Source organism: Phaeobacter sp. CC-HEC084 (assembly GCF_059429255.1).
Window position 1 is genome coordinate 450,033 of sequence record NZ_JCAIJQ010000002.1, and the last position, 54,565, is coordinate 504,597.

Below are 54,565 nucleotides of genomic sequence, written 5' to 3' on the forward strand. Positions count from 1 at the left end.
GGAGGTCAAAGAATGGTCAGTTCCAATCGGTGTTGTCGTGACACAGGTTTTCACGATTGGCTCGCAGCCCGTGTCCATAGGGGGCGGTGTCAGGTACTGGGCCGCATCACCCGGGAACGGCCCAGAAGGCTGGGGTGCCAGGTTCAACTTCACCTTCCTTTTTCCAAAGTAAAAAGCCCTTAATAGCTTTCCTATGCCTAGCAGGAATAACCGCGCAGGTGCTTGGCGCGGTGGGTAAATTATTAGCTGGTGCTGGGAGGCATCTGGCAAATTGCACCGAACATGAACAGAATGAGACATCTTGATTGAAAGGAGTATGGCAGGTTTTATGGAAGGGCATTCTGCGCACGGATCTTCTGAAGCTTTGGTCTTCGCGCGAACCGCATCACCCTCTCCTGCCAGGGTGTAGCGCAAGGTCGCGGCAACGGTTCCGAGGCTGCGCTGCCTTCGCTGTTCGCGGTGCTTGGTCATGTCTTGTCTTTTCGTCGGGCTTGTCACTCAGACGGCGGTCGTGCAGAGGGCGCATCGAACGGTTCCCGAGCGACAGGGGGAGTGGCCCGGCCGATGTGACCGGACCCAAGGTAAAGGGGCCGATGCAGGATTATTCTTGTTCTGACATGCCCTGCATCATCTGATGCCCGCCCATGCCTGTCCCGTGCATGCCGCCGTCGTTCACCCCGTTCCCATGCATGCCTTTCCCGTGCATCCGTTTCATCCGATTGGCGATGGCGCTCATTTCACCAGAGGTGATGGCGCCATCCCCGTCCGCATCCAGATGCTGGAAACGGTCTACCATCGTCTCGCGCAGCATCGCGGCGTGCCAGACCGAAAATTCGTCAAGGGACAGGGTACCATCACCGTCGGCGTCATAGTCTTTCAGGCCCACCTGCATCTTTTTGCCAGGCATGCCATCCATCATGTCCGCCCCCATCATGGTCCGCATCATGTCGCGGTCCATCCGGGACATGCCGTGCCGTCCGGCGCCGCCGCCGTGCATCTGCATCATTTTATGCATCATGTGTTTCATCATCATCTCGTGGCGGTTGCCCTCCATTTGAGGCTTTTCATCCCCCATATGTGCCCCGCCGGTATTGCCTCCGTGATGGCGGCTGTCGGCCAGAGCGCCGCCGGCGGTGAGCAGGGAAACGGCGAGAATGCTTGCGGTTATTACAAATGTCGGCATGAAATTCTCCTTTGGTTCGGGTCGATACCCATCACCTTGGGATGATTGCGCAGAATGGAAGGCCGTCGCATCATCAGAATTGTAACGGTCTGTCGCAAGCCGATCGTCTGATACAATCCGCTACAATTGCGATGGTGAAACTCTAACGGCCTTTCCGGTAGGACAAAAGCATGGGACCCCAGCCGCATATCCTTGTCGTCGACGATCACGCGCAGATCCGTGAAAGCGTGACGCGCTACCTTGAAAAGAACGGGATGCGGGCGACAGCGGCCAAGGACGCCGCCGATATGGACGTGCAGCTTGCGGCAGGGCATTTCGATCTGGTTGTGCTGGACGTGATGATGCCCGGCGAAGACGGCCTGTCGGCCTGCCGGAGGCTGGCCGATGAGGGCACGGTACCAGTCATCATGTTGACCGCGCTTGGCGAAGAGAGCGACCGTATCTCCGGTCTTGAGATCGGTGCAGATGATTACCTTGCAAAGCCATTCAATCCGCGCGAGCTGCTGGCCCGGATCAAGTCGGTCCTTCGGCGGAGCAGGCGGCAGGACCCTCTGGCCGGGCGGCTGGCGGGGCACAGGGTGCGGTTCGAACATCTGGTGCTCGACACCGACCGGCAGATCCTCATTGATGACAACGCAGATGAAATCCCGCTGACCAGTTCGGAATTCCGGTTGCTGGTTGTCCTGCTGGAACGGGCGCGCATGGTGCTGAGCCGCGATCAGCTGCTCGATCTTACCGCCGGGCGAACTGCCGGCCCTCTGGACCGCACCATCGACAACCAGATCAGCCGCCTGCGGCGCAAGATCGAGCCCGATGTCCTGCGCCCCCGGATCATCAAGACGGTGCGCAACGGCGGGTACTGCCTGGCCACGGATGTGGAGGAGGAGGCGTGATATTACGCCGCCGGATGTCGCTGCGGGTGCAGCTGACCCTGCTGGTCGTTGCGGCACTGGTCGCAGCGCTACTGCTCAGCCTGTTCCTGTTCGCGGATGAACGCAGCCTCGCGATCCGCGCCGCGCTTGGCTTTGAAGCCGCCGGGCGCGCGGCAAATGTGGCGCGGCTGATCGAGGAAGCGCCTCGCGATCTGCATGCTTCGATCCTGCGGGCCGCGAACTCGCCGCTGGTGCGTTTCGAATTGGCGGATATAGCGTCGGTCCAGCACATGGACCACTCTGACGGCGGCCTGGTCGAAGCCCGTATCCGCACGCTGTTGGACGACAGTTTCAGCCGGGATATCCGTGTCGAGCTGCACCAGATCGAAGGGCAGCTGATGCCGCTGCCCAACCTGTCGCCGGAAATGACCGACATGCATATGGCGATGATGCGGGGTGAGCTGACGGCGGTCGAGATGAACCTCTCTATCGCGATCCGTGGCGGTCAATGGCTGAACGTGGGCACCCGTTTTGAACGGCCTCCGATCCAGTGGCCGCTCTATTCGATGCTGACCTTCGCCCTGTCGGCGGCGGTATTGCTGGTCGTGGTGATCTGGTTCGTGATGGCGCGCCTGACTGGCCCCCTCAGGCGGCTGGCCCGAGCGGCCGACAGTCTTGGACGCGGCGAAGATGTGGCCGAACTGCCCGTCGCAGGCCCGAGTGAGGTGCGCGATCTTACCCGTGCTTTCAACCGTATGCAGGACCGCCTGACTCGCTTTGTGGGGGACCGCACGCGGATGCTTGCCGCTTTGGGGCACGACCTGCGCTCACCGCTGACCGCCCTGCGGGTCCGCGCGGAGATGGTCGATGATGAGGAAACCCGCGACAGCCTTGTGGTCTCGGTACAGGAAATGCAGGGCATGGTCGATGCAACGCTGACCTTTGCACGCGGGCTGACCGGATCCGAACGCCCTGAAACCATAGAACTGCATGATTTTCTTTCGGCCTTGCGCGCCGACATACCAGGCGGTTTCGCTCTTGGCGCCGGGCCTGACACAAAGGCGCGCTTGCGGCCCAATGCCATCCGGCGGGCGCTGCGTAATCTGATCGAAAACGCCAACCGCTATGGCGGCGGCGCCTCGGTGGGCTGGCAGCGCGTGGGCGATACTGTTGTCCTGACGGTTGACGACAACGGCCCCGGCATTCCGGAGGACGAGGCCGAGAAAGTCTTTGATCCATTCTACCGGCTTGAGGCGTCGCGATCGCTGGAAACCGGGGGGCATGGGCTGGGCCTGTCGATTGCGCGGACGATCATCCAGGCGCATGGCGGCGACATCACCCTCAGGAACCGTGAAACAGGCGGGCTACGCGCCATCGTGACGATCCCGCTTGCCGGAGAAACACCCGATGAAAGGAGAGAAAGATGACCCTGAAACTCTGGAGTATGACTGCTGCTGCGGGCCTTTTCGCCTCAACAGCAATGGCAGATCCCGAAGGCCACTGGGACGGGCATATGATGTGGGGCGGCGGCTATGGCGTATTCGGCGGGCTGATGATGCTGGTCTTCTGGGGCGTTGTCATCGCCCTGATCGTGCTGGCCGTGCATTGGCTGAGGGACAGCCGCCCGGGTGGCGCCCGGTCCTCCGATGCGCTCGATATCCTGCGGGAACGGCTCGCCAAGGGCGAAATCGACGAGGATGAATTCCGCCGTCGCAAGGCCACGCTTGAGGAATGACCGGACCCAACAGGTCAAACGTTCGAACAGCACAGGCTGGGCGCAGATCTGGGAGGCAGGACCACTGAGGCTGATCCTCACGCGTATCATAGAACCCGGTTGCGGCCGGGGTCGCTAGATTGGTTTTTCGCCAGCATGGATGTGATCATCTTGCCGAAAAGCTGTGCTCGTCAGGCCGTCCCGCCGCCGGATCTGGTCAAGGATACAAACCGATACATTTCTCGCGGCCGTCCCAGCTTGCCGCACAGGGCGTCTTCGATATTCACTTCCTGAAAGCAGGCGGAGGACAGGCACGTCTCATTCACTCGGTAGCGCGCACGCCGGACCTCAGGCTAGGACTAATCTGCACAACGCAAAGCGAAAGAAAGACACGAAATGAACAAGTTGACTGTTGTGGTAGCCGTCATTCTGGCTGGGGGCATCGGAGTCGGTGGCTGGCAGTACCTGCAACCCGAGGCCGCACCGGTCGGTCATTCGATGGCGTCGCCTGACACGGGCGCGCTTGCCCCTGGCGCTCCGATTGCAACGGTCGCGCTGCCGACAGAACTCTCTGGCAATGCCCAGCTTGGAAAATCCATCTTCGAAGCCAAATGTGCCGACTGTCACGGGGAAAACGCAGCAGGGCAGAACGGGGTTGCGCCGCCGCTGGTGCATAAGGTCTATGAACCCAGCCACCATTCCGACATGGCCTTTATCCTGGCTGCGCAGAACGGGGTGCGCGCCCATCATTGGCCCTTTGGCAATATGCCTCCGGTCGAGGGGGTCACGCCAGGTGATGTTAAGATGGTCATTGCCTACGTGCGTGAACTGCAACGTGCGAACGGGATCGAGTGATGCTCCTGGGTTCTTGATCTCCAAGGGCAGCAAAATTCAGCATCAACGGAGTATTGATACGATGAAGACAACACCCATTCTGGCAGCAATCGTCATCACCGGCACAGCAGTCGCAGCCTTTGCGCACGGCAATGCCAAGGGCATCGTCAGGGATCGGATGGAATCGATGGAGGCAATGGGGGATGCCGTGAAGGCGGTCACCCCGATGATGCGTGGCGAGAGGACCTATGATGCCGCCGCCATGCGCAACACAGCCCGGATTTTCCAGAAACACGCAGGCGAGGCCCTGACCGATCTTTTCCCTAAAGGGTCTGGCGGTGCCCCTTCCGAGGCCAAGGATGCGGTCTGGGCAGACTGGGATCGGTTCGCGGCGCTGGCACGGCAGTTGGAAATCTACGCCGAGGGCCTGGAGGGCGCTGCCGGGAATGGCCTCGCTGGTGGCGGAGGAATGGGCGCAGGGTCGATGATGGGGAATAGCTCCGGAATGGGATCGGGTTCGATGATGGGCAACGGATCCATGATGGGGTCAGGCACCAGTATGATGGGCGGCGGCGCCGGGATGATGCGCGCAGAGGATATCGCCGCGATGCCTGTAGATGCGGCCTTTGCGATGACGACACAGGTCTGCTCGGCCTGTCATTCCCGGTTCCGGGCGGAAGACCACTGAGCATGCGCCGGGTCGCATTTTTGTCTGGCGGGGCGGCGGCATGTGTTGCCGTTGTCCTGACCGCGGTGATCGCGTGGCCGGTCGGCAGCGCTCCGAAGCCGATCACGACGGAGGGCGACGTTAACCGGGGTGCTTACCTGGCACGTGCCAGCGGCTGTATCGCCTGTCATTCGAATTTCGAAGCGGGCGGCGCCCCGCTGGCGGGAGGGGCGCCGCTGAAGACGGATTTCGGCACCTTCTATCCGCCGAATCTGACCACCGATCCCGAACATGGCATCGGCGGCTGGACTGCCGAGAGTTTTGCAAAAGCCATCCGCCAGGGGATCGGACCAGATGGGGAACCCTATTTCCCGGCCTTTCCTTACCCCTTCTACGCCGAGTTTTCCGATCAGGATATCGCCGATCTGTGGGCCGCGTTTCAGACCGTGGCACCGGTGCCTGAGGCCGCGCCGGATCATGCGGTCGGTTTTCCCTTCAATCAGCGCTGGGGACTGAAGCTTTGGCGGGCCGCGTTTTTCCACGATCCGGGGACGGAACCGCTGCCGGGGCGCAGTGCGGCCTGGAACCGGGGCAGGGAACTGGTTCGCGGTGCGGCCCATTGCGGGGCCTGCCACACGCCGCGCAATCTGGCGGGGGGCCGCGATCCTGACGCAGCCTTTGCCGGCAATGACGCGCTTCCGGGCGGCAGCAAGGCACCCTCGATCCGGGCCGGTGATCTAGCCAAGAACGGCTGGACAGTCTCGTCGCTGTCCTACGCGTTGCAGACGGGCCTGACGCCATCAGGCGATGCCTTTGGCGGCAGCATGGCCGAGGTGGTCCGCGAAGGCACCCGGTTTCTGACTCCAAAGGACCGTGAAGCCATCGCCACCTATCTGCTCGACGCTGATGGGGGAGCAGCCGAATGAACGATGTGGACGCAACGCGCACCATTACCTTTGCCGCCGACAATCCCGGTGACAGGTTGTTGCACTGCCACATGCTCACCCATGCGGCCTCGGACATGAAGACATGGGCGCGGGTCACATGAGGGGGCAAGTCATCATCGCCGTGCTGGCAGCGGCAGTGGCTGGCGGCGTTTGGATGCTGCAAGGACAGGATCCGGCGGTGGCCTCCGGCGCCGAGGGGCTGGACATTGCCGAGGGCGAGGCCCTTTACGCTGAAGCCTGCGCTGCCTGTCACGGGGCTCAGCTGGAAGGCCAGCCGGACTGGCGCGCACGCGGCCCCGACGGGCGTCTGCCCGCCCCCCCGCATGATGAAACGGGGCACACCTGGCATCATTCGGACAGCCTGCTGTTCAACTATACCAAGCTGGGCGGCAAGGCCCTTATGGCCCAGCAGGGCATGGAGTTCGACAGCGGCATGCCGGGGTTTGGCGACAGCCTGACGGATCAGCAGATCCGCAACGTGCTGGGCTATATTCGGTCCACCTGGCCGGAGCATGTAAAGGAAGCTCAGAAAGCGCGAACCAATGCGGAAAATGGAGAGAACTGACATGACCCTTAAGGCACCGATCCTTGCACTGGCGATGGCCACGTTGCTGCCGATACCCGCACTCTCGCAGGAACTCGATGAGGCCCGCGTCCGAGAGCTGGTCCTGGAGACGATACGGGAGAACCCCGAGATCGTGATGGAGGCCGTTGCTCTGCTGGAAAAACAACAGGCGGATGCACAGGCAGAAACCCAGGCAGAGGTGCTGCGCAGTCAGCGCGACCTGATTGAACGCGATCCGAATGCGCCGGTCCTCGGCAATCCGGAGGGGGATGTAACCGTGGTGGAGTTCTTCGACTACAACTGCCCCTATTGCCGCCGGGTAAAACCCGAGGTCAGGGCGCTGATCGAGGAAGATCCCAATATCCGGCTTGTCTACCGAGAATGGCCCATCCTTGGCGACGGCTCGGTCTTTGCCGCCAAGGCCGCGCTCGCGGCGCGGGCGCAGGGAAAATATGAAGAATTCCACTGGGCGATGATGGCGATCAAGGGCCGTGCCCAGGAGGCCACGGTCCTGCGCGTCGCCGAAGAGGTCGGGCTGGATCTTGAGCAGCTGAAAAAAGACATGGAGGCGCCGGAAGTGGCTGAACACATCGCCACATCGATGCGTCTGACCCAGGCGCTTGGCTTCAACGGAACGCCGTCCTTCGTTGTCGGGGATGCGCTGGTGCCGGGGTTTGTTGAAAAGGACCAGCTTTCTGAACTGGTGAGCACAGCCCGGGACCGCGCCGAATAATGGGGATCCCGCGCCGGAGGGGGCCGACGCGGGACTGGATCAGGCGGCAGCGGGCTGCGAGTCGTAGCCCGCGTCCTTGATCACGGCGGTAAGCTGATCAGCCGACAGTGCGCTGTCGATCTTCACCAGGCGTTCGCCGAGGTCGCAGGCAATCGTGGCGGCCGGATCGGCGGCCTTGACGGATTTTTCGATGGCGGCAGTGCAGTGGCCGCAGCTCATGTCCGGAACCTTGAATTCCATTTCGAACCCTCTCTGGTTTGGTTGCAGGGCGAGAGATGGGGCTTCCAGTTAGGGGAAGGTCAAGACGTGATCTGACCTGTGATAAAATTTTGACGCGCCCTTGACCTTCCAGTGACTAGAACCACCATGTAAGGCACAGCCACACAGAATCGAGGAGGCTGTCATGCCCGAACAAACCCCTGTTACATTGTCCGTCGAAGGCATGTCCTGTGCCTCTTGCGTTGGGCGCGTGGACCGCGGCCTGACGGCGGTTGAGGGCATCCATGACGTCTCGGTCAACCTTGCATCTGAAACCGCACGACTGGTTGCCGACAACCCGGAGCGCATCGCAGACGCCATCGCGGCGCTCGACAAGCTTGGTTACCCGGCGCGGGTGGCATCGGTAACGCTGAACGTGGAATCGATGTCCTGTGCCTCTTGCGTGGGGCGCGTCGACAAGGCGCTGGAGGCTGTGCCGGGCGTGCTTGACGTCAATGTAAACCTCGCATCTGAAACCGCGACCGTGCGCTATGCCGAAGGCGCGGTCACCCCCGCCGAACTGATGGCGGCCAGCAAGGACGTCGGCTATCCCGCGACCTTGGCAGAGGCGGCGGGCGGTGAGGATCGCACAGCCCGCAAGGCCGAAGAGGCCCGCAGCCTTGCCCGGCGCATGGCCTATGCCGCTGCCCTTGCGCTGCCGGTCTTTGTGGTTGAGATGGGCGGCCATGTGTTTCCGGCCTTTCACCACTGGATCAACGCCACTATCGGTCAGCAGACCAGCTGGCTGTTGCAATTCGCCTTGACGACGCTGGTGCTGATCGGGCCGGGTCGGATTTTCTATCTCAAAGGCTTCCCCGCGCTGCTGAAGGGTGCGCCGGACATGAACAGCCTTGTCGCGGTGGGTACCGGGGCGGCCTATCTTTACTCCGTTGTCGCAACCTTCCTGCCTGCGCTTTTGCCGGACGCGGTGCGTGCGGTCTATTTCGAGGCGGCAGCAGTCATCGTCGTGCTGATCCTGCTGGGGCGCTTCCTTGAGGCGCGCGCCAAGGGGCGCACGGGCGCCGCGATCCAGAAACTGCTGGGGCTGCAGGTGCGCACCGCCCGCGTGATGCGGGGCGGCGAGAGCACCGAGGTCTCTGTCGATGAGCTGGTGCAGGGCGACATCATCGTCGTCCGCCCGGGCGAGCGCATTGCCGTGGATGGCGAGGTGATCGAGGGCAGCAGCCACGTCGACGAAAGCATGCTGACAGGCGAGCCGGTTCCAGCGGAAAAGACCGCTGGTGATGCCGTCACCGGCGGTACCGTGAACGGCGCAGGAAGCCTGCAGTTCCGCGCCACGCGGGTTGGCGGTGACACCACCCTCAGCCAAATCATCCGCATGGTCGAAGAGGCGCAGGGCGCCAAGCTGCCGATCCAGGGGTTGGTTGACCGGATCACCCTGTGGTTCGTGCCCGCAGTGATGGCCGCCGCGACCCTAACCATCCTCGTCTGGCTGATCTTCGGCCCGTCGCCCGCGCTGACGCTGGCGTTGGTCGCAGGCGTATCGGTGCTGATCATTGCCTGCCCCTGTGCCATGGGTCTGGCCACGCCAACTTCCATCATGGTGGGCACCGGCCGCGCCGCTGAGATGGGCGTGTTGTTCCGTAAGGGCGACGCGCTGCAACAGCTGGACACGGTCGAGGTCGTGGCGCTGGACAAGACCGGCACCGTGACCGAGGGCCGCCCGGAACTGACCGATCTTGTTCTCGCGACAGGTTTTGAACGGGCGGAGGTGCTGTCCAAAATCGCCGCAGTGGAGGAGCGCTCGGAGCATCCGATCGCCGAAGCCATCGTCCGCGCCGCCCGCGCCGAGGGCGCACCACGCGCCGAGGCGGGCGATTTCACCTCGATCACCGGCCACGGCGTGCGCGCCATGGTTGAAGGGGCGCAGGTGCTGGTGGGGGCCGACCGGTTCATGACACGCGAAGGCATCGACACGACGGCGCTGGCGTCGCAGGAGACCGAGCTTGCCAAACGCGGGCGTACCGCGCTCTACGCGGCAGTTGACGGGCGGCTTGCGGCGGTGATCGGCGTGGCCGACCCGGTGAAACCGGCCAGCCGCGCGGCCATCGCTGCGCTGCACGAAAAAGGGCTGAAGGTCGCCATGATCACTGGCGACAAGCGCGAGACAGCCGAGGCCATCGCCCGCGAAACCGGCATCGACCACGTGATCGCAGGCGTTCTGCCCGACGGCAAGGTCGCGGCGCTGGACGAATTGCGGCAAGGGCGCCAGATCGCCTTTGTCGGGGATGGTATCAATGACGCCCCTGCGCTGGCCCATGCCGATGTCGGCATCGCCATCGGTACCGGCACGGATGTGGCCATCGAAAGCGCTGATGTGGTGCTGATGTCGGGCGATCTGCGCGGTGTGGTCAACGCCTTCGAGGTCTCTCGCCGCACTATGCGCAACATTCGTCAGAACCTGTTCTGGGCCTTCGGGTACAATACCGCGCTGGTGCCGGTTGCGGCGGGCGTGCTGTATCCCGCCTTCGGGGTGCTGCTGTCGCCGATGCTGGCGGCAGGGGCGATGGCGCTGTCGTCGGTCTTTGTCCTGACCAACGCGCTGCGCCTGCGCCGCGTAGCACCGGCCATGGATGAAAAAGCCGGGGCCAGCGGCGCCCGCGCAGGCAACGCGCATGTTCCGGCGGAATGACAGGGGGCTGGAATGAATATCGGTGACGTATCACGGCGATCAGGACTGCCCGCAAAAACGATCCGCTACTACGAGGATATTGGCCTGATCCACCCGCAGCGTAGCGAGAACGGGTATCGCAGCTTTCGTGAACAGGATCTGCACAAGCTGGCCTTCCTCGGCCGCGCCCGCGCGCTTGGTTTTTCCATCGGCACTTGCCGGGCGCTGATGGCGCTATACGAGGACGAGGGCCGGGAAAGCGCGCAGGTCAAGCGCATTGCCGAAGAGCATCTGGCCCAGATCGACGAGAAGATCACTCAGCTCCAGTCTATGCGTGATACGCTGGATCAATTGGTGCACGCCTGCGCGGGAGATCACCGCCCGGATTGCCCCATCCTGAAGGATCTGGCACGAAACACGACTGAGGAAAACATTGGGGAGTCTGTGGTGCGTTGATGAGGCAAGCGTGAATTCTCGGGTGCTGTATGGGGTGGGCTTTTCGGACGCGGAGAAAGTGCTGTTTTCGCGAGACCCCTAAGGCATTTTCAAAGCGCGACCAAAGGATGCGGCAGGGTAAAGGCTAGTGCGGCGGGTACATGCGGTATCTGAGTGATCTGCCGCGTCGAGATTGATAACCTGCTAGATCAAACCTTCGGCGTCTTGGGCTCACACTTGGGAACGCTGATCTACAATACTTCAATATTTCGGCGACCGAGCTTGGTGCGCGACGAAGACTGGCCCGCCATCGCGATCACGGAGAATCTCACTGTCGATCTGATAGGCCCGGTCCAGGCAGGGCGACCGCAGAACCTGTGAGGTTGGTCCAGCCACGGCCAGCCTGCCGGTTTCAAGAAATACCGTCTGATCCGCATAACGGGCTGCCAAGGTCAGGTCGTGCAAGGCCGCGAGCACGAGCCTGCTCTGCGCAAGCCTTTGCAACTGTTCGAGCACCTCGAGTTGGTGGTGCAGGTCCAGCGCACTGGTGGGTTCGTCGAGGATCAGCAGGCGGGGATTGCGGATCAGGCGTTGCGCCAGAAGAACGCGCTGTTGCTGGCCCCCTGACAGACTATCCATCCGATGATCGGCGAGGTGTGACAGGTTTAACATCTCCAGCATCTGGGCAACTTCGGCGCGCTCCCGCGCTGTGATGCGCCAACCGAGCCTTTCGCGTCGCCCAAGCAGCACACATTCCGCGACGCTCATGGCTGCCTTCACGGTAAAATCCTGTGGCATGAATCCGATGCGTTCAGGCGCAGGCCAGTTCTGGTCCAGCGCCTTGGTGCCGCCGTGGCGCTGAACCCCGGCAAGAGCCTTCAGCAGGGTGGATTTGCCTGCACCGTTTGGGCCAATTACCGCAACGAGCCCGCTCGAGGGCAGCTCTAGCCTTTCAATCCGCAGCAAGCGGCGGCGCCCGGCATCAACGGTGAAATTCTCCAGAACCAAACTCATGTACGCCTCTTCAGCAGGATGATTGCAAGCAGCATCGGAATACCCGCGATGGCGGTGATGATGCCCACCGGAATCACCGCACCGGGCGAGATGACCTTGCCCAGTACGGAGGCGGCGACCAGCACCACAGCGCCCATGATCGCTGCCATCGGCAGGCCGAAACGGTGATCTTCGCCCACCAGAGCGCGCCCGACATGCGGGGCGATCAGGCCGACAAAACCGATGGTGCCGGTAAAGCTGACGGCACCGGCAGTCAGAAGCGCGATTATCACCAGCACCCGCAGGCGCAACCTTTCGACGTTCAGGCCAAGGCTTGCAGCATTGCCTTCGCCAAGGCGCAGTGAGGTCAGGTTCCACACCTCACGGGCAATCAATGGCAGGGTCACGGCAAGGATCGTGGACAAGACCTGCACCGATGTCCAGGTCGCCTTGAGCAGGCTGCCGAACAGCCAGAAGACGATCTGTTGCAGCACTTCGGGGGCCGCCATGAATTGCAGCAGCGATTGCAGTGACTGGAACAGGAAGAGCACCGCTATGCCCGCCAGTACCAGCATCTCGGGCGAGGCGCCGCGCAGGTGCGCGACGAGGTAGACAAGTCCAGCTGCGACCAGCGTGGCGGCAAAGGCCGCGAGCGGTACGCCGATCCACATCGCCACCGGCAGTGCCGTACCGAACAGGATCACCAGTGCTGCGCCGAAACCGGCAGCGGCGGAAAAGCCCAGCGTATAGGGGCTGGCCAGAGGGTTATTGAGGATGGTCTGCATCATCAGCCCGGCGATCCCCAGGGCAGCCCCCACCAGTGCAGCCGTCAGGGTCTGCGGCATGCGAAGATGCCACAGGATCGTCGCGAGGCGGCGGTTCTCTGCATCCGGGCCATCGCGCAGGCCCTTCAGGACATCGGACAAAGGCAGACCGGCGGGACCGGTCACAAGGTCCACCACCATCAGGGCCGCCAGGATGGTGAGGGCGGCACAGACCGCCCCCATCCGGGTGATGCGGGTGCGGTCGAAACCGCTCCCTTCACTTACCGCGATACTCATTCCGCCTGCATCATGAAGGTGCCCTCGGGCGTGATCGGCAGCCAGTCGGCGTAGAACTTCGCCAGTTCGGCCTGCGGGTCGACATCGGCAAAGGTCGCCGGGTGCATCGCCTTTCCAAGGAAACGGAAATAGGCAAAATCAGACAGCGTGCGCGAGCCGCCGTGATAGATGCCGTAGACCTTGCCGTTTTCGACTGCGGGCAGGTCTGACCAGCCGGGGCGACCGAGATAGGCACCGATGCGTTCGTTCGCCAGCGCCTTGTCCGCGCCAAAACCCATCGGGACCGAGGCAGGACGGTTCAGCCATTCAGAGCCGGAGAGAAGGATCACCTCGGGGGCCTCGGACAGCACGTATTCCGGCGACAGCGGCCCCCAGTTCTCGATCTGGCCATTGGCGATGTTCTGCCCCTTGAGCCGGTCGATAACTCCGCCCCACATGCCGCCTGCATAGGAGTTTCCGACCTCGTCCGGGCCTTTCTGTGCCAGTTCGACATAGACCTTTGGTGCCTCGGTTGACTGTTCTACCCGCGCAGCGGTGTCTGCAGTCATCTCGGCATAGAGCGTTGCAAGCGTCTCGGCGCGCTCTTCAGTGCCCATCGCCATCCCCAGCGCGCGGGTCGAGGCCAGGTGCGCCTCAAGCGTCTGCGCGTTGTAATCGAGCACGAGTACGGGAATATCCGCTGTATCGAACTGCGCCGCGCTTTCACCAAGCGCGTCGTACTCCCAGCCTGCAAGGATCACCAGATCCGGGTCTGCGGCGATGGCGGCCTCGATGGACATGGTGCTGTTTTCTGTGTCGCCCACATCGGGCAGCTCAGCCAGCTGTGGAAAGACTTGCGTGTAGGCGTCCCATTGTTTCGGGCGCCAGTCGGCCCAGGGACCGCGCGACAGGCCGACCAGCTTGTCCACCGCGCCGTCGCCGACGACCGCGAGGTAATCCTCGTAGTAAAAGCCCAGCAGCACGCGTTCCGCCGGAGCTTCGAGCGTGACGGTGCGGTCGCGCAGGTCGGTGATGGTGATCTCGGCCCATGCGGCGGTTGTCAGCAGCGTGGCGAGGCAGGTTGTCAGTGCAAGTTTCATGGTTTCTCCCTGTGTTATGAAAAGGTCAGGCGGCGACGCGTGCAGGCGCATCGCCGGTCAGCTCGTGAAGGGCTACGGCGTCCAGAACGCGGACACGGGTGGGTAGCGGCATGGCAATCAACCCCGCCTTTTCCAGCGCCCGCATCTGCCGCGAGACGGTTTCCAGCGTCAGGCCGGTCAACTGTCCCAGATCAGCGCGGCTCATCGGCAGGTGCATCTCGTCCGGTCGCCCGTGGCGCTGGTGGAAGGAGACCAGCATCGAGGCCACGCGTTCGCTGGCGGTCTTGCGCCCCAGCAGCAGCTGCCAGTCCTGCGCCTGCGCCAGCTGGTCCTGTATCAGATGCAAGAGGTTCAGCTGCAGCCGGGGAATGGCGCTGGCCAGTTCCTCGAATGTGCGTTGGTCGCAGGTCATGACCTCGGTCTCACCAACGGCGGTCAGCGTGCATTTGGCACGGACGCAGCCCAGCGGCGCCAGCGCTTCGTTGGCAAAGGTCAGGGCGAGCAGATGCGTGCGCCCCTGCGGCGTCGGCCTGTCCTCGCGCAGCATGCCGGATCGGACGATCCCCATGAATGGCGCATCCACGCCCTTGCAGGCCAGTGTTTCGCCATCACGGTATTTTTCGGTTGTGAATTTGCGCTGGATTGAGCGCATCTCGGCAGACCTCATTCCCCGGAACAGGGCGAGTCTTGAGGCAATTCTGAAGACCCTGTGGTCCGGCCACGGGTGTATCATCGCAGTCATGTTGGGTTCCTTGTCTTTGACTGACGGACAAGGGGCGCTGGGCCCCGGCTGAAGGATCAGACGGGAAGAGGCGGCGCGCGGCTGCGGTGTTGATTTGGAAGATCTTGCGAAACTGGACGTTGCGCCGAACCTGTTGGCAGCGCCAAAGGCCGAAGCGGCATTTGGATCAAAAGACCGACGTTCGAAGAGGGCACGGTTCCGGCGACGCTGACTTGGACGCAATGCGGCCCGTCGTGATCATCACGGGCGGGCTGCTCATCCTCGGCAGGGATGATCTCGCCCGCATCGGTCAGCCAGACCTCCTGCGTGCCGTCGGGCGTGCAAAGCACCAACCGCATGCCTTCGGGGCCTTGAGCGCGCATAAGCCCGTCCGGCACTGTGGACGAGCCGAGCAGCGCCAAGAGCAGCAGCGCGCGTGTTATGAGACTGAGAAAGAACAAGGATCAGTCGCCGAAATGGTCCATCCAGGAACGACCCAGCCTGTCGGCGGGATCGCCCATGAACGCCGGTTCTACCTTATTCCCGTAGAGCGCGCAGTGACGTCACAGGTGGCGGCAAGAGCCGCAATAAGAGCGATATTCATGGATGTCTCCAGAGTCTGCTCCGGCGCACGGGCCGGATTTTTCACCAATAGGTCGGGAAAATTCAGACGATCGGAGGTGCTCGTGCCGGGCGTGCTGCTTCGGCGGTGAGGGCGTTCAGAACAGGTGGCTGCGGCACCCAATCTGCCGGATCACAAGACAATTCGGCAAGGATGAGGGCAACAGCTGGCTCTGGCAGTGAGATAGCCGAATGCAGTCGGCAGGCGTCACAGGTTTGCGTGCTGTCGGCATCCTCGAAATCTCCACAGATCGACGAGATGTCCAGCCCATAGGTTTGGGCATAATCCAGTGCAGCCTGCTGTTCCGGTGTTGCAAAGCGATGCGCAAAACCCGACGTTGCCAAGGCAACCGTCAGCAGCACGGCCAGCGTGCGAAGCCACCAGATGGAGTGCATCACCTTCATATCAAAGGTCGATAGCAGAACCGGTGTAAATCGCAACCGCGCAACTTCAGCTGCGACAATGCGGACACCGGCACGAGGGGCGACCCGGATTCGTGCGCCGGGGTAACTTTGGCGCATACAGCGTCATTTGCAAAGTCAGCCTCTAAGCCGGTTGAAGCCGGGCCTATTCGCCGCGTGGCGGCATCAAAAAAGCGCCCTTCGTCGCACATGCGGCCTTGGAACATGTCAGATGGGCCGTTCAGCGGGGCAAAGTGGATGAAATTGCGTGCAGGGAGGTTATTGGCCCGCTGCATCTCTGTACCTATAGCGTCTTAGACTCCTGAAATTACCGATAGGAAACAATGCGAGGTACCTTCATTCTGCATGAAGCAGAACGAAGGTGCGCCAAAGCTATTTCCAGGCGGGGGAAACGGACTATTCCGCTGCTATTGCGCGCGCGTCGGCGGATTGATCCTTGAAGCGTGACCATTCCAAGTCGCCGCAATAGCGCCAAGCCAGCTTGCCTTCGTCATCCATTGCGATGAGGTGCAGCCAGCCATTGTCAAACAAGGCGCGGACGCCGGGATGGCGCCGCAGGATCTCGGACATGGCTTCGCGCGGAGCCTCCACGATTACCGACAGGCGTAGCGGATCGTGCTGAAAGCCGTCACCGTCATGCACTGACTGCCACGGCAGACCCGGACGCGGAGCGCCCGTGTTGCCTTCCAGAACGCCGATGCCGCCCACTACGTTGTGGAGCAGCTTGTTGCCGCCACCGAACAAGCCCGGCGCCACGGTTGAACCGTAATACTGAAGGCTGATCCAGCTGGCGACCACGACGGGCGCCGTCAGGATCAATTCAAGCACGCCAAAGCCATCATCCCGCCGCCAGTCGTAATTATGTAGGAAAGCCTGCCCGGACAGGTCTGCCCCATCGGTTCGGCGGCGCGGCGCGGCGACAAAGGCACGGCATCCGGCCAGGCCCCATTCGGGGCGGGTTTCGGCCCAGTCCCGAGCCCGCTGCGCGACATGCGCTGCGCCCGCGGCGCGCGGCAGGCGCTGGGAACGCTCTGCCCGGGCGAGCGCTCCGGCGGCGGTAAGCCAGGCCTTCAGCTGGCTAAGGTCAATGGGCGTTTCCGGCGGCAGATCCTGTTCAAACAGGGTCACTTTGTCGGTGGTCGTATGGTGCAGCGCGGGCAGGAATGCCGTATCCGAAGGGATATTGATCCCGTTGTCACGCAACCCAGTCCGGACGTCCTGATTATTCAACAGGCTCGCCAGTAGGCGGGCATTCACGTCCCCCGCGTGACCGCCACAAGCGCCACACTGCAGGGCGCTTTGATGAGGATTGTTGGTGACATCGGCGCCGTGGCCGACCAGCAATACGATCGGCGCAAATTCATCCGTGAGAGACATGGCGGTCAGCACCGATTTTGCCATTTCAACACGGGATTCGAGATTGAGCGCGGGATCCATCTCCGGCGCAGGGTCTTCCGCGGTTTTATTGCCGAAACCGAGAGCATCCCGAACAAGCTTGCCTGCATAAAGCGGCCCCGACGCCTCGACAAAGGCAAAGGACGACACTGCGGCCAGCTTGAACCGGCCCCAGGCGCGTTTGGCCCGGGCGCCATAGCGGCGGTTCAGGTTTGCCGTTTCGGGTTCGGCTGCCTGTGAATTCAGCCCCGGCTGCAAGAGAACCGGACCGCGCAATTCGGTCACATCCGATCCGGCGGCCTTATGGGCGCTGGCCAGGCCAAAGAAACCGGCAAAGCCGATCGTCTCGATGCTTTCATCCTGCGCTTCCAATGCGCGGCGGAAGACTTCCGAACGCACATCGATACAGAAGGCCGCCTGCACGGCCGGGCGCGTCTCGCCCTTACGCGCTGTACCACAGGACAGCCTGTCGGCCAGCACGCGCTGCTCGGCCCGTTCTGCGGCGTCCTGCAGCACCGCATCGATGACAAGATCCCGGGGCGGAGTAACTGGGCTCTGATGGGCCGCGACCACATCTGCCCAACGTGCTGCAATCTGGTCTTCGTAGAGGTCGAACAGAGCTTCGTCGAAGACCATCCGGATGGCCAGAAGTTCGGTCACGCTGCTGTTCGCTTTGCCTTCCAGTTCCGCCTGCCACAACAGATAGCGCCCGTATTGCGCCCATCCGCCCAGCGTCATCAGCCAGCGGTGGAACGCGGTAGGCGCAGCAGCAGTGGTGACGCCAAGCCTTTCCGAAGCGCGACCAATAGCGCGCCAATGCGAACGGTTGGTGTCAGCAACAAAAGTGCAAAAGCCCGTAAGCCCCTGAATCTCGGGCGTCAGATCGCGCGAGGCGAAGTCGCGCCAAGCCCTGAAGGGGCCACCGCTGCCTGCCTGTTTCCAGAGTGCCTGCCCCTGATCGAAGTGACTGGCGGCCCAAACGCCGATGCGGTCATCAATAAGCCCGGGCCAGTCGATGCCGGAGACATCCGCTGCCAGTTCTGCCACGGTAGGAAGGGCTTTGGGCGCGGGGCTCTCATCGTCGAGAGACGCTTTCAGCTCCTGCAGGCTTGGCACGTTGAACTGGCCTTTGATCGAAGCCAATGCCTCCTTCAGATCTGTGTCGCAAATTTCGCCCGCGCTGATTTTGCCTGCCCAATGCGTACGTGGTGGGATCGCCCGGGCGCCCCCGACCCGCGCGAGACGCGCGGCGGTGACTGCAAGCGGCTCATCGCTCTGACCCAGAAACGGGTTCACTGCGACATTGGCAGATAGAGGGAACAACGGCGGGATCGCCTTGGCAGCCGTGTTGGCCTCTGCGACGAGCTCCAGCAGGGCGGCGGGGTAGGTCTCGAGTTTGGCAAACATGAGGTCGGTTCCTTTCAGGCTGCAGACCGCTTGGACCATCCGTCCAGAAGCTTGTCGAAGATTGCATTGGCATAAAGGCCGTTGGTCAGGTGCACGCGCAGACCTGTTGCGGCCGGGTGCGATGCCCACAGGGGGAAGGTCGCCTGTGCCACAGCGACCACTCCGAAACTGATCAGAGCGAGCAGGATCAGCGCCCATTCCAGCGGGCCGGGGTTTGGGGTCGGAGGCAGGCTGCCAGCGGTCAGAGACTGGGCGATAACCTGAAGGGCGAAATAGCTCACCGACGTCACCAGCGCGTAGACCACGATGCGCTGCGTCAGCGCGCGCGGCGCCGCATCGGCAAAGCCCTGCGCCAGCAAGTAGGCGACACCGAAGATCAGGATGACGCCCAGGGCGATGGCCTGAACCGACTTGCCGTCAAACCCAATAACCGTGCCAACCAGACCATAGATCGCGATGGCAATGACAAATGCTTGCACGACGTTGCGGGCGCTCGGAACCGCAATTGGTCCGGGGCGGGCGATTGCCGCGACATTGCGCACTGCCTCACCGGAACTGAGGAAGGCATGCGCCTTGTAGAGCGAATGCGCCACGATATGCAGGAGAGCCAGCGGGAACAGCGCCAGGCCGCATTGCATGATCATGAAAGCCATCTGCGCGATGGTCGACCATGCCAGCGAGGTTTTGACCGCCGGTTGGGCCAGCATCACCAGACCACCAAAAAGTGCGGTGAACCCTCCGAGCATAACGAGAAGCGCCATGACACCCGGGGCCAGCAGCATCACGTCGGCAAAGCGGATCAACAGGAAGCCGCCCGCATTGATGACGCCCGCATGCAGCAGGGCAGAGACCGGCGTGGGCGCCTCCATCACCTCGGTCAGCCATCCGTGTATCGGGAATTGCGCCGAGGCTAGTACGGCCGACAGGGCAAGCAGGAGAGCTGCTCCCATAGTCAGCCAATCGGCCTCAGCGCTGGCAAGAAGCGTTTCAATATCAGTGGTCCCGGTTGCCGCGATCAGCAGGACCACGGCACCGGCCAATGCGCCCTCGCTCAACCGTGCGACGATGGCTTTCTTGCGGGCGGCGCGCTGTGCTGTAGCGCGTTCGGGATAAAACAGCAGCAACCGGTTCAGCGACAGGCTGGTCAGCGTCCAGGCCGCGAACATCTGAAAGAGATTGCCGGACATGACCAGCAGCAGGACAGCGGCCAATGTCGCAGACATCCAGCCCGTGAAGGCGCCTTGCCGATCCTCACCGTCCATGTAGGTCCTGGAATAGCGCAGCACGATCCAGCCGATGAAGCTGACCAGAACCAGCATCACCGCGCTCACCGCATCGAGCCGCACCGACAGTCCAACACCGAATAACCCGATCAGGGCCGAGGTGCCGGAGCCTTTGACCACAAGGAGCGTTGCAGCCACGGCCGCCATCGCGAATGCGGCGAATGCAGCGGCCTCGGTCAGGGCAGGCACTCGTCCGGGACGTTTCCCGGGATGGCGCGCCGCATAGAACGCGGCCATCAGCAGGACGAGCGGGCTCAGAAGGGGTAAAAACAGATAAGCCATCATCGGACTCCTTTGAAATTCGCGGTCAGCGACCTTTCGCAATGGCTTAGGGGAGACGGCCCGATAGTAAAAATTCATTGTTTTTCATTTTACGTTCTATAAAATCTAACGAATGCCGTTGAACTATCACCATCTCCGTTACTTTTGGGCCGTCGCGCACGACGGGAACCTGACGCGTACGGCGCAGCGGCTGAACCTCTCGCAATCCGCCTTGTCGGTTCAGATCAAGCAATTGGAAGAACGGCTTGGGCACGCTCTGTTCGACCGGCGCGGGCGACAACTGCACCTGACCGAAGCGGGGCGGATCGCGCTGGATCACGCGGATGCAATTTTCTCGACGGGACAGGAACTTGTCGCGACCCTTGGAGGCACGGTGCGGGATCGCAAGGCGCTGCGCGTCGGCGCGCTTGCAACCTTGTCGCGCAACTTTCAGATCGGCTTTCTGAGGCCGATCCTGTCACGTCTGGATGTCGAGGTCATTCTGCGTTCAGGCAGCCCGACCGAATTGCTGGAAGGATTGGGAACGCTCAATCTTGACCTGGTGCTGATGAACCGCCCGCCCCCGGACGACAGTCTGACGCCTTACGAAACCCATCAGATCGGAGAGCAGGAGGTCAGCATCGTCGGCGCGCCCGAGCGGCTTGATCCGGAGCGCCCGATCCGCGATTTGCTCGCCGAGCAACCGTTCATTCTGCCAACCACCGACAGCAGCGTGCGCACCGCATTTGACGCGATGGCCAGCCGGTTGTCCGTACGTCCGCAGATCGCCGCCGAGGTCGACGATATGGCGATGATGCGTCTTCTGGCCCGGGAAAACATCGGGTTGGCGCTGGTCGCACCGATCGTCGTGAAAGACGAATTGACCTCGGGTCGGCTTGTCGAGGCCAAAGAACATCCCCGGATCAAGGAAACCTTTTTCGCCATCACCCAGCGACGGCGGTTTCCGAATGCTCTGGTTCAGGATCTTCTCGAAAGGAATGCCGGTTCCGCAGCCTTGTCCTGAAGTGCAAACATGCGTGCAATCTGCGAGCTTTCGAACTTCCTAGGGTTGTTTTTGTAATGCTTCCAGGAAGCTCGATTTCATTGGTTTTGTCGACAAGACGGCTGCTTTTTCTTAATGAGAGATCGTAGCATGTCCGCTGCAGGGGCAGATCGGACGTGCGGCGGCGCGGCTGCCCGATCGCAGATAAAACCGGGCAGACTTTTTCGCCGGATGGCGTCAGCCCGCCCATCCACGACATGCATGCGAAGTTCAGCGAAGGTTCTGCTGCAGGCGCAATAGATCATGCTGGGTTTTCTGGAAGCGGACCTTCGGATCAGCGACACCGAGCAGGGACACGTGCGTTTGGCTTGAAGGTCAGCTTTGCGCAGGACGCATCAAGTGAAAAGTCGAGGGATCTGGCGATGCGATGGACGCCCGTGAAAGTCAATTTGGATCAGTTAGATGAGGCAGACACAGTGCTCGACAACGTCGTTTTGAAAGACCTGCTGGGAAAGGAGGCTACCGACCCGCCATTGCTGCGAGAGGGAAGCCGAACCTGACGGTACCGGAAGAACGGCGGGAGGCAGTACTCATTGCAATGTGGGATCATGACAGCCCGAAGTGCAGTGCTTTGACTTATCCCGCTGCATTGACCAAGTGCGGAAAGACAAAACGACTGTGCGATCAACATGAATGAGCGCGTTGCGCACTGTCGCAATGCGCGTCTTGACCAGAGCATTCCTAACGCAAAGATGACCTTACTTTACATTTAATTAATCGCATCGAGCGCAGCGCTAACGGAAAATATTAACGCACGCGGTTAGGATTTAACTATTTGTTAATATTTGGGCTGTTCAACCCAAGATTGCAAAATGTCAAATTCTGGAGATACTAATGACATCACCCAACACCGTAAACGCACCTTCTGCCGGCGGCACAGCGTTTGGAGACGAAGGTGACAACCTAGTCCAAGGGTCATTGTTTGACGATACCCTTAACGGCGCCGGAGGAAACGACACGCTGACGGGCGGAGCCGGGAATGACACCTTCCAGGCGGATCTTCTCTGGAACGGTATGGACTACGACGGGTTTGGCGCCGAAGTCATTACGGATTTCTCTGACGGCGATGTGCTGCAGCTGAACAGCTTTGGTCCGGGTGCTGTCGTCACGATCTCGCTTGAGCATGTGGGCAACGACACGATCCTGACCCTTGGGGCGGGCACCTCCTATGAGAGCACGGTGACGCTGCAGAACTATCACCTGCACAGCTCGCTTCTGCCGCAGGACGGGACGTTCGACGGTAGCTTCTCCATCCTCGGGGACAGCTATAGTGTTGCAACCGATGACTATCTTGTCGGCAGCGACGGTGGTGTTGATCAGCTCTATGGCAATGCTGGCAATGACACGCTGGTTGCGGGCGAATCTGGGGATCTCCTGTTCGGCGGATTGGGCGATGACAGCCTGATTGGCGGAGGCGGCTCGGATCTGCTCTTCGGTGAATGGGGCAATGACACGCTGCGTGGCGGCGAGGGGGCCGATACCTACTACATTGACGTGGTGCCTGCGGACGCAAACGGCGAAGGCACCAGCTCCGGCCATGACGTGATCGAGGGGTTCAATGACGGCGATGTGCTGCAGCTGAACAGCTTTGGTCCGGGTGCTGCCGTGACGATCTCGCTTGAGCATGTGGGCAACGACACGATCCTGACCCTTGGGGCGGGCACCTCCTATGAGAGCACGGTGACGCTGCAGAACTATCACCTGCACAGCTCGCTTCTGCCGCAGGACGGGACGTTCGACGGTAGCTTCTCTATCGTCGGGGACAGCTATAGTGTTGCAACCGATGACTATATTGTCGGCAGCGACGGTGGTGTTGATCAGCTCTATGGCAATGCTGGCAATGACACGCTGGTTGCAGGCGAATCTGGGGATCTCCTGTTCGGCGGATTGGGCGATGACAGCCTGATTGGCGGAAGCGGCTCGGATCTGCTCTTCGGTGAATGGGGCAATGACACGCTGCGTGGCGGCGAGGGGGCCGATACCTACTACATTGACGTGGTGCCTGCGGACGCAAACGGCGAAGGCACCAGCTCCGGCCATGACGTGATCGAGGGGTTCAATGACGGCGATGTGCTGCAGCTGAACAGCTTTGGTCCGGGTGCTGCCGTGACGATCTCGCTTGAGCATGTGGGCAACGACACGATCCTGACCCTTGGGGCGGGCACCTCCTATGAGAGCACGGTGACGCTGCAGAACTATCACCTGCACAGCTCGTTTCTGCCGCAGGACGGGACGTTTGACGGCAGCTTCTCCATCGTCGGGGACAGCTATAGTGTTGCAACCGATGACTATATTGTCGGCAGCGATGGTGGTGTTGATCAGCTCTATGGCCATGCTGGCAATGACACGCTGGTTGCGGGCGAATCTGGGGATCTCCTGTTCGGCGGATTGGGCGATGACAGCCTGATTGGCGGAAGCGGCTCGGATCTGCTTTTCGGTGAATGGGGCAATGACACGCTGCGTGGCGGCGAGGGCGCCGATACCTACTACATTGACGTGGTGCCTGCGGACGCAAACGGCGAAGGCACCAGCTCTGGCCATGACGTGATCGAGGGGTTCAATGACGGCGATGTGCTACAGCTGAACAGCTTTGGTCCGGGTGCTGCCGTGACGATCTCGCTCGAGCATGTGGGCAACGACACGATCCTGACCCTTGGGGCGGGCACCTCCTATGAGAGCGCGGTGACGCTGCAGAACTATCACCTGCACAGCTCGTTTCTGCCGCAGGACGGGACGTTCGATGGCAGCTTCTCCATCGTCGGGGACAGCTATAGTGTTGCAACCGATGACTATATTGTCGGCAGCGATGGTGGTGTTGATCAGCTCTATGGCAATGCTGGCAATGACACGCTGGTTGCGGGCGAATCTGGGGATCTCCTGTTCGGCGGATTGGGCGATGACAGCCTGATTGGCGGAAGCGGCGCGGATCTGCTCTTCGGTGAATGGGGCAATGACACGCTGCGTGGCGGCGAGGGGGCCGATACCTACTACATTGACGTGGTACCTGCGGACGCGAACGGCGAAGGCACCAGCTCCGGCCAGGATGTGATCGAGGGGTTCAATGACGGCGATGTGCTGCAGCTGAACAGCTTTGGTCCGGGTGCTGTCGTGACGATCTCGCTTGAGCACGTGGGCAACGACACGATCCTGACCCTTGGGGCGGGCACCTCCTATGAGAGCACGGTAACGCTGCAGAACTATCACCTGCACAGCTCGTTTCTGCCGCAGGACGGGACGTTCGACGGGAGCTTCTCCATCGTCGGGGACAGCTATAGTGTTGCAACCGATGACTATATTGTCGGCAGCGACGGTGGTGTTGATCAACTCTATGGCAATGCTGGCAATGACACGCTTGTTGCGGGCGAATCTGGGGATTTCCTGTTCGGCGGATCGGGTGATGACAGCCTGATTGGCGGAAGCGGTGCGGATCAGCTCTTCGGTGACGATGGCAACGACGTGATCACCGGCGGATCCGGCGCCGATCATTTCCAGTTCGATCTCTACAGCAACGGGGTTGATACATTCGACTTCGGTTCGGATGTCGTCACCGATTTTGAGGTCGGCGATACGCTTGAAATCAAGGGATGGGGCCTTGGCGACCTGTCTGTCAGCGTCACGCAGAGCGGAGCAGATACACTGCTTACCGCAGAAGCGGGTACCAGCCACGAAAGCAGCGTCCTGCTGGAAGATGTGCTGGTGTCGCCCGGAGAGTGGGACCTGAGCGGGGATACCTTCACCCTCTGGGGATAAGCGAACAACATAACTTGCTTTTGGACGGGCGCCGTTTGGCGCCCGTCCTGTTCACGCTTTCGATAGTCCCTGCAATTGACGCGGCAAGCGTCCGACCAGCACCACTAGGAAGATACAGCGTGACCGTCAGACTAAGATGGCGTGGTGCAATCGACACCATTCCTAGTGAGTTTCAGTCATCCATGACATTTTGGACCGCACGGACCAGCCACAGGACGTCCTGGTCACGTAGCCGTGCCACATTGATGCGCCCGCCTTGTACGACGTGGATGCCATGGTCGCGGGTTAGCGCGACTTCCTGGGATTTGGTCAGCGGCAACAAAGAGAACATCCCCTTCTGCCGACCGAGAAACGCGAGGGTTCCTGTGCCATAGGTTTCTTGTTCCGCTTTGACGATCGTCTCTCGCATCTGTGCCACACGATCCCGCATCTGTTCGAGTTCATCCTGCCAGAGCGCCTTGAGCTTGGGGTCTTGCAGGATGGTGCGAACAACAGAGCAGCCATGGTCGGGCGCGTGTGATGCCCCCGAGCGGACGATTGCGGTGACCGCCCGTTTAACGCGATTGCGATCTGGGGTGCGTGTTTTGACAAAAAGTGCCCCGGCGCGATCACGATAAAGGCCAAAGGACTTTGACAGGGTGATGCAGACAATGCACTCGGGAAACCGTTCCGCAATTTGTCGGGCGAGGTCGCAGTCTGCATCGAAACTGCGGGCGAACCCGAGGTAGGCGAGGTCGATCCACGGCACAATGCCGCGCTCTTCCAGGATGTCGAGCAGAGCTGCGATTTGCTCTGGTGTCATATCCGCTCCGGTCGGGTTGTGACAGGCGCCTTGCATCAGGAAGACATCGCCGGGGCTGGCGGCCCTGAGCCCGTCGAGCATTTCGTCAATAGTGAGCTCGCTGCGGATCGAATCGTAATAGGGCAGGGATCGGAAGTTCGCCTGCGCCGCGGAGAGAATCGGGACATAGTTGCCGTAGGTCGGAGATTGCAGCCAGACCGTGGGTTTTTTGGGCATTTGAGCCAGAAGATCTGCGATCACCCGCAGGGCAACCGCACCGCCGGAGGTTTGCGCCGCGATCCAGTCGCTGCTGTAGGCGTCGCCCATGATCTCGTGGCCGAGCACCGCGCAATACTCCGCATCGCCCGTGAGCGCGAGGTAGGACTTGCTGGTCTGGCTTTCGACCAGCCGCTGTTCTGCCTGTTTGACGGCCTTCAAGACCGGCGTCTGTCCCTGCGCGTCCTGATAGATGCCAACCGTCAAGTTCAGCTTGTCCTGCCGCGGGTCCTGAGCGAAATACTCTGCCCCGATCATGATTGGATCTACAGGGTATTCTTCCACCTGCTCAAACATTATTCACCCTTTCCAGTTCGACGGTCCGACTATGGAATGCTGTGATCGCGCGCGGCATCATCGTGCCGCCTCGGTCGTCAGTCATTACCTTTTCAGCCACATGAGGCGTCATGTTGGGCTGCGTCCCGCGCCGGGCGGTTTTTCCGTTGGCATATCGCCTTTGATCGTCGGCGATAACGCAGGCCAAGGTGTCATTTCCGATGAATGCGATTTTCTCCATGGCTCAAAAGCGGGTAATGACAGTGGCACCCACGGAGCGGAATTTATCCATCTCCATCAAGGCCTGAGGGGCATCGGCAAGGCTGATCTGCTCTCCGACCAGTCGTGCCGGATCCAGCTTGCCGCTGGCGACGAGGTCAAGCATCGCGCCGTAGCGATGTGCCTGCATCCCGTGTGAACCAAGCAATTCGATTTCCTGCCCGACGATCTTTGGCATTGGAACGGTCGGTGCCGCGTGCTCACCCAGCATCAGACCCACCTGCACATGCTTGCCCCGCGGCCGCAGGCAGAGGATTGAATTGGTCATAGTTGACGGGTGACCAAGTGCGTCGAGAGAGACGTGGGCACCTCCGCGGGTGATCTCCCGAATGGCCTCCGGCACGTCGGCCTCCCTACCGTTTAGCACCGTCACGGCGCCAAGCTCCTTCGCCAGCGTCAACTTAGCTGGATCAAGGTCCACGCCGATCACGTTGGCCCCACAAGCCGAGGCGATCATCACGGCGGACAGGCCTACGCCGCCGCAACCATGCACAGCCACCCATTGTCCTGCGCTGACCTTCCCTTGATCTACCACCGCCCGAAATGAGGTTGCAAAGCGGCAACCAAGGCTCGCGGCAGTGGCAAAATTCATGGTCTCGGGCAGGGCGATAAGGTTCAGATCGGCCTGATGAATGCCTACGTATTCCGCAAAGGATCCCCAGTGGGTAAAACCCGGCTGTTCCTGCTGCAGGCAGACCTGCTGGTTGCCGGAATGGCATTCGGAACAGCTGCCGCACCCACAGATGAATGGCACGGTGACCTTGTCGCCAACCTTCCATTTTGTGACGTCATTCCCAACGGCCTCGACGACGCCAGCCAACTCGTGGCCAGGCACATGCGGCAAGTCGATGTCGCTGTCGTGTCCCATCCAGCCATGCCAGTCGCTGCGGCAGACGCCGGTGGCCGCAACCCTGAGGACAACGCCATGCGGCTCTGGCGTCGGGTCGTCCACGGTAACCAGCTTTGGCGCGCTTTGGAATTTTTCGAAAAGGACGGTTTTCATGGCAGGATCTTTCGCTGAAGAGTATTTTGGACGAGATCATAGTCTGGAAGAGGGAAATACCTTTGCCAACCCTCCCCGTATTGCGCAAATTTGGAGTGGAATTCCCTATGGAATCGTCATTATTGAAAGATATCTACCCATGCCTGACATCGACGCCGTCAATGCCGAGATCTTGACCCTGTTGCAGGAGGATGGCCGCATGACCAATGCCAAGTTGTCCGAGCATCTGGGGATGAGCGAGACCCCCTGTTGGAGGCGGCTCAAACGTCTTGAAGAAAGCGGCATCATCGAAGGTTATCAAGCCAATCTGAGCCGTCGAAAGCTCGGCCTCGGCGTTATGGCCTTCGTCCAGTTGCGCTGTTCCGAGCATGATCAAGCCGCGACGGCAGAATTTCAGCGCATCGTTGAGACGACACCGAACATCCTGGCTTGCCACAACACGACCGGCGCGGATGATTTCCTGCTGATCGTGGTTGCCCGTGATCTCGATGATTACAGTGGTTTCGTCGACAGCACTCTGAGGCGGCTACCCGGTGTCACCAGCATTCGGTCCAACCTCTCATTGAAAGAAATGAAGGCGTCGAGCAAGCTGCCCGTCAGTGCAGCATCAATGAAATAGACTGCCGCGCAAGCTGGTTTTCCGTCGTGTTTGAACCGGAGCCTGTAACCGGCCACCGGACTGAACCTGTGCCCGCGACAGACCTTTGCGAAGATCTGGGCGTTCATGCGCGGTCTCGTACTGGAACGCTTTGGGCGGAGATGAAAACGGCATAGCTCCGCCGGGATGCGGAAGAGGCGCGTTGCCACCGCAGGGGCATTGCCAGGGGAAATCTGTCCGTGATGCGGGGCAGGGGGGACAGCCACGACCCCAGCCATTGGATTCGGTGGAGATCGGAACGGGGAACCATGCCGTGGCGTGGAATATCGCCTGCGCAAAGGTTGCGGTCGATGCAGCACAGCATTGCGTTTGCAGCATTGAAACCATCACTTAGCAGTTGATTTCAGGCGATTGTTGCTGGTGTGCGCGGTGCATTGTTTGAAAACTCCATCCTTGGCGGCGTCTACTCCTTCTTGACAGAGTAAATCCAGTTTGCCTAAGTCCGGCCATTCTGGTCCGGCTGGGAATACCATCCGGGTAAAAGGGAACATGGTAAGGCGTCGGTACAAGACGTCAAAACCATGACTGCCCCCGCAACTGTGAGCGGAGAGCAATGCTGCGATATGCCACTGCCTCAAGAGGAGGTGGGAAGGCGCGGCAAAGCTGCGACCCGCGAGTCAGGAGACCTGCCAGAAGGATCACCCAGTCCGGGTGCGGGGCGCGCCGAGGACGACGGACTTCCGTAGTGGTGGCAATTAAACCGTCTGTGGAAGCATTGCCTTCCAAAGACCGATGATTTGTACATGTTGCCCGCGATGGGCAGCCACTTTTCCTGCACCGAATGTGCAGGCTGGGAGAACTGAAACGATGCGCAAGGCAAGCTTGTCCCTGGCCGCCACCCTGATGGTCACTACCCCCGCAATTGCAACCGCCCAGGAGGCGGAGATCATCGATCTGGGCGAACTCATCGTCTCCGGTGGTTTTACCCCTGTCGAGGCGCAGAAATACGGTCGCTCGGTTTCGGTCGTGACCAGCGAAGAGATCGAACAGCGCGGCATCACCACGGTTCAGGATGCGCTGCGCTCGGTTCCTGGTCTGATGGTCACCGGTGCAGGTGACAGCTTTACACAGGTCCGCATTCGTGGCGCCGAAGCCAACCACACGCTGATCCTGATTGACGGCATCGAGGCCTCGGGCGGCGACAGCGACTATATCCTGTCTGGCCTTGATACCGCCAATATCGAGCGGATCGAGGTGCTGCGCGGTCCGCAATCGGTGTTCTACGGCTCCAACGCCTCGGCGGGTGTGATCAACATCATCACCAAGAGTGGCGGCATCGGCACCGAATACGGTGGCAGCGCCGAAGTCGGCTCGGACGGCTACCGGGCCTCGGCGCGGGTGTCGTCCCGGACCGAACGCGGTGGCATCTCGCTCAACCTCGCCCACGATAATGACGATGGCTACGACTTCTCCGGCAGCAGCGGCGAAGAGGATGGCATCCGCCGCAACACCGCGCAGGTGAAAGGCGACTACCTTGTGACCGAGCGGCTGAAGCTGGGTTTCAACCTGCGTGCCTCGGAAGAGCGTTTCGACAGCGACAGCACCTCCTTCACCGCCACCGATGCGGCCAGCTATGTGGTGGATGATCCCACGCAGTTCAGCGACCGCGATGAACAGCTGGCGCAGATCTTTGCGGAGCTCGACACGCTGGGCGGACGCCTGAAACACCGTCTGTCTTACGAGCGTACGGATTTTGACCAATCCTACAACGGCGGCGCCCTGACCGAGACAAAGACGGAAGCGGCGAAATACCTGCTGAGCTTTGGCCTTGATGGCCAGACGGTAGATCTGACAGATCACCTGCTGAACGCCATTCTGGAATGGGAAGAGGATTCCAGCCGTTCCAACCCGGCCTTTGCGCGCAAGACCAATTCGATCGCGCTGGAATACCGTGGCAGCTTTGCCAATGGTCTGGATCTGCAGTTGGGTGTGCGCCGCGACAACAACAATGCCTTCGAAGATGCCACCAGCTGGAACGCCAGTGCGTCCTATACCTTTGCGGGCAGCGGTGTGCGCCTGCATGGCTCGGCCGGCACCGGTATCGTGAACCCGACCTATTTTGAGCTCTTTGCCAACAGCACCTTTGGTGCCACTACCTATCTGGGCAATCAGAACTTGCAGCCCGAAGAAAACCGCAGCTTTGATCTGGGTGTCGAGGTGCCGTTCCTGCAGGGGCGCGGGCTGGTTGATGTGACCTATTTCGACGAGACGCTGACGGGTGAGATCGAAGCCTATATGGTGAATGCGACCACCTTCTCCTTCCGCAATCAGGCCGGAGACAGCGAGCGCAAAGGTGTCGAACTGGCGGCCAGCCTTGAGGCCACGGAAAACCTCGATCTCCGTCTGTCCTACACCTATCTGGATGCCACCAACCCCAATGGTACGGTCGAGGTGCGCCGCCCCGAACACGAACTGCTGCTGAGCGCCACGCTCGACACTTTCAATGGTCGCGGCTCCATCACTGCGGATGTCCGCCATGTGGCAGGCAACTGGGACAGCCAGTTCTTTGGCACCTATGCCACGGCCGAGCTGCCGGATTACACCACCGTCGATGTCTCGGCCCAGTATGAGCTGAACCCGAATGTGGTCCTGACCGGACGTGTCACCAATCTGTTTGACGAGGAATACTCGGACGTCTGGGGCTACGCGAAACGCGGCCGCGCCGCCTATATCGGCGTCCGGGCCTCCTTCTGATCGATGCGCTGGCTGCCCGGCATAGCCCTGGCCCTTTTCTGGGCCGCCACCGGAGCCTTTGCCGGGCCGTCGCGCGTTGTTACGATGAATCTCTGCGTGGATCAGATGGCGATGATGCTGGCCGCGCCGGGACAGCTGATCTCGATTTCCTTCGTCGCCCGGGATCCGCGGGCCTCGGCCATGGCCGAAGAGGCGCAGACCTATCCGGTCAATCACGGGCTGGCGGAAGAAATCTACCTGCTGAAGCCGGATCTGGTGATCGCTGGCGCATCTTCGGCGCCTGCAACGATGGATATGCTGCGCCGCCTTGGCGTGCCGGTGGCGGAATTCGGGCCCGCCTTTTCGCTGGAGGATGTCCGAACTCGCATCGTTGAGGTAGGTGAGGCGCTGGGCCGTCAGGAGGCCGCGCGCCGGTTGCTGGCGGATTTTGACCAGCAGTTGGAGTTTCTGCGGGCGGATGCCCCGGATGATCGCCCGCGCGCCGCGCTTTATGCGGCCAACGGATATACTGCAGGCCGCCAGACGCTGGCCGGGCAAATCCTGGAGGCGGCAGGTTTTCGCAACATCGCCGATGAACTGGGCTATTCCCATTCCGGCCAGCTGCCACTGGAACTGCTGGTGCTGTCAGAGCCGGATCTGCTGGTCGGCACAACCGCCTATCCGCGCAATTCCCGCAGCGAGGAAATCCTGAAGCATCCGCTGGTGCGCATGCTGGCCGGGCGTAGCGGCGCCGGGGAAATCCGCAATGCCGACTGGATCTGCCCAACACCGCATGTGTTGCGCGCGGTAGAGACACTGGCGGCAGAGCGCCGCGCCTTTATGGAACGTGAGGCCCGCCAATGACCCGGCTCATGCTGTGCCTCTCGGCGGCGGTTCTGGCGCTGTTCCTGATTTCCCTGACGGTGGGGCCTGCAGATGTCGGTGTGGGCGAAAGCCTGGCGGCCCTGTTTGACGATGGCTATGGCCCGCTCAGCCTTGTGATGCGTGAAATCCGGCTGCCGCGGGCAATCCTTGCCGCGGTGATCGGCGCCGGGCTGGGGCTGGCGGGCGCGGCGATGCAAGGCTACCTGCGCAACCCGCTGGCCGAGCCGGGGCTGATCGGTGTGTCCTCCTCGGCGGCGCTAGGTGCGGTATTGGCAATCAACACCGGCCTCGCTGCCACCGCCACGCTGGGCCTGCCGCTGTCGGGGCTGGCTGGCGCTCTGGGCGGTGTGTTTCTGGTGATGGCGCTGGCCGGGCAGCATGGGGGATCACTGACGCTGATCCTCGCGGGTATCGCCATTTCGGCAATGGCAGGGGCGCTGACCTCGCTGGTTCTGAACCTCTCGCCCAATCCCTTTGCTGCTAATGAGATCGTCTTCTGGATGATGGGGTCGCTATCGGACCGCTCGATGCAGCATGTCTGGCTGGCGCTGCCCTTTGTGCTGGCCGGGATGGTGATCCTGCTGCCGCTGGGGCGCGGGCTGGATGCGCTGACTCTGGGCGAGGATGCGGCGCAGACCATGGGCGTGAACCTGAGGCAGCTGCGTTGGTTGCTGGTCGTCGGCACTGCAAGCATTGCCGGTGGCACCACCGCGGTTGCAGGCGCCATCGGCTTTGTCGGGCTTGTGGTGCCGCATATTCTGCGTCCGTTCGTCGACGGGCAGCCCTCGCGGCTGCTTTGGGCCTCGGCCCTTGGCGGCGCCATCATGTTGCAACTGGCGGATATTGCCGTGCGGCTGATCTTGCCCACCCGCGATCTGAAGCTGGGCGTGGTCACCGCTCTGGTTGGCGCGCCCTTGTTTCTGCACTTGATCTACAAGACGCGGAAGGGGCTGGCATGAGCGTGCTTTCGGTTCAGAACCTTTCTGTGACCCTGCGCAGCCGTTCGGTGCTGCGCGATGTGTCCTTTGAGATTGGCAAGGGGGAGTTCGTCGGCCTGCTGGGTCCGAATGGCGCCGGGAAAACCAGCCTGATGCGGGCCGCGCTGGGGCTGATCCCGGCAGCGGGCAGCAGTTCGCTGGCCACAATGAACGCCTCTGAACGGGCCCACACGGTGGCCTGGATGCCGCAATCGCGCGAGATCGCCTGGCCGATTCCGGTCGAGCGTTTGGTCGCTCTTGGCCGTCTACCGCATCTGCCGCAGGGGCGGCGACTGCCAGCCGCCGATCAGGCCTTGGTGGATCAGGCAATCACTCGCATGGGGCTGGACTCGTTCCGCAAGCGCGCCGCCTCGCGCCTGTCAGGCGGCGAGCAGGCCCGCGCATTGATCGCCCGGGCGCTGGCCCAGGATACGCCACTCCTGATGGCGGATGAGCCCTCTGCCGGGCTGGATCCCTCGCATCAGATCTCCACCATGGAGGTCTTTGCCAGCCTCGCCGCCGAAGGGCGCGCGGCGCTGGTGTCCCTGCACGATCTGGGACTGGCCGCCCGTCACTGTACGCGGCTGATCCTGCTGGCCGAGGGCGGTATCATGGCCGATGGCCCGCCCGCCGAGGTGCTGACGCCCGATCTGATGGCGCGCGCCTTTGGCATCTCGGTCTGGCACGAGACCACAGCGCAGGGCCCGATATTTCAGCCGCTGGAGGTGCTGTGATGGGCGCGGTCACCCTGCAACGCCCATGGATCGAGTTTGATCTCGGCGCCGAGATGCAGGTGCTGAGCTGGGCGGTGAACCGGCCCGGATTTGTCACCGCTCGCCGCATCCTGTGGCGCGAGGTCAGGAACAGCGACCTGCCGCGCGATCTGGATGTCACCGAATGGTTTGCAGACGAGTTGGCACAGAGCGGCGGCAGCGACGCGGTCGCTTTCCTGACCTCGCGTGATGTGCGGCACTATTGCGAAGCCTTGGCCACGGTCGAGGGGATTTCGGCCCATGCGGTGGCCACCGTCGGCTTGTCAAACGGTGAACGGATCGGCAGCCGGGTGGACTATTCCCGCCGCGACTGGGGCACCATCAATGTCGCCCTGCGCCTTTCCGAAGGGTTGACGCAGGCCGGGCTGATTGAGGCGCTGAGTATCGTGGTGCAGGCCCGCACCGCAGCCGTGATGGATGCGGGGTTTGAGCTGCCGGGCGGCGGTGGAACCGCAACCGGGACCGGCACCGATTGCGTCGCGGTTGCTGCACCTTCCGGGGCAAATCCCTATGCCGGGCTGCACACGGCCACCGGCGAAGCCATCGGAAAAGCTGTCTACAAGGCCGTCCACACCGGTGCGCTGGAGTGGAAGGTATCCAACGCCCGGAGGGCGGTCGATGCCTGAGCGCGTGCAGATGCAGGCAGCGGCGTTGACGCGGGCGGGCCGCGCCTGCACCATCTGGCCGGGTCACGACCGTCCGGCAGACTTCCATTCGGCGCGTTTTGACCGCGGCGCTGAGCAAACCAACCCGGGACTTCCGGGCCACTGACGGAGGCTGCTATGTCCTTTGCCCCTCTTTTCGATTTCATGGCCCGCGGCGGTCCCGCCCTTTGGGTCATCGGCGCGCTGTCGGTGCTGACACTCGCCCTGTTTCTGTGGCGCCTGATCGGGCTGGCACAGGTCGGGATCTGGCGCAGGCCGCAATCCGAAACATGGTTGGATCAATGGCGGGCCGGAGGGGCGGTGCCTGTTGCACCCGGGCGCACGCCGCTGGACCGGGTCACCCGGTCTGCGATGGTGGCCCTGCTGACGCCCGAGTTCAGCCCCGAGACCGCAGAAAAGGAAACCACCCGCATCGCCAAGGCGGAGCTGGCCGCCCTGCGTCATGGTCTACGCCCGCTGGAGCTGATCGCGGCGATTGCGCCGCTGGTCGGCCTCTTGGGCACCGTTCTGGGCATGATCGGCGCCTTTCAGGCCCTGCAGGAAAGCGGCAGTGGCGCGGATCCTTCGGTGCTGGCCGGTGGCATCTGGGAAGCGCTGCTGACCACGGCTGCGGGCATGGCCGTGGCGATCCCGGCCTCGGCGCTGGCGTCCTGGATCGAAGGGCTGGCCGAGCGTGAACAGGCCCGGATGGAGGATGCCGCCACCCGCGTCTTCACCGCAGCCGCCGCCCGCCCATCGCTGGAGCAGGCCGCGCAATGACACTGGCCTTCGGAGCACCGCGCCGGAAAAAGCGCATCAGCCTTGCGCCGATGATCGACGTGGTGTTCCTGCTGTTGGTGTTCTTCATGCTGGCTTCGCAATTCGGCCGCGACCGGGTGGTGCCGCTGACCATGAGCGGGGCAGGCGCAGCCTATCAGGGGCCACCCCGGCTGGTGCTGGTTACGGCGGATGGTTTGCATCTGAACGGGGTTCCCGTTGCATCCGAGGCTCTGGCGGCGCAGCTGATCCCGCTGACGCAGGAGATGTCGGACGCCATCATCCTGCAACCGGACAAAACCGCGTCGCTCCAGCAGTTGATGGATGCGGCGGTGCTTCTGACCGATGCTGGCTTCACCGGCCTCGTGGTCATGGAGTGAGCGGCATGGACTTCTCCACACCGAAAAAGCGCGAGACGGGTGAGCCGATCCTGCCGATGATCAACGTGGTCTTCCTGCTGCTGATCTTCTTCCTCCTGTCCTCGCAAATCGCGCCGCGCGCGCCCTTTGCGGTGGTGCCGCCGAAACTGGAAAGCGGAGATCCCTCCGCGCCCGAGGCCTTACTGTTCATGGCCGCTGATGGCCGCCTGCATTTCGCGGGCGCGCAGGATGAGGGCGCCATCGCTGCAGTGACGGCGCAGGCCGGGCAGATCGGGGTGCTGACACTGCGGGCGGATGCCGAGGTTCCGGCGCATGAAGTTGCGGCGCTGATCGCCCGGCTCAGGGCGGCGGGCATTGCATCGGTCACATTGACCGGAACCGGATCATGAGCCGTATCGCGCTCTTTCCGGCATGTCTTGCCTCGGCGGCGCTGTTGCACGCGCTGCCCTTTCTGGCGCTTCCGGATGGCGGCACCGAGGCAGAGGGCAGCGGCGGCACCGGTCAGATCACGCTGGTGGCGGCCTCGGCTGAGCTGACCCAGCAGGTGTCCAAATGGCAGCGCCCGCAGGAGATCACCACTCAGGTGCTTGCCGTAGTGCAGCCCGCTCCGATCGCCAATCCGCAGCCCGTCCCGTCCGCCAGCCCGTCCTCTGTGCCGGACCTTCCAACCTCCGCTCTGGCCGTGCTGGCCCCGGCGGCCCAGGCGGAGGCCGTACCCGAAAAACCCGCATCCCCACCGCCGCCGCCTGCTCCCCCACCGCCTGCGCCTCCGCCGGTTGCTCCGGCACCGCCTGCGCCAGCCCCGCCGCCCAAACCGGCGCCAGCAGCTGAGGCTCCGGCAGAGGCAAAACCGGCAGCGGCCTCGGTGGCCGTGAACCAGCAGGCAGCAGGCAGCGGCCAGCGCAGCGCCCGTGGTGACAATGGGGGCGACGAAGCCAGCACCGGAAACGCTGCCCGGGATGCCAAGCTGAAACGCCGCTGGGGCGCGGCCATCCTGTCCCGGATTGAACGCCAGATGCGGCGCCCGCGTGGCGACGATCAGGGCAAAGCCCGGGTGCGCCTGAAAGTTTCGACCCAAGGACGGCTGATCGGGGCCTCTGTCGTGCGCAGCTCCGGCAGTTCGACGCTGGACAATGCCGCATTGCAGGCGGCGCAAAAAACACGGTACCCACGTGCGCCCAAGGCGCTGGCGCCGGGTACCTATACCTTCGATTTCTCACCCCGTTTCACTAGGTGACGCTTGCAGTTCAGCGTCCTCGGGACAGGAACAAGGAGTACAGTAAATGCCGCGCAGGACATGCCGGTCGGGAGGCATTTCTGTGCCACTGGATGACCGCTGGACACCTGCTGACCGGCAATCGTGTCAGTCGGCGATTTCTATGCGGACTGTGTAGGGGGCGGAACGCACCAAAGGTGCGATATCGCCATCGAACGCCCCGAGACGCACCAAGCCGCGGGAGTTCTGGAACGGTTTGAAGAAGATCGCCAGATTGCCCCAAGGCGCATATAACGTGATGTCGCCGGTTTCGGGCTTGTAGCTTGCCGGTGCGCCTGTTGTGTCAAGTTTGCGCGGCAGGTCGGAAATTTTTTCAATTCCGTGGTAATCCGTAAGGGTCAGCTCAAGCGGCAGCATCGCCGCAAAATCCCGTCCGGCAGCAGTATCGTCCAGCGTTGCTGAGAGGCGGTCTTCGCCAAATATGAACTCGATTTTGGTCATGGTGCCTTCTTTCTGTGTCGCTGTACCAGATGTTTCTGCCACGACGTGAGCGGACAGCGCGAGCGCACTCATCAGTGCCAAAGCCGGAGTTTTGAGCCAGTTCACGTTCATTGTCCTCCTCAGATTTCCTGAAATGCGACCAAGGCGTAATTGAGTGTCCCGCCTTGGCCATGATGATCAGGCCTTGGTCATGTCGATGACATAGCGATAGCGGGCCTGCTTTCTGACGACCTTTTCACAAGCCGCGCCGATCTGATCCGGAGTGATCATTTCATAGGTCGCTGCGATGCCGTGATGGGCGGCAAAATCAATGACCCGCTGCGTTTCGGCGATGCCACCGGTCATCGAACCTGCCAGGCTTTGACGGCCGAACCCCATCATCATGCCATGCGCCCCTTCGATGGGGAACAGCGCGCCAACATTGACCAGGGTCTTGTCGAGCTTGAGCATATTGAGGAATGGTTGCATTGGGTAGGCCACCGGCACCGTGGAGAGCATAAGATCAAAACTGCCCATCTGGCGGCGCATGGCGTCTTCATCGGACCAGAGATAAGCCTCGGACGCACCAAAGGATTTCGCGTCCTCCAGCTTATCCTTGGATGTGGTGAAGACGACAACCTCGGCACCTTTTGCAGCGGCGAGCTTTACCGCAAGGTGGCCAAGACCACCCATGCCGATCACGCCATAGCGCTGCCCGGGCTGCAAATCCCAGTGGTTGATCGGCGAGAAAGTCGTGATACCTGCGCACAGCAGAGGCGCAAAACCCGCGAGATCCACCCCCGGCGGAATGCGAAGCGCAAAGTCCTCTTTCACGACGATCTTCTTCGAGTAACCACCATATGTGACCCCGCCCGAGATCTTGTCTGGGGAGTTGTAGGTGAAGGTGGTGCCATTCAGGCAATTCTGTTCCCGGTCAGCGAGACAGTTCGCACATTCGCCACAGCTGTCGACCATGGTGCCTACACCTGCGATGTCGCCTTCGCGGAACTTGGTCACCTCGGCGCCGACGCCGGTGACACGGCCCACCATTTCATGGCCAGGGACCAGCGGAAAGGTCGGCATCCCCCAGTCGCCTTTGTAGGTGTGGATGTCCGAGTGGCAGATCGAGCTGTACAGGATTTCGACCACCACATCCTTTGGACCGGCTGCACGGCGAGGGATGGTGTGCGGTGCAAAGGATCCGCTGGTGTCGAAGGCGGCCCAGCTTTTTACATTGCTGGCGCCAAGCGGGCTTGCGGCCTCCTGCGCCTTGGCCGCGCTGGACAGGGCCGCAGCGGCGAGCGGGGCAGTTGCCATGGCCGCGGTGCCGCCAAGGAAGGACCGGCGGCTTTCGCCCTCGCGGGTCAAGATTTCGGCCTTTTGGTTGCAAGCTTCACACATGGGGATCTCCTTGGACGGTTGGCTACGAGGTACAGGACCAAGATACTCCATTCTCCGCATTGGATAATCCCGGCCTGCTGCACAGCATTCATGAGAAGCCGTCATGAATGCTGTGCAGAACAGGCCCATGATCCGGCTGGCGGAGCTCTCTACCTTTTGTCCTATCCAACGCGATCAACCAAAAAGGACAAATGCCATGAAACTCATGCTCACGGCCCCCGCGCTCATGCTCGCCGCCTCAACCGCCTTTGCCCAATCCGTGGAGATCAGTCGGCACGAAGACCGGCCCGGCCAAATTGGAAGCGGCACGGTCTTTACCGGTACGGCCTATATCTCCCCTGTATTCGGCCCCCAGATGAATAATGTCAGCGCTGGCGAGGTGACGTTTCTTCCCGGCGCCCGCTCTGCTTGGCATACGCATCCGGCTGGGCAGATGCTGGTCGTTACCCATGGCACCGGCTGGACCCAGGAGCGCGGTCAGGACAAGCAGGTCATCAAGGCCGGTGATGTGGTCTGGTGCCCGCCCGGTGTTGAACACTGGCACGGCGCGAGCGACAGCACATCGGTGACACATTACGCCATTCAGGCGGTGGTCGATGGCTCGGCCGTCAGTTGGGGTGACCAGGTCACGGAGCAGGAATACCTCGACTGAAGCGCAACTTAATCATCGATTTCATGAAGGGCGGACATAGATTGTGGAAGAACGACAATGAGCAACAACACACAAATCCCGGCCCCTTTCATGATACGCGAGAACATCAACGACCTGATTGCCTTTGCCGCTGTTGCGGAAGAGCGCAGTTTCACGCGGGCTGCGGCACGGCTGAACGTGTCGCAATCCGCGCTGAGCCATACAATCAAGGGGCTGGAGCAGCGGCTGGGCTTGCGCCTTCTGACGCGCACCACACGCAGTGTTGCCCCGACCATCGAGGGAGAGGACCTGCTTGCCACGCTCAACCCCTGTTTCGAGAAGATCGAAAATCGGCTGCAGGCTCTGAATGACGCGCAGGATCAGCCAACGGGAACGGTGCGGATCGTGGCAGTGGAATACGCCATCGAAAGCATTCTGTGGCCCAAGCTGTCGCCGGTGCTCAAGAAGTATCCTTCGGTGAATATCGAGCTTGTCATGGACTACGGCTATACCGATCTGGCGGCGTCACAATGCGATGCAGGGGTGCGCTATGGTGATCAGGTCAGCGAGGGGATGATCGCTATGCGGATCGGCCCGGATGAGCGGATGGTCTGTGTCGGTGCCCCTGAGTATTTCAAGGAAATGGACACACCGCAGGTGCCACAGGACCTGTCCGATCACCGCTGTATCAACCTGCGTCTTTCCACCCACGGCGCGCTTTATGCCTGGGAGTTTGAGGACAAGGACGGCAACGAGATCAACGTCAAAGTCAAAGGTCAGGCCTGTTTCAACACGGTCAATCCAGTGATGCAGGCGGCCACGGATGGGCATGGTCTTGCCCTCATCCCGGAACGCCTTGCCCAGTCGCGTCTCGACAGTGGCGCACTGCAGATGTGCCTTGGCGATTATTCTCCCTATTTTCCGGGCTTCCACCTTTATTACCCCAGCCGCCAACGCCCGTCCTCGGCGTTCAGCCTGGTGCTGGAGGCTCTGCGTGAACGCGGCTGAGACCAAAGGAAGGGTATGAGGCTAGGCATTCATGAAATGGCATCATGAGTGGGGTGATCAGGACGGGCATTAAGCTTTCGGGAAAAGGGGCCACATCATCAGGCAGAAGCAACCCAACAGGAGATCCCGATGAAGACCTCTATTGCCGCCTCTGCCTTTGCGCTGATGACCAGCCCGGCCTTTGCCCAGGATGTGAAAACCACGCTGCCCGATGCAGTGGGGCAAGTCTCCCCGGCGCTGGAAGCCTATGCCACGGATACGATCTTCGGCTCGGAATGGACCAATGAGGCGCTGTCGATGCGTGACCGTGCACTGCTGACATTCGCAGCGCTTGTGACACGTCACGAAACGGAAAATCTTGGCAGCTATGTCGCTCTGGCACTGGACGCGGGCGTGACCCCGGCAGAGCTGTCCGAGACGATCAGCCACCTGGCCTTCTACACTGGTTTTGGCAATGCAACCGCAGCGTCCGAGGCCGCAGCGCCTGTGTTTGCCGCTCGCGGCGTGTCGATCGATGCCTTGCCGCCCGTGTCCCCGGATCTGTTGCCGCTCAATGAAGAGGCCGAAGCCGCCCGTGAAAAGCTTGTCAGTGGCCTTTATAGCGACGTCAGTATTGGTGTTGTCGACAACACCCGCGAGGTGCTGTTTCTGGATCTCTGGCTGCGGCCAGATCTAGCGCCCCGCGACCGCAGCCTTGTGACCGTCGCCGCCTTGATCGCCGCAGGTCAGCCTGAGCAGATGACCTTTCACCTGAACCGCGCCATGGACAATGGTCTCTCGCAGGAGGAAGCTGGGGCCATGCTGTCGCACCTTGCCTTCTACGCGGGCTGGCCAAAGGTATTCTCGGCCATGCCCATTGCCAAAGAGGTGTTTGAAAATCGCGGGCAATAAGACCGTATAAAGGTTTGGGAAAGGCAGCAAAGTCAGAAGGAGAGATGCATGAAGATCGGAATTCTCGGCTCCGGCCTTATGGGCGCCAAGCTTGGCGCACTCTGGGCAGCCTGTGGTCATGACGTGTGTTTCTCCTATTCTCGCAGCACTGCCAAGCTCGCGCGTCTCGCAGGCGATTGCGGCGGAACATCGGGCACGGTTGCCGACGCGGTCGCAGGAGCGGATGTGCTGCTTCTTGCGGTGCATTGGTCACGCATCGACGATGTCCTGCAGCAGGCCGGAGATCTGGCGGGAAAGGTCGTGCTCAATTGCTGCGTGCCGCTGAATGACAGCAACACAGAGCTGGTGGTGGGCACAACGTCCTCGGGCGCCGAAGAGCTGGCCAAGGCCCGGCCCAAAGCCCGCTGGGTGTCGTGTTTCAACACCATCCCGTCCGAGAGTTTCCGGCCTGTGTTTGACCGCAAGGGACAAACGCCCGCGCCGCAGGTCTTTACCTATGGTGATGATGCGGAGGCAAAGGAGATCGCGGGGACGCTGATCCGGGACATCGGGTTTGAGCCGCTTGAAACCGGGGGGCTGCGCAATGGGCGTTTTGTCGAACCCTTTGCCATGGCGACGGTCGAGCTGGCCTATGTGCAGCCCGGCGGTCCGGCGCTGACCTATCGATTTGAAAAACTGCGCGGCTGACCGCGCATGAAAGGAGATCAACCATGAAAATCATCCGTTCCGGCAGCGCGCCGTCCAGACCGGGCCCCGAAGACTGGTTCACCGGCTCGGTCCGGATCGACCCGGTGTTTCAGGCCGAAGACCCCGGGCGGGTCAGCGGTGCCCATGTGACATTCGAACCCGGCGCCCGCACCGCGTGGCACACTCATCCGGCAGGGCAAACCATCATCATCACATTTGGCCGCGGACGTGTGCAGCGCGAAGGCGGCCCCGTCGAAGAGGTTAGCGCAGGCGATGTAGTCTGGTTCCCGGCTGGTGAAAAACACTGGCACGGCGCATCGCCTGACACCGCCATGAGCCACCACGCCATCCAGGAAAGCATCGATGGTGTCGCCGTTGACTGGATGGAGAAGGTCAGCAACGAAGACTACAACGGCTGATCTTTGGGGCGAGCAGGCGGGTTAGACCTGCTCGCTGCCCAAGGGTCTTGCATCGGCGATAGTTGCCGCGGGCATCAAGGGCGCATGGCACAGTGCGCGCCGCCTTGGCGTTCCGCCATTAATGATCTGAACTCATCAGTGGGTTCAATTCTGCATGGATTATCGCAGGAGCCTGCCTGCCATAAGTTCCACCCCATCAGATACGCACTGGAACTTATGCCGCTCGATCGACGGCAGGGGAGCCATTGGCGATACACTATGACAAAGGAAAACCCCAATGATCCTTCAAGAAACTTACACTCTTTCCAATGGCGTCGAGATTCCGAAACTTGGTCTTGGCACCTGGATGATCGACGACGCGGTAGTTGCGGATGCGGTCAAGGCGGCTGTGAACCTTGGCTATCGCCACATCGACACCGCGCAGGCCTATGCCAACGAACGCGGTGTTGGCGAAGGAGTCCGTGACTGCGGCGTGGCCCGCGACGAGATTTTTGTGACCACCAAGCTGGACGCCGGCATCAAGACCTATGACGAGGCCAAGGCAGCCATCGACGGCTCTCTTGCCACGATGGGGTTGGACTATGTCGATCTGATGATCATCCACAGCCCGCAGCCGTGGGAAAATTTTGCAGGCGACGACCGGTACTTCGAAGGCAATCTTGCGGCGTGGAAAGCGCTGGAAGAGGCGCTTGAAGCGGGCAAACTGCGCGCCATCGGTGTGTCCAATTTCCAGAAGGAAGATCTCGACAACCTGATCGAGAACGCCACCGTCAAACCGATGCTGAACCAGATCCTGGCCCATATCAGCAACACGCCCTTTGACCTGATCGACTATACCAAGAGCAAAGGGATCCTTGTCGAGGCCTATTCGCCTGTCGGTCATGGTGAGCTGTTCAAGAATACCGAGGTCGGCGCAATGGCCGAGAAATACGGCGTCAGCATCCCGCAGCTTGGCATTCGCTATTGTCTGCAGCTGGGCCTGTTGCCTTTGCCGAAGACCGGAAACCCGGATCACATGGCCAACAACGCGGCGGTGGATTTCGAAATCTCCGACACAGATATGGATGCACTTAAGTCCATCGAGAAGATCAAGGACTACGGCGAACATAGTTTCTTCCCGGTCTACGGCGGCAAGATGTAAGCGGCGCCTTCAGGATCGGCCGATACTGAAACAACCGGTGGGGCCCGTGGTCCCGCCGGTCTATTTGTCGGTTCTGCTTGGCGTGCCCGCGATATTTTGGGCGCGAGAATACGAGCATATGGTGGGCTGGGACCATAGTCACGGGGTCGGAATGATCTTTGGCCCCGTGCTTTGGATGACCGACCTGGGTCTGGTGGTCGCCGGGCTGATCTGGCTGGTGCGCGGGGGCGACGGGACGTCATCGCAGCGCAAAGCGTCCGGCGCGCAGTCCGAACTCGATATGCGATTTGCCCGTGGCGAAATCGATTCATAAGAATACGCCGCACGCAAAAATTATTGATTTCAAAAGCTTGCGGGCCGCTTGGGGGAGCTTCCATATAGCCGCTGCAAGGATCATAGCCGTTGCAAGGATCGTCGGGCATAGGCAGTGAGAGAGATCTGAACGCATCAAAAATGCCTCGACTGTGTGTTATTCGAATTTTAGAATGTGATAAGCACACGAGATGAGGGAGGATTCAGACATGCGTGGAATGCTATTGGGCCTTTGTATAGCCGCCATCGCGGCGCCTGCACTGGCGGATAAGGTCGGCATCACAAAGGACATGATGAGCGTGACCGTGACAACGCCTGGCGGCGCGGTTGAGATCAAGCGCAATCAGGATCCCGAAGCGCGTCTGGGTGAACCTTGGACAAAGACCTCGCGCCCCTGTCCCAATTTCTGCATCCAGCCGATGACACCGGCACCCGGGGTGACGACCATTGGCGAGCTGGAGGTGCTGGAGTTCCTGAAATCGGGGGAGGCCCTGCTTGTCGATGGGCGCGTTCGCCCGCAATATGAACAAGGGACAATTCCGGGTGCCATGTCGGTGCCTTATACCGAGGCGGCCGACCGGCTGGGGGAATTTGGCTGCGAGGTCGATTTCGATGGCTGGATCTGCGAGGGCGAGGTGCCTTCGGTCGTCCTGTTCTGCAACGGGCCATGGTGCGGCCAGTCGCCGACGGCCGCGCGCCGCATGATCGAGGCGGGCTTCCCGGCCGAGAAGATCTACTACTATCGTGGTGGCATGCAGAGTTGGAACATGCTGGGTCTGACCGTGGTGCCGGGCGGCTCCTGAGGCAGCCCAGACCGATATGCTATGGCGCGCGCCTTGAGGCTGATGATGCAGCAAGGCGCGCGTAATCGGGTCCGGAAACCGGGCAGGCGGTGCCTCAGGCGACCACCCGGTCCGCATCCCAGGACCCGGCAGCCTCCAGGATCCGCTCGGGGTTGCGATAGGCATCGCGCAGCAGGTGTTCATACAGGGCGCCTTCTGACTGCCGCGTGACGGGACCGCCGATCAGCGCGGTAAGGGCCTCTTCCAGCGCATCGACCGTGCCGGAGCCTTCGTCGAATTGCGCCTTCTTGCGCCAGACCAGATCCGGCGGCAGCAAGTCTTCGCAGGCTTTGCGCAGGATCCACTTTTCCGTTGTTGCGCCGGTTGCATCAGGAGCCGCAGGATCGGTGCGGCGCATCTTCAGATCTGCGGGGATGGACTGGGCAAAATCGATCAGCTCCCGATCCAGGAACGGAGTTCGGGCCTCTAGGCTCTCGGACATGGTGACGCGGTCGACCCGTTGCAGATTGATGTTGTGCATGGTCCCAAGGGACCGGGTCAGCTCATCTGCCAGTGCCCTGGGATCGTCGACATAATCGTGGTGGTAGGTATAGCCGGCGAACAATTCGTCGGCGCCTTCGCCGGTCAGTACCGCCTTGAGCCTGGCCCGGGCCAGCCGTGCTGCGAACAGGGTGGGCAGCGCTGAGCGCACCAGGTCCACATCAGCGGATTCCAGATGATAAAGGACATGCGGCAAGGCCTCTGCCACGTCTTGTGCTGTAAAGACGGTCTCGTAGTGGTCTGATCCGATATGGTCGGCCACGGCGCGCGCGGCGACCAGATCCGGGCTGCCCTTGGTGCCGACGGCAAAGGTCTTGAGCGGACCCAGCCCCTGTGCCTTGCGCGCCCTCTGGGCAAGCGCCGCGATGATCGAACTGTCCAGCCCGCCGGAAAGGAAGCTGCCCACCTCCACATCCGCGACCATCCATTTGGAAACGGCCCCCTCCAGCACAAGACGCAGCTCCTGCGCGGTGCCGTTGATATCGAGATCAGGCTCAGCCGCTGCGGCGCCCTGAGGCGTGCGGTACCATTGCCGCCAGCCGGTGCGGCTGTCGAACAGATGTCCGGGCGGGACCGCTTCGACCTGGTCGACCGGGACGCCGTCAAAGGCCTTCAGCTCGGAAGCGAAGACCAGCCCATTGCCCAGACGCGCCATGTAGAGCGGTTTGATCCCCAGTGGATCGCGCGCGGCAATGATGCGGTCTTTGGTAATCAGAACAAAGGCGAACATGCCATCCAGCTGGGTGACCCAGCGGGAGCGCCCGGAGCGGAACAGGTGCAGGATCGTTTCACTGTCAGAAGCCGTCTCAAACGCCGCATCGCCTAAGATAGCCCGCAGATCGGCGTGGTTGTAGATCTCGCCATTGGCAACCAGCATGTCACCTGTCTGGTGGATGGGCTGGGCGCCGTCCTCGGGGCCGATGATAGACAACCGGCAATGGGCCATGGTGAAGGCGGTCTCAGTTGCAGGGGGCTCGATGGTGGGGGTATCTGCATGCCGGAGGACATGCACCTCGTCGGGGCCGCGATGGGCGATCTTCGCGATCATCTCCTCGGCCAGCCCGGCATCGCTGGTATTCCAGAAACAAACAAATCCACACATGGTTCTTGGTCCTCAATCGGTTCCATAGCAGTCGCCATAAGGGCGGGGCCGCTTTTTGCGCGCGCCGGGCCGTCCTTGCCATGACAGGCCGCGCTGCGCTGTCTTGGCGGCGGCGGGGCAAGGGGGCTGCTGATCGGCTTTGGCCGATGGGCGGGCGCCTTTAAAGTTTTGCGGCACCATAGCTATCAAAATCTCGTGGTTGATAATAATGAAACATTCTAGCACTATGGGTGAGAAAAATTTGACCATAGTGCCATGCCTCGACGTCTTCCTGTTCTCAATGCCCTCAGATCCTTCGAAGCTGCCGCGCGGCATGAAAGCTTCAAGGAGGCGGCGACTGAGCTGAACGTGACCAACGCGGCCATCAGCCATCAGGTCAAATCGCTTGAAGAAGCCTTTGGGATGAGCCTGTTCCGGCGTCGTGGGCGTGCGGTTCAACCGACCGACGCGGCAAAACGTTTTGCAGACCGGATCGGCAAGGCCTTCGACACGATCGAGGCAGCTGCGATTGAACTGCAGGGCAACCCGATGAGCGGGACATTGCGGGTGGCGGTCACGCCCTTTTACGGCAATCGCATCGTATTGCCGCGCCTGTCGCGGTTTCATGCCATGTATCCGGAGATCACGGTCGAACCGGAGATGAGCGCCACGGATACCGATTTTCGCAAATCGGATCTTGATGGTGGCATGCGCTATGGCACCGGGGAGTGGTCCGGGCTGACCGCAGTCGAACTGCACCGTGATGAACTGGTGCCGGTGGCGGCGCCCTCGGTCGTCTCGGGGCGGCGCCTGCCGCTGTCTGCCGATGAGATTGCCAAGCTGACCCTGGCCTATATCGAGGGCCGCAAGGACGATTGGCAGGCCTGGCTGGATCTTCTGGGTTATGCGGGACCGCCACCACAGGACATGGTCGCCTATGACAGCCGGGCGCGGGTCGTGGACCTGGCCTTTGCCGGGCATGGCGCTGCGTTGGCCGATGTCAGTCTAACCGCTGCCGATGTGGCTGCTGGGCATCTTGTGCGCCTCAATGAGACCCGCCTGACCACCGGACGGGGGATGTGGCTGGTCTATCCGGATACGGATTTCCCCGATCCGCGGCTCATTGCCTTTGGCGAATGGTTCAAATCCGAGGTCGCAAAGATCCCGATCGCCTAGGTGCTCGACGTGAGTGGGCCTCTCAGCAGTGAGGCTTTGCTCCGATCTCTCCAATGCGATCTTGAAATGTGCTCTGAGCATTCTAAAGGCTGTTGTCAGAACGCATGCGCTGGCATGTCTGGCAGCATGCAGAGGTTGCCAATCGGCTTCCAAGGCTTGCGGCACGACGTCACGAGTGCAGTCGTGGCAGAGGGTGCACGGCAAAATTTCGCTGCCAAATCAGCGGCGCAACGCCGGTCTGCTGGCAGGCCAGTTTCAATTCACGAGCCAATTTACATATGTATTTTTCTGAATGTAATGGGCGCGCCGGGCCTCGTTCACCTTGAGATCAGCAACCGGCACAGGAGAAAGACATGAGCATGAACAGTGTTTCCTACCGCGAGTACACAGTGAGTTTCGAAGGCACCGACGGTGTTAAACTGTCCGCCGAAACCGGCCTTGATACAGGTATTGGCGGTGGCAAATGGCACCGTAACGAAGCTGAGACACAGCAGGTTGAAACGGTATCAACCGATGATGCCTCTGTTGCTGTGACGCTTAGCGCTGAGGCCATCGCAGAGCTGAAGTTCATGATCGAAGAGGAAAAGCTTGCGGGTGATCTCTACGAGGCCTTTTACGATGTTTATGGAGAGGAGATCTTCGCCAATATCGAGGAGTCCGAAGACCAGCACTTTGACGCGCTTGTCGATTATGCAGAGAAGATCGGCGTCGATGTCGATTCCTTCGTTTTCGACACCGCTGGCGAATTCTCCAATCCCGAGTTGCAGGAGATGTACGACACGCTTCTGGAGCAGGGGCTGACCTCGCTAGAAGACGCGCTGGAGGTCGGTGTGGCGATCGAGGAGAAAGACATCGTCGATATCGCGGCAGCGGCCGAAGCCGTGCAGGACACCGCCCTGGCGGATATCTATGAAAACCTGCTTCAGGGCTCTTATGCGCACCTTGATGCCTTTGAGGCTGTACTGTGACCGAAATCGCCTCCGGTTTCAGTCACAGATTGGCTTGGCCTCGCAATCGCGAGGCCAAGTGCAGCCACGGACCTTGCAGGTGAAGGCAGACCAGCTGGTCGGGGTGGCGTCAACCGGGAGTAGTTCCGCGCAATTGGCGAACTGCGCGTCCGACCCATTCCGGGGCCGGGGACAGAGCCGCATCCAAAAGGCTGTTATAGATCGCCTCGGGGAAGGCCGTGGCACGTTGCTGGCGCGTATCGTAGTGCAGCAGCATGCATTCAAACGTCGCGCATTCCTGATCGGCCGACCACATGGTGTGCCCGATCTGCAAGCGTTTGCTGTCCACGCCCAGGATCGCCGCCTCGATTGACAGGGTTGCCGGAGCGCGCACTTCCCCCACGTACCGCAGGTGCGTCTCAAGCGTATATAGCGCGCAGCCCGTTGCCTCGAAATATGCGGTGCCGATCCCGAAACGGTCCTGCAGCTTCCATGTCGCATTGCTGAACGGGACCAGATAGTAGGCTTCGTTCAGGTGGCCATAGGCATCCAGCCACTCCTGCTGAAGCGGCTCTTCGTGTACGCGAAATGTCGACATCTCCGCTCCCCCGGCTCAGGCAGGTTTGGAAAAGACGACCAGTTTGGTCATCGCGGGGATCAGGTTGTCGACAGTCTCTACCTCGAAACCGATCTTTTTGCCCATTTCCGTCAGCCAGCCCACCGATAGCGAACGGGCGTCGGGGGTAAAGGCCATGTGTTGAAGCTGCCAGAGTGCGGCCAGCGCGGGTCCGCGGCGGTTCTCTTCTACCATGAAGTCATGCACCATCAGCTTGCCGCCGGGGGCGAGCGCCTCAAAGCCTTTCGTCAGCAGGCCTTCGACGTCGTCGCCGGGAACGCCGCTCATCAGATAGGACATCAGGATGGCGTCCTGATTGCCTGGCCACTGGATTTCGATGGCGTTGCCTGGAATATAGCGCACCCGGTCGATCAGACCGGCCTCGGAGACAAAGCCCCAGCCGATTTCGGCCACGTTGGGGAAGTCGATGATGGTGGCCTCAAGGTTCTCATATTCGTTGCACAGGCTGATGGTCATCGCGCCGGTGCCGCCGCCCACGTCCAAAAGCGTCTTGGCATGGGACAGGTCCACAGTGCGGGCCAGTGTGCGCCCCGGGCCAAGCGAGCCGGCGTGCTGGCTTTCGGAATAGACCGAAGCCTGTTCTTCATCCGCCATCCAGTGCCGGTAAGAAGCGATTGCATCCTCGGAGAGTTCACCTTTCATCACCGCATTCAGCTGCAGCAGGAAGGGGTACATCTGTTGGTCGATCTGATAGCGCAGATAATCGCCGAAATCGTATTTCGATGTTTTCGAAAGGAAATTCTGCGCGGCGGGGGAATTCTTGATCTTGTCATCGTCCGTGTTGCTCAGCAACCCGACGCTGGCCAGCGCGGTTGTCAGCGTGACGATGCGGTTGAGCGGCACATCCGCAGCCTCTGACAGTTCTTTGGCCGTCTTGGGGCCGTCCGCGAGCAGTGAAAAGATACCGACATGCAGACCGGTGAACAGCGCCTTTGATGCCATGAAACTGAAAGCGATGGACGACAGATCCTCCGCGCTTTCGATTGCATTGTTGTCGAGTGTCGCCGGGGTCAGATCCTGCATGAAGCCCACTTACCTTTCTGTCATTTCGGATGTGTCTGGGAGCATACACAGCCGTAGCCACCACGCAACAGTAGCGCCGGAAACATGTTACAAGTTGTCGGTTTTGAGCCAAATTTTGATGCATTCTACGGTGAAGAGCGCCTTCCATCCCTGCTTTTCCAGCCGCGATGGGCAGAGCACGGATGGGTTTAACCGCACCTAGTGGCAGGGCAGATCGCCTGATGTCTGCCCGACAAGAGGAACGTTTTTGCCCCTCCGCCGCCGCGGTTTGCGCTGAGTGTCGGCTGCGCGGTGTTAGCCTGCCTGGCGTTCAGCGCCCGTATGGCGGCCTTCACCCATGTAGAGTTTCTGCATATCGACGAAAGGTCCTGTCTCCAGCCGACCGCGGATCGCGGCCCATCCCTCCGGGTTGTCATGGATTATCTGATACAGCTCTGATGGCACGTTCAGGTATTCGATGTATTTTTCCGATGCGGTTTCCAGCCAGGCAAAGACATAGCTGCCGGTCTCTTCGTCCACATCGACAAGTCGCAGTTCAATGCCTTCGGCCAAGGGGGCGGTTTCGACGCTGCGCAGGATATGCAGCTTCATCATCTCGACGATCACATCGTCCAGCTCCAGTTGCCGCAGCAGCAATTTTTCCCGCACCGCTGGCCAGCCAAAGGTCAGTCGCACGGTCAGCCCTTTGCCGACCTCCTGCGCGGCAGCGGGAGCCTGCGACCCATAGCTGGTGGAAAACAGATCATTGGCCTCATCCTCCAGCTCCAGATGATCGCGCAACCGGTTGGCGGGCATCGCAGCGATCCATTGCCCGCGCCCGACGTCGAGGTAATTGAACTGCGGTTGCAGGCGAAAACTCTCGCCGCAGGCGGGGCAGGCCGCGTCTTGAAACCGGTCCTCCAGGATGTCGTCCCGTAGGTCGGGACGACGGTCGGCGTTGACACTGCCGACGGCGGACATGGACACGGGCGCCTCGCATTGCGGGCAGAGCAGATTGACGGGATGAAACAGGGACATCGGTCGGCAGCCTTTCGATCAGTCAGAGTTTGGACAACCAGTCAATCGCCGGATGGTTCGGTTTCAGCTTGCCCGAGTGATAGGCGGCATAAAGTTCGGAAAACCATTCGCCCGGCGCCCGGAACTGGTAGCCGGTCATGCCCTTGGCGCGTGCGCCAAGCAGATAGGAGGTCCAGCTGTTGGTATAACTCTCCTGATATACAACACCGTCAATCGCGAGCTTCTTGGCAGAGGTCATGCTGGACCATGGTTTTGCGGGCTCAGAGGCGCTATCGATATGCGCCTGAACCTGAACGCGCCGGGTTTCCCATTCTTCGTCCGTGCAGGTCTCGTCCGCGGGTTTGTCCGGGGCATGGGCGCTTGTGTTATGGGCCATGTATTCGGTGATATAGTCTTTGTCGTATTTGAACTTCTTGGCAAATTTCTCGGCGATGTCCGAAATCGCCATGCCGTATTCGGTCCAGCCACCGAAATCCTTTTTGCTGCCGTTGCTGTTCATGAAGCCGTGTTTGTCATCCACCGCATGGCCAACCTCGTGTAGGGTGTTCCAGTTGAAGTAGGTCACCGGTTCTTCGTTCGCGGGTTTGCATTTTTCCAGCTCGGCGCGCTCCTCCGGGGTGGCCGCATCATCCAGGCTGCCGACCGCGTCATCACTGCCGAAGGCATAGTTGGGCGACAGGCCCGCATCACCTTCGTGCATCACGATCCGCTTTTCGTTGCCCTGGTACATGGATCCGCCTTTGTCGGCTTCGTTGATGGCGAATTTCTTCAGCGAGTCATTGTTGAGCGTGTGGTCCAGCGGCAGGTCTTGCATTGCCTTGTAGAAGGCCACGATATTGGGGCCTTTCAGATCGCCATCGGCGATTTCGGTGGCTGGCGCCAAGTTCTTGTTGCTGAAGTTCTTGATATCGCAGCCAAAGCGCGCCTTGAAGGCGACCTTGACCACCGCGCGCTGGGCTTCCGGCTCCAGATTGTCGATCATCGCATCCAGCTCGGCGGTGCCACCCGGGCGTGCCAGGATTTTCTCGATGTCTGCCGGGTCTGGCGGCGTATTGGCCCGCATCTGCGCCATGACATAGGCGCTGGTGCCAATGGCGCGGGCCTCTTCCAGCAGCTTGATAGCATCTGCAGGCTGTTTACCTGCGTCCTGCGCCGCGGCATCCGCCAGTTTCTTGCGCATGGTGTCGATGCTGGGTTTGATGGCGTAGCGGTGTTCGTGCCCTTCGAGCACGGCCAGGCGGGGCTCCACTTCCGGTTCGGCGCGCAGCTCTTTGTACGTCTTATGCTGCTTGGCCAGCTCCAACGCGGTTTTGGTCAGGGCGATAGCCTTTTCAATATCGGCGCTGACCGATGCATAGTTCTGGCCACCTCTAGCAGCGGTCTGTGCCCCGGTCAGCAGCTTTTCAACTTCGGCGACCTCGGCGGCGACATAGGCGGCTTCTTCGTGGTCCTCGACCGGGGTCAGGGCCGTGCAGGCGTGGGCGATTTCCTGCGTGATGAAGGCATATTGCGAAATCACCTCATCCGCCGTGTTGCAGGCCTCCAGCGCGGCAAGAAGATGCCCTTTGGCGACCTTTGGCGCCAATCCGTCTTTCTGGCAGTTTTCGATTTCCGCCGTCGCGGTCTTCAGGTGTACCGCTGCGACATCGGCGTTTTCACGGCTGCCGACCACTTTGATCGACAGTTTCGCCGCCTGTACCTGCGGCCACCAGGGGGCGCTGTCCTCATCCCCGCCAATGGCCGAATTCACCACTTCAAGGATGCCATGCGTTTTGGCGGTCGACAGGGCCTCTTCGGCCGAACGCGCCACTTCCTCTGCCATGGTTTTTGCCGTCGCGTAGTCACTTGGTGCCAGTTTGACCAGCGCGTCATATTTGGCTGTCAGCCGGGTCAGCTGCGCCGCGATGGCGTCGGCCTGCTTGTGCGCCTGCGCCTCGTCCAGCTTGGCCTTTGCCTCTGTCCGGGCGGTTTCATACTCCGATGATCCGGTGATCGCGGTCAGCAGCGCCTTGGCGGTCTCGGTGAGAGCCTTCAACTCCTTCACGGCTTGCGAATAATCGTTTTCCGTCAGGTCGGTCCGGGTGGTGTCGAGCTTGGCTGCCGTCAGCCGGTCTGTCATCTCCTTGATCCGGTCCTTGGTGGCATCGTTGCCTTCGGCGGCCAATGCATCGACCGCTGCCTGCGCATCTGTAACCGCCTGAGGGTAGGGCGCCGCCGCTGCGAGAAGAACCTTGCAGGCCTCGATCTTTTGATAGGCCTTTTCGAACATCCCGCGCGCGGCCGTGTAGGTATGCGCGGCCTTCATCGCCTCATATTTGGCAAAATCCGCATCCGCGCGGGCGATCTGATGTACCCCGGCTTCCTTGCCCGGTCCGATCAGCGTGGCACGGGGCACCTTGAAATAGGGACCTTCCCAGCCCAGCACGGTTTTGAGTGTCGTCAGATCCGCGTCGGTGGCCTTTTCCCAACCGGCTGCATCCTTGGCCTTCTCCGCGGCGCCTTTGAAATCCCGCGCGGTTTGCAGCCGGATACTCTCGTCGATCAGCGCCTGAATCTCCGTCTTGCGATGCTCCAGCTGTGTTTCTACATCGCCTCCCTCGGTGGTGATCTTGGCGATCACCGCGGTGGCCTTGGCCCGGTCGGCCTTGATCGTCTTGTAAAGTTCACCTTCTGCGCGGGCCTGGTCGACCATGGCGCGTGCGGCGGCAAGCTTGGCCTCGGCGCCGTCGTAGTCATAGGCTTCGGGCTTGATCAGATCGTCTGCTTCGCTGGTCAGACGGGTGATGTCATCCAGATGCGGCTGCAGGCAATTGGCATCGTTCAGCGCCGCCAGCCCAGCCACCCGCGTTCCCAGCGAGGTTTTCAGTTCCTCATAGGCGTGATGCTGATGGACCAGCACCATGGCGAGTTTCAGATTGGCGATGGCGCTGTCCAGATGGGCGCGCGCATCGTCGTATTTCTTGGCTTTCTTGGCTTTTTCAGCCTCCGCGGCAGGCACCTGTGCCTTGGCGATCAGCACTGTGAAATCATTGCCGGTATCCGCCGCGACCACCTTGTCCCGGATATCGGTGAAGACCTTGAAGGCCGGGTCCCATTTCTTTTTCAGGTTATCCAGCGCGGCGGTATCGGTCAGCCCGTCCAGCTCGACTGCGGCCTCTGCCGCAGCCTTAGCGCTGTCGAGGCGTTTTTCCGCATCCGCCAGGCAGGTGTTGGCCGTGGGGAAGTCGAGCTTGAGCGCATGGGCCACGGCTTCGGCCAGCAGCGCCTCGGCATCGGCCAGCATGCCTGCGGCTTGCGGTACGTTCTTCAGCGGTGCGATCTTGCCCTGAACGACCTGGCGCTTTTCCTTGTAGGCCTTACAGGCGTCCGCCTGCGCAGTGGTTGCTGCCCAATCCCCGGCCGTGGCATCCAGCAGGGATATGGCCGTTGAGTACTTGTGAAGCGCCGCTTCCGCCTTGGCCGAGGCGAGATCGCTTTCCATTTTCAGGATGATCACCTGAATGCCCGAGGCGCCATCGTGGTCCTTGAATTCCTTCAGCTTGGCCTCAAAGGCGGTCAGCTTGGGCGCGTATTGCTGCACCACCGGAATTTCGGTTTCCAGAAACGCCCGCAGGTGCCAGAACTTGCCAAGGGTCTTGAGTGACTCGGCGTAGTCCTTGCTCGTGGCGACATCGGAATCGTTGTAATAGCCATTCGCCTCGGTCAGCTTGACCGTGAGCAGGTTTTTTACAGCGCCGGGAAGCGTGGCCCAGTAATCGACCCAAGTCTTGGCCTTGGGCCGGGCGTCTTCATAGCTTTCCCGCAGCGTCCGCACCCGGGCAGTTTTGGCGTAAACTGCGGCGATCTCATCCAGCTTCTTGATGCCATCCTTGAATT

At 61.3% G+C, this 54,565-nt stretch carries 56 protein-coding genes and 1 riboswitch (2 of these 57 only partly in view); of the genes, 36 read left to right on the top strand and 20 right to left on the bottom strand.

Translation table 11 applies throughout. The features are described from left to right. A protein-coding gene (locus tag AC5SSZ_RS02530; protein WP_495436704.1) for a transporter crosses the window boundary here: on the top strand, positions 1-172 show its final stretch. Its footprint begins 674 nt before the window's first position; only the last 172 of its 846 coding nucleotides appear in the window; its start codon lies beyond the left edge, outside the window; the stop codon is at positions 170-172. A 429-nt stretch (positions 173-601) separates the two neighbouring features. Here AC5SSZ_RS02530 and AC5SSZ_RS02535 read toward each other — a convergent pair whose 3' ends face one another. Continuing rightward, positions 602-1,183: a hypothetical protein gene (locus AC5SSZ_RS02535; protein WP_495436706.1), complete on the bottom strand. Its 582-nt coding sequence runs from the start codon at positions 1,181-1,183 to the stop codon at positions 602-604. Between the two features lie 170 nt (positions 1,184-1,353). Here AC5SSZ_RS02535 and AC5SSZ_RS02540 point away from each other — a divergent pair, with 170 nt between their 5' ends. The 9 genes from AC5SSZ_RS02540 to AC5SSZ_RS02580 all read left to right on the top strand — a co-directional run bounded on the left by AC5SSZ_RS02540 (position 1,354) and on the right by AC5SSZ_RS02580 (position 7,515). Beyond that, positions 1,354-2,076 carry a response regulator gene (locus tag AC5SSZ_RS02540; protein ID WP_495436708.1) on the top strand — a complete coding sequence of 241 codons (723 nt, stop codon included), beginning with the start codon at positions 1,354-1,356 and terminating at the stop codon, positions 2,074-2,076. 14 nt (positions 2,077-2,090) lie between these two features. Continuing rightward, entirely contained in the window at positions 2,091-3,482 is a 1,392-nt protein-coding gene (locus AC5SSZ_RS02545; RefSeq protein WP_495438313.1) for an ATP-binding protein, read from the top strand. Further along, the gene (locus AC5SSZ_RS02550; protein ID WP_237028427.1) at positions 3,479-3,790 is read left to right on the top strand and encodes an SHOCT domain-containing protein; all 312 of its coding nucleotides are present in this window, start codon (positions 3,479-3,481) and stop codon (positions 3,788-3,790) included. Before AC5SSZ_RS02545 ends, AC5SSZ_RS02550 begins: the two co-directional genes overlap by 4 nt. Positions 3,791-4,165: 375 nt before the next feature. Next, positions 4,166-4,624, top strand: coding sequence for a c-type cytochrome (locus AC5SSZ_RS02555; protein WP_495436710.1), 459 nt, complete (start codon positions 4,166-4,168; stop codon positions 4,622-4,624). Between the two features lie 61 nt (positions 4,625-4,685). Beyond that, positions 4,686-5,291: a c-type cytochrome gene (locus AC5SSZ_RS02560; protein ID WP_495436712.1), complete on the top strand. Its 606-nt coding sequence runs from the start codon at positions 4,686-4,688 to the stop codon at positions 5,289-5,291. A 2-nt stretch (positions 5,292-5,293) separates the two neighbouring features. Then, positions 5,294-6,196, top strand: coding sequence for a c-type cytochrome (locus AC5SSZ_RS02565; protein WP_495436714.1), 903 nt, complete (start codon positions 5,294-5,296; stop codon positions 6,194-6,196). Beyond that, positions 6,193-6,318 (top strand): multicopper oxidase domain-containing protein, encoded by a 126-nt coding sequence (locus tag AC5SSZ_RS02570; RefSeq protein ID WP_425537451.1) that lies wholly within the window; start codon positions 6,193-6,195, stop codon positions 6,316-6,318. Before AC5SSZ_RS02565 ends, AC5SSZ_RS02570 begins: the two co-directional genes overlap by 4 nt. After that, a complete protein-coding gene (locus AC5SSZ_RS02575; protein ID WP_495436716.1) occupies positions 6,315-6,782 on the top strand; it encodes a c-type cytochrome in 468 nt (155 codons plus the stop codon). The genes AC5SSZ_RS02570 and AC5SSZ_RS02575 overlap by 4 nt, the downstream gene beginning before the upstream one ends. A gap of 1 nt (position 6,783) precedes the next feature. Next, positions 6,784-7,515: a DsbA family protein gene (locus tag AC5SSZ_RS02580; protein WP_274832323.1), complete on the top strand. Its 732-nt coding sequence runs from the start codon at positions 6,784-6,786 to the stop codon at positions 7,513-7,515. Positions 7,516-7,554: 39 nt separating this feature from the next. Here AC5SSZ_RS02580 and AC5SSZ_RS02585 read toward each other — a convergent pair whose 3' ends face one another. After that, complete coding sequence (locus AC5SSZ_RS02585; RefSeq protein WP_495436719.1) at positions 7,555-7,755, bottom strand: heavy-metal-associated domain-containing protein; 201 nt, start codon at positions 7,753-7,755, stop codon at positions 7,555-7,557. Between the two features lie 163 nt (positions 7,756-7,918). Between AC5SSZ_RS02585 and AC5SSZ_RS02590 the strand changes: the two genes are divergently transcribed. Both AC5SSZ_RS02590 and cueR read left to right on the top strand, forming a co-directional pair. Continuing rightward, positions 7,919-10,426, top strand: coding sequence for a heavy metal translocating P-type ATPase (locus AC5SSZ_RS02590; protein WP_495436721.1), 2,508 nt, complete (start codon positions 7,919-7,921; stop codon positions 10,424-10,426). 12 nt (positions 10,427-10,438) lie between these two features. Then, the gene (cueR, locus tag AC5SSZ_RS02595; RefSeq protein ID WP_495436723.1) at positions 10,439-10,861 is read left to right on the top strand and encodes a Cu(I)-responsive transcriptional regulator; all 423 of its coding nucleotides are present in this window, start codon (positions 10,439-10,441) and stop codon (positions 10,859-10,861) included. A gap of 240 nt (positions 10,862-11,101) precedes the next feature. On the opposite strand, the gene AC5SSZ_RS02600 is transcribed toward cueR, so the two are convergent. From AC5SSZ_RS02600 to AC5SSZ_RS02635, 8 genes are all read right to left on the bottom strand, one after another. Continuing rightward, positions 11,102-11,854 carry an ABC transporter ATP-binding protein gene (locus AC5SSZ_RS02600; RefSeq protein ID WP_495436725.1) on the bottom strand — a complete coding sequence of 251 codons (753 nt, stop codon included), beginning with the start codon at positions 11,852-11,854 and terminating at the stop codon, positions 11,102-11,104. Beyond that, positions 11,851-12,894, bottom strand: coding sequence for a FecCD family ABC transporter permease (locus tag AC5SSZ_RS02605; protein WP_495436727.1), 1,044 nt, complete (start codon positions 12,892-12,894; stop codon positions 11,851-11,853). The genes AC5SSZ_RS02600 and AC5SSZ_RS02605 overlap by 4 nt, the downstream gene beginning before the upstream one ends. After that, positions 12,891-13,973, bottom strand: coding sequence for an ABC transporter substrate-binding protein (locus AC5SSZ_RS02610; protein WP_495436729.1), 1,083 nt, complete (start codon positions 13,971-13,973; stop codon positions 12,891-12,893). The genes AC5SSZ_RS02605 and AC5SSZ_RS02610 overlap by 4 nt, the downstream gene beginning before the upstream one ends. A 25-nt stretch (positions 13,974-13,998) precedes the next feature. Further along, positions 13,999-14,625, bottom strand: a complete 627-nt coding sequence (locus tag AC5SSZ_RS02615) for a Crp/Fnr family transcriptional regulator (protein WP_495436731.1) — start codon at positions 14,623-14,625, stop codon at positions 13,999-14,001. A gap of 146 nt (positions 14,626-14,771) precedes the next feature. Continuing rightward, positions 14,772-15,155 carry a DUF2946 family protein gene (locus tag AC5SSZ_RS02620; RefSeq protein WP_274866308.1) on the bottom strand — a complete coding sequence of 128 codons (384 nt, stop codon included), beginning with the start codon at positions 15,153-15,155 and terminating at the stop codon, positions 14,772-14,774. A 205-nt stretch (positions 15,156-15,360) separates the two neighbouring features. Further along, positions 15,361-15,720 carry a polyketide synthase gene (locus tag AC5SSZ_RS02625; protein WP_495436733.1) on the bottom strand — a complete coding sequence of 120 codons (360 nt, stop codon included), beginning with the start codon at positions 15,718-15,720 and terminating at the stop codon, positions 15,361-15,363. 414 nt (positions 15,721-16,134) lie between these two features. Continuing rightward, positions 16,135-18,540: a YbcC family protein gene (locus AC5SSZ_RS02630; RefSeq protein ID WP_495436735.1), complete on the bottom strand. Its 2,406-nt coding sequence runs from the start codon at positions 18,538-18,540 to the stop codon at positions 16,135-16,137. Between the two features lie 14 nt (positions 18,541-18,554). Then, on the bottom strand, positions 18,555-20,105 hold the full coding sequence (locus tag AC5SSZ_RS02635) for a proton-conducting transporter transmembrane domain-containing protein (RefSeq protein WP_495436737.1): 1,551 nt from the start codon (positions 20,103-20,105) through the stop codon (positions 18,555-18,557). A 112-nt stretch (positions 20,106-20,217) separates the two neighbouring features. Here AC5SSZ_RS02635 and AC5SSZ_RS02640 point away from each other — a divergent pair, with 112 nt between their 5' ends. The 3 genes from AC5SSZ_RS02640 (at position 20,218) to AC5SSZ_RS02650 (ending at position 24,897) form a co-directional block, all read left to right on the top strand. Continuing rightward, on the top strand, positions 20,218-21,108 hold the full coding sequence (locus tag AC5SSZ_RS02640; RefSeq protein ID WP_495436739.1) for a LysR family transcriptional regulator: 891 nt from the start codon (positions 20,218-20,220) through the stop codon (positions 21,106-21,108). A 155-nt stretch (positions 21,109-21,263) separates the two neighbouring features. After that, a complete protein-coding gene (locus AC5SSZ_RS02645; RefSeq protein ID WP_495436741.1) occupies positions 21,264-21,647 on the top strand; it encodes a hypothetical protein in 384 nt (127 codons plus the stop codon). A gap of 334 nt (positions 21,648-21,981) precedes the next feature. Further along, positions 21,982-24,897: a beta strand repeat-containing protein gene (locus AC5SSZ_RS02650; protein WP_495436743.1), complete on the top strand. Its 2,916-nt coding sequence runs from the start codon at positions 21,982-21,984 to the stop codon at positions 24,895-24,897. Positions 24,898-25,069: 172 nt separating this feature from the next. On the opposite strand, the gene AC5SSZ_RS02655 is transcribed toward AC5SSZ_RS02650, so the two are convergent. Genes AC5SSZ_RS02655 through AC5SSZ_RS02665 form a run of 3 tightly spaced genes read right to left on the bottom strand, consistent with a single transcriptional unit; the run spans position 25,070 to position 27,512 of the window. Then, entirely contained in the window at positions 25,070-26,251 is a 1,182-nt protein-coding gene (locus tag AC5SSZ_RS02655) for an aromatic amino acid transaminase (RefSeq protein ID WP_495436745.1), read from the bottom strand. Beyond that, positions 26,244-26,471, bottom strand: coding sequence for a hypothetical protein (locus tag AC5SSZ_RS02660; protein ID WP_495436747.1), 228 nt, complete (start codon positions 26,469-26,471; stop codon positions 26,244-26,246). The genes AC5SSZ_RS02655 and AC5SSZ_RS02660 overlap by 8 nt, the downstream gene beginning before the upstream one ends. 3 nt (positions 26,472-26,474) lie before the next feature. Then, positions 26,475-27,512, bottom strand: coding sequence for a zinc-dependent alcohol dehydrogenase family protein (locus AC5SSZ_RS02665; RefSeq protein ID WP_495436749.1), 1,038 nt, complete (start codon positions 27,510-27,512; stop codon positions 26,475-26,477). Here AC5SSZ_RS02665 and AC5SSZ_RS02670 point away from each other — a divergent pair. From AC5SSZ_RS02670 to AC5SSZ_RS02720, 11 genes are all read left to right on the top strand, one after another. Then, positions 27,511-28,131, top strand: coding sequence for an Lrp/AsnC family transcriptional regulator (locus AC5SSZ_RS02670; RefSeq protein ID WP_495436750.1), 621 nt, complete (start codon positions 27,511-27,513; stop codon positions 28,129-28,131). The genes AC5SSZ_RS02665 and AC5SSZ_RS02670 overlap by 2 nt on opposite strands. 474 nt (positions 28,132-28,605) lie before the next feature. Further along, positions 28,606-28,818: riboswitch (cobalamin riboswitch) on the top strand. A 159-nt stretch (positions 28,819-28,977) separates the two neighbouring features. Continuing rightward, positions 28,978-30,864, top strand: a complete 1,887-nt coding sequence (locus tag AC5SSZ_RS02675; RefSeq protein ID WP_495436752.1) for a TonB-dependent receptor plug domain-containing protein — start codon at positions 28,978-28,980, stop codon at positions 30,862-30,864. Positions 30,865-30,867: 3 nt separating this feature from the next. After that, positions 30,868-31,707, top strand: a complete 840-nt coding sequence (locus AC5SSZ_RS02680; protein ID WP_495436754.1) for an ABC transporter substrate-binding protein — start codon at positions 30,868-30,870, stop codon at positions 31,705-31,707. Next, positions 31,704-32,687 (top strand): FecCD family ABC transporter permease, encoded by a 984-nt coding sequence (locus AC5SSZ_RS02685; RefSeq protein ID WP_495436756.1) that lies wholly within the window; start codon positions 31,704-31,706, stop codon positions 32,685-32,687. The genes AC5SSZ_RS02680 and AC5SSZ_RS02685 overlap by 4 nt, the downstream gene beginning before the upstream one ends. After that, positions 32,684-33,439, top strand: a complete 756-nt coding sequence (locus AC5SSZ_RS02690) for an ABC transporter ATP-binding protein (RefSeq protein ID WP_495436758.1) — start codon at positions 32,684-32,686, stop codon at positions 33,437-33,439. The genes AC5SSZ_RS02685 and AC5SSZ_RS02690 overlap by 4 nt, the downstream gene beginning before the upstream one ends. Next, a complete protein-coding gene (locus AC5SSZ_RS02695) occupies positions 33,439-34,104 on the top strand; it encodes an adenosylcobinamide amidohydrolase (protein ID WP_495436760.1) in 666 nt (221 codons plus the stop codon). Before AC5SSZ_RS02690 ends, AC5SSZ_RS02695 begins: the two co-directional genes overlap by 1 nt. Continuing rightward, positions 34,097-34,249: a hypothetical protein gene (locus tag AC5SSZ_RS02700; RefSeq protein ID WP_495436762.1), complete on the top strand. Its 153-nt coding sequence runs from the start codon at positions 34,097-34,099 to the stop codon at positions 34,247-34,249. Before AC5SSZ_RS02695 ends, AC5SSZ_RS02700 begins: the two co-directional genes overlap by 8 nt. A gap of 11 nt (positions 34,250-34,260) precedes the next feature. Then, positions 34,261-34,902: a MotA/TolQ/ExbB proton channel family protein gene (locus AC5SSZ_RS02705; protein ID WP_495436764.1), complete on the top strand. Its 642-nt coding sequence runs from the start codon at positions 34,261-34,263 to the stop codon at positions 34,900-34,902. After that, positions 34,899-35,279 carry an ExbD/TolR family protein gene (locus AC5SSZ_RS02710; protein ID WP_495436766.1) on the top strand — a complete coding sequence of 127 codons (381 nt, stop codon included), beginning with the start codon at positions 34,899-34,901 and terminating at the stop codon, positions 35,277-35,279. The genes AC5SSZ_RS02705 and AC5SSZ_RS02710 overlap by 4 nt, the downstream gene beginning before the upstream one ends. 5 nt (positions 35,280-35,284) lie before the next feature. Then, positions 35,285-35,668, top strand: coding sequence for a biopolymer transporter ExbD (locus AC5SSZ_RS02715; protein WP_495436767.1), 384 nt, complete (start codon positions 35,285-35,287; stop codon positions 35,666-35,668). Further along, a complete protein-coding gene (locus tag AC5SSZ_RS02720; RefSeq protein ID WP_495436769.1) occupies positions 35,665-36,516 on the top strand; it encodes an energy transducer TonB family protein in 852 nt (283 codons plus the stop codon). The genes AC5SSZ_RS02715 and AC5SSZ_RS02720 overlap by 4 nt, the downstream gene beginning before the upstream one ends. Before the next feature lie 126 nt (positions 36,517-36,642). Here the strand turns inward: AC5SSZ_RS02720 and AC5SSZ_RS02725 are convergent, their stop codons facing one another. Beyond that, positions 36,643-37,101 carry a cyclophilin-like fold protein gene (locus AC5SSZ_RS02725; RefSeq protein WP_495436771.1) on the bottom strand — a complete coding sequence of 153 codons (459 nt, stop codon included), beginning with the start codon at positions 37,099-37,101 and terminating at the stop codon, positions 36,643-36,645. Between the two features lie 72 nt (positions 37,102-37,173). Beyond that, complete coding sequence (locus AC5SSZ_RS02730) at positions 37,174-38,376, bottom strand: NAD(P)-dependent alcohol dehydrogenase (RefSeq protein WP_495436773.1); 1,203 nt, start codon at positions 38,374-38,376, stop codon at positions 37,174-37,176. Between the two features lie 196 nt (positions 38,377-38,572). On the opposite strand from AC5SSZ_RS02730, the gene AC5SSZ_RS02735 reads away from it, so the two are divergent. The 8 genes from AC5SSZ_RS02735 to AC5SSZ_RS02770 all read left to right on the top strand — a co-directional run bounded on the left by AC5SSZ_RS02735 (position 38,573) and on the right by AC5SSZ_RS02770 (position 44,268). After that, positions 38,573-39,028: a (R)-mandelonitrile lyase gene (locus tag AC5SSZ_RS02735; protein ID WP_495436775.1), complete on the top strand. Its 456-nt coding sequence runs from the start codon at positions 38,573-38,575 to the stop codon at positions 39,026-39,028. 57 nt (positions 39,029-39,085) lie between these two features. After that, positions 39,086-40,015: a LysR family transcriptional regulator gene (locus AC5SSZ_RS02740; RefSeq protein ID WP_495436776.1), complete on the top strand. Its 930-nt coding sequence runs from the start codon at positions 39,086-39,088 to the stop codon at positions 40,013-40,015. Between the two features lie 129 nt (positions 40,016-40,144). Further along, positions 40,145-40,906, top strand: a complete 762-nt coding sequence (locus tag AC5SSZ_RS02745) for a carboxymuconolactone decarboxylase family protein (protein ID WP_495436778.1) — start codon at positions 40,145-40,147, stop codon at positions 40,904-40,906. A gap of 48 nt (positions 40,907-40,954) precedes the next feature. Continuing rightward, positions 40,955-41,593 carry an NADPH-dependent F420 reductase gene (locus AC5SSZ_RS02750; protein WP_274838359.1) on the top strand — a complete coding sequence of 213 codons (639 nt, stop codon included), beginning with the start codon at positions 40,955-40,957 and terminating at the stop codon, positions 41,591-41,593. A gap of 23 nt (positions 41,594-41,616) precedes the next feature. Then, positions 41,617-42,012, top strand: a complete 396-nt coding sequence (locus AC5SSZ_RS02755) for a (R)-mandelonitrile lyase (RefSeq protein ID WP_495436781.1) — start codon at positions 41,617-41,619, stop codon at positions 42,010-42,012. Between the two features lie 277 nt (positions 42,013-42,289). Beyond that, positions 42,290-43,153: an aldo/keto reductase gene (locus AC5SSZ_RS02760; RefSeq protein WP_495436783.1), complete on the top strand. Its 864-nt coding sequence runs from the start codon at positions 42,290-42,292 to the stop codon at positions 43,151-43,153. 151 nt (positions 43,154-43,304) lie between these two features. Further along, on the top strand, positions 43,305-43,466 hold the full coding sequence (locus tag AC5SSZ_RS02765) for an SHOCT domain-containing protein (RefSeq protein WP_165832711.1): 162 nt from the start codon (positions 43,305-43,307) through the stop codon (positions 43,464-43,466). A 208-nt stretch (positions 43,467-43,674) separates the two neighbouring features. Then, positions 43,675-44,268, top strand: coding sequence for a rhodanese-like domain-containing protein (locus AC5SSZ_RS02770; protein ID WP_342455925.1), 594 nt, complete (start codon positions 43,675-43,677; stop codon positions 44,266-44,268). A gap of 94 nt (positions 44,269-44,362) precedes the next feature. On the opposite strand, the gene asnB is transcribed toward AC5SSZ_RS02770, so the two are convergent. After that, positions 44,363-45,910 (bottom strand): asparagine synthase (glutamine-hydrolyzing), encoded by a 1,548-nt coding sequence (gene asnB, locus AC5SSZ_RS02775; protein ID WP_495436785.1) that lies wholly within the window; start codon positions 45,908-45,910, stop codon positions 44,363-44,365. Between the two features lie 255 nt (positions 45,911-46,165). Between asnB and AC5SSZ_RS02780 the strand changes: the two genes are divergently transcribed. Then, positions 46,166-47,065, top strand: a complete 900-nt coding sequence (locus AC5SSZ_RS02780) for a LysR substrate-binding domain-containing protein (protein ID WP_495436787.1) — start codon at positions 46,166-46,168, stop codon at positions 47,063-47,065. Positions 47,066-47,418: 353 nt separating this feature from the next. After that, a complete protein-coding gene (locus AC5SSZ_RS02785; protein ID WP_495436789.1) occupies positions 47,419-48,033 on the top strand; it encodes a DUF2202 domain-containing protein in 615 nt (204 codons plus the stop codon). A gap of 109 nt (positions 48,034-48,142) precedes the next feature. On the opposite strand, the gene AC5SSZ_RS02790 is transcribed toward AC5SSZ_RS02785, so the two are convergent. From AC5SSZ_RS02790 to AC5SSZ_RS02805, 4 genes are all read right to left on the bottom strand, one after another. Then, complete coding sequence (locus AC5SSZ_RS02790; RefSeq protein WP_495436791.1) at positions 48,143-48,610, bottom strand: thioesterase family protein; 468 nt, start codon at positions 48,608-48,610, stop codon at positions 48,143-48,145. Positions 48,611-48,625: 15 nt separating this feature from the next. Continuing rightward, positions 48,626-49,672, bottom strand: coding sequence for a methyltransferase (locus tag AC5SSZ_RS02795; protein WP_274828192.1), 1,047 nt, complete (start codon positions 49,670-49,672; stop codon positions 48,626-48,628). Positions 49,673-49,966: 294 nt separating this feature from the next. Further along, complete coding sequence (locus AC5SSZ_RS02800; protein WP_495436793.1) at positions 49,967-50,689, bottom strand: CpXC domain-containing protein; 723 nt, start codon at positions 50,687-50,689, stop codon at positions 49,967-49,969. 22 nt (positions 50,690-50,711) lie between these two features. After that, positions 50,712-54,565 carry the 3' portion of a hypothetical protein gene (locus AC5SSZ_RS02805; RefSeq protein WP_495436795.1) on the bottom strand. The gene runs 1,681 nt beyond the window's last position, so 3,854 of the gene's 5,535 nt are visible here — the last part of the coding sequence; the start codon falls outside the window, past its right edge — the gene reads right to left on this strand; the stop codon is at positions 50,712-50,714.

Excerpts from the sequence above, each read along its gene's own strand:
- AC5SSZ_RS02535 (WP_495436706.1), bottom strand. The coding sequence starts at position 1,183 with ATGCCGACATTTGTAATAACCGCAAGCATTCTCGCCGTTTCCCTGCTC.
- AC5SSZ_RS02540 (WP_495436708.1), top strand. The coding sequence starts at position 1,354 with ATGGGACCCCAGCCGCATATCCTTGTCGTCGACGATCACGCGCAGATC.
- AC5SSZ_RS02545 (WP_495438313.1), top strand. The coding sequence starts at position 2,091 with ATGTCGCTGCGGGTGCAGCTGACCCTGCTGGTCGTTGCGGCACTGGTC.
- AC5SSZ_RS02550 (WP_237028427.1), top strand. The coding sequence starts at position 3,479 with ATGACCCTGAAACTCTGGAGTATGACTGCTGCTGCGGGCCTTTTCGCC.
- AC5SSZ_RS02555 (WP_495436710.1), top strand. The coding sequence starts at position 4,166 with ATGAACAAGTTGACTGTTGTGGTAGCCGTCATTCTGGCTGGGGGCATC.
- AC5SSZ_RS02560 (WP_495436712.1), top strand. The coding sequence starts at position 4,686 with ATGAAGACAACACCCATTCTGGCAGCAATCGTCATCACCGGCACAGCA.
- AC5SSZ_RS02565 (WP_495436714.1), top strand. The coding sequence starts at position 5,294 with ATGCGCCGGGTCGCATTTTTGTCTGGCGGGGCGGCGGCATGTGTTGCC.
- AC5SSZ_RS02570 (WP_425537451.1), top strand. The coding sequence starts at position 6,193 with ATGAACGATGTGGACGCAACGCGCACCATTACCTTTGCCGCCGACAAT.
- AC5SSZ_RS02575 (WP_495436716.1), top strand. The coding sequence starts at position 6,315 with ATGAGGGGGCAAGTCATCATCGCCGTGCTGGCAGCGGCAGTGGCTGGC.
- AC5SSZ_RS02580 (WP_274832323.1), top strand. The coding sequence starts at position 6,784 with ATGACCCTTAAGGCACCGATCCTTGCACTGGCGATGGCCACGTTGCTG.
- AC5SSZ_RS02585 (WP_495436719.1), bottom strand. The coding sequence starts at position 7,755 with ATGGAATTCAAGGTTCCGGACATGAGCTGCGGCCACTGCACTGCCGCC.
- AC5SSZ_RS02590 (WP_495436721.1), top strand. The coding sequence starts at position 7,919 with ATGCCCGAACAAACCCCTGTTACATTGTCCGTCGAAGGCATGTCCTGT.
- cueR (WP_495436723.1), top strand. The coding sequence starts at position 10,439 with ATGAATATCGGTGACGTATCACGGCGATCAGGACTGCCCGCAAAAACG.
- AC5SSZ_RS02600 (WP_495436725.1), bottom strand. The coding sequence starts at position 11,854 with ATGAGTTTGGTTCTGGAGAATTTCACCGTTGATGCCGGGCGCCGCCGC.
- AC5SSZ_RS02605 (WP_495436727.1), bottom strand. The coding sequence starts at position 12,894 with ATGAGTATCGCGGTAAGTGAAGGGAGCGGTTTCGACCGCACCCGCATC.
- AC5SSZ_RS02610 (WP_495436729.1), bottom strand. The coding sequence starts at position 13,973 with ATGAAACTTGCACTGACAACCTGCCTCGCCACGCTGCTGACAACCGCC.
- AC5SSZ_RS02615 (WP_495436731.1), bottom strand. The coding sequence starts at position 14,625 with ATGCGCTCAATCCAGCGCAAATTCACAACCGAAAAATACCGTGATGGC.
- AC5SSZ_RS02625 (WP_495436733.1), bottom strand. The coding sequence starts at position 15,720 with ATGAAGGTGATGCACTCCATCTGGTGGCTTCGCACGCTGGCCGTGCTG.
- AC5SSZ_RS02630 (WP_495436735.1), bottom strand. The coding sequence starts at position 18,540 with ATGTTTGCCAAACTCGAGACCTACCCCGCCGCCCTGCTGGAGCTCGTC.
- AC5SSZ_RS02635 (WP_495436737.1), bottom strand. The coding sequence starts at position 20,105 with ATGGCTTATCTGTTTTTACCCCTTCTGAGCCCGCTCGTCCTGCTGATG.
- AC5SSZ_RS02640 (WP_495436739.1), top strand. The coding sequence starts at position 20,218 with ATGCCGTTGAACTATCACCATCTCCGTTACTTTTGGGCCGTCGCGCAC.
- AC5SSZ_RS02650 (WP_495436743.1), top strand. The coding sequence starts at position 21,982 with ATGACATCACCCAACACCGTAAACGCACCTTCTGCCGGCGGCACAGCG.
- AC5SSZ_RS02655 (WP_495436745.1), bottom strand. The coding sequence starts at position 26,251 with ATGTTTGAGCAGGTGGAAGAATACCCTGTAGATCCAATCATGATCGGG.
- AC5SSZ_RS02660 (WP_495436747.1), bottom strand. The coding sequence starts at position 26,471 with ATGGAGAAAATCGCATTCATCGGAAATGACACCTTGGCCTGCGTTATC.
- AC5SSZ_RS02670 (WP_495436750.1), top strand. The coding sequence starts at position 27,511 with ATGGCAGGATCTTTCGCTGAAGAGTATTTTGGACGAGATCATAGTCTG.
- AC5SSZ_RS02665 (WP_495436749.1), bottom strand. The coding sequence starts at position 27,512 with ATGAAAACCGTCCTTTTCGAAAAATTCCAAAGCGCGCCAAAGCTGGTT.
- AC5SSZ_RS02675 (WP_495436752.1), top strand. The coding sequence starts at position 28,978 with ATGCGCAAGGCAAGCTTGTCCCTGGCCGCCACCCTGATGGTCACTACC.
- AC5SSZ_RS02680 (WP_495436754.1), top strand. The coding sequence starts at position 30,868 with ATGCGCTGGCTGCCCGGCATAGCCCTGGCCCTTTTCTGGGCCGCCACC.
- AC5SSZ_RS02685 (WP_495436756.1), top strand. The coding sequence starts at position 31,704 with ATGACCCGGCTCATGCTGTGCCTCTCGGCGGCGGTTCTGGCGCTGTTC.
- AC5SSZ_RS02690 (WP_495436758.1), top strand. The coding sequence starts at position 32,684 with ATGAGCGTGCTTTCGGTTCAGAACCTTTCTGTGACCCTGCGCAGCCGT.
- AC5SSZ_RS02695 (WP_495436760.1), top strand. The coding sequence starts at position 33,439 with ATGGGCGCGGTCACCCTGCAACGCCCATGGATCGAGTTTGATCTCGGC.
- AC5SSZ_RS02700 (WP_495436762.1), top strand. The coding sequence starts at position 34,097 with ATGCCTGAGCGCGTGCAGATGCAGGCAGCGGCGTTGACGCGGGCGGGC.
- AC5SSZ_RS02705 (WP_495436764.1), top strand. The coding sequence starts at position 34,261 with ATGTCCTTTGCCCCTCTTTTCGATTTCATGGCCCGCGGCGGTCCCGCC.
- AC5SSZ_RS02710 (WP_495436766.1), top strand. The coding sequence starts at position 34,899 with ATGACACTGGCCTTCGGAGCACCGCGCCGGAAAAAGCGCATCAGCCTT.
- AC5SSZ_RS02715 (WP_495436767.1), top strand. The coding sequence starts at position 35,285 with ATGGACTTCTCCACACCGAAAAAGCGCGAGACGGGTGAGCCGATCCTG.
- AC5SSZ_RS02720 (WP_495436769.1), top strand. The coding sequence starts at position 35,665 with ATGAGCCGTATCGCGCTCTTTCCGGCATGTCTTGCCTCGGCGGCGCTG.
- AC5SSZ_RS02730 (WP_495436773.1), bottom strand. The coding sequence starts at position 38,376 with ATGTGTGAAGCTTGCAACCAAAAGGCCGAAATCTTGACCCGCGAGGGC.
- AC5SSZ_RS02735 (WP_495436775.1), top strand. The coding sequence starts at position 38,573 with ATGAAACTCATGCTCACGGCCCCCGCGCTCATGCTCGCCGCCTCAACC.
- AC5SSZ_RS02740 (WP_495436776.1), top strand. The coding sequence starts at position 39,086 with ATGAGCAACAACACACAAATCCCGGCCCCTTTCATGATACGCGAGAAC.
- AC5SSZ_RS02745 (WP_495436778.1), top strand. The coding sequence starts at position 40,145 with ATGAAGACCTCTATTGCCGCCTCTGCCTTTGCGCTGATGACCAGCCCG.
- AC5SSZ_RS02750 (WP_274838359.1), top strand. The coding sequence starts at position 40,955 with ATGAAGATCGGAATTCTCGGCTCCGGCCTTATGGGCGCCAAGCTTGGC.
- AC5SSZ_RS02755 (WP_495436781.1), top strand. The coding sequence starts at position 41,617 with ATGAAAATCATCCGTTCCGGCAGCGCGCCGTCCAGACCGGGCCCCGAA.
- AC5SSZ_RS02760 (WP_495436783.1), top strand. The coding sequence starts at position 42,290 with ATGATCCTTCAAGAAACTTACACTCTTTCCAATGGCGTCGAGATTCCG.
- AC5SSZ_RS02765 (WP_165832711.1), top strand. The coding sequence starts at position 43,305 with ATGATCTTTGGCCCCGTGCTTTGGATGACCGACCTGGGTCTGGTGGTC.
- AC5SSZ_RS02770 (WP_342455925.1), top strand. The coding sequence starts at position 43,675 with ATGCGTGGAATGCTATTGGGCCTTTGTATAGCCGCCATCGCGGCGCCT.
- asnB (WP_495436785.1), bottom strand. The coding sequence starts at position 45,910 with ATGTGTGGATTTGTTTGTTTCTGGAATACCAGCGATGCCGGGCTGGCC.
- AC5SSZ_RS02780 (WP_495436787.1), top strand. The coding sequence starts at position 46,166 with ATGCCTCGACGTCTTCCTGTTCTCAATGCCCTCAGATCCTTCGAAGCT.
- AC5SSZ_RS02785 (WP_495436789.1), top strand. The coding sequence starts at position 47,419 with ATGAGCATGAACAGTGTTTCCTACCGCGAGTACACAGTGAGTTTCGAA.
- AC5SSZ_RS02790 (WP_495436791.1), bottom strand. The coding sequence starts at position 48,610 with ATGTCGACATTTCGCGTACACGAAGAGCCGCTTCAGCAGGAGTGGCTG.
- AC5SSZ_RS02795 (WP_274828192.1), bottom strand. The coding sequence starts at position 49,672 with ATGCAGGATCTGACCCCGGCGACACTCGACAACAATGCAATCGAAAGC.
- AC5SSZ_RS02800 (WP_495436793.1), bottom strand. The coding sequence starts at position 50,689 with ATGTCCCTGTTTCATCCCGTCAATCTGCTCTGCCCGCAATGCGAGGCG.